This is a genomic window from Sporolactobacillus sp. Y61, assembly GCF_040529185.1.
GTDB lineage: Bacteria > Bacillota > Bacilli > Bacillales > Sporolactobacillaceae > Sporolactobacillus.
On the sequence record NZ_CP159510.1, the window covers coordinates 1,326,443 to 1,384,113 of the forward strand.

The 57,671-nt window shown below is 44.1% G+C and carries 48 protein-coding genes, 1 pseudogene and 2 CRISPR repeat arrays (1 of these 51 cut by a window edge); of the genes and pseudogenes, 39 read left to right on the top strand and 10 right to left on the bottom strand.

All coding sequences use genetic code 11. The features are described from left to right. The 15 genes from ABNN70_RS06455 to ABNN70_RS06525 all read left to right on the top strand — a co-directional run. Positions 1-1,185, top strand: partial view of a TIGR03986 family CRISPR-associated RAMP protein gene (locus ABNN70_RS06455; RefSeq protein WP_353949161.1) — the 3' portion only. It extends 975 nt beyond the left edge of the window; the window shows 1,185 of its 2,160 coding nt (coding positions 976-2,160); its start codon lies beyond the left edge, outside the window; the stop codon is at positions 1,183-1,185. A gap of 81 nt (positions 1,186-1,266) precedes the next feature. Then, positions 1,267-2,598, top strand: coding sequence for a TIGR02710 family CRISPR-associated CARF protein (locus tag ABNN70_RS06460; protein ID WP_353949162.1), 1,332 nt, complete (start codon positions 1,267-1,269; stop codon positions 2,596-2,598). A gap of 83 nt (positions 2,599-2,681) precedes the next feature. Beyond that, positions 2,682-4,070, top strand: coding sequence for a TIGR02221 family CRISPR-associated protein (gene csx2 / locus ABNN70_RS06465; RefSeq protein ID WP_353949163.1), 1,389 nt, complete (start codon positions 2,682-2,684; stop codon positions 4,068-4,070). 111 nt (positions 4,071-4,181) lie between these two features. After that, positions 4,182-4,895, top strand: a complete 714-nt coding sequence (locus ABNN70_RS06470; RefSeq protein ID WP_353949164.1) for a CRISPR-associated endoribonuclease Cas6 — start codon at positions 4,182-4,184, stop codon at positions 4,893-4,895. Positions 4,896-4,900: 5 nt separating this feature from the next. Beyond that, positions 4,901-6,808, top strand: a complete 1,908-nt coding sequence (locus ABNN70_RS06475) for a hypothetical protein (RefSeq protein WP_353949165.1) — start codon at positions 4,901-4,903, stop codon at positions 6,806-6,808. Then, positions 6,808-7,761 (top strand): type I CRISPR-associated protein Cas7, encoded by a 954-nt coding sequence (locus ABNN70_RS06480; RefSeq protein WP_353949166.1) that lies wholly within the window; start codon positions 6,808-6,810, stop codon positions 7,759-7,761. The genes ABNN70_RS06475 and ABNN70_RS06480 overlap by 1 nt, the downstream gene beginning before the upstream one ends. Before the next feature lies 1 nt (position 7,762). Beyond that, complete coding sequence (cas5b, locus tag ABNN70_RS06485) at positions 7,763-8,545, top strand: type I-B CRISPR-associated protein Cas5b (protein WP_353949167.1); 783 nt, start codon at positions 7,763-7,765, stop codon at positions 8,543-8,545. A 27-nt stretch (positions 8,546-8,572) separates the two neighbouring features. Next, positions 8,573-11,101 carry a CRISPR-associated helicase Cas3' gene (gene cas3 / locus ABNN70_RS06490; protein WP_353949168.1) on the top strand — a complete coding sequence of 843 codons (2,529 nt, stop codon included), beginning with the start codon at positions 8,573-8,575 and terminating at the stop codon, positions 11,099-11,101. Next, entirely contained in the window at positions 11,098-11,598 is a 501-nt protein-coding gene (cas4, locus tag ABNN70_RS06495; protein ID WP_353949169.1) for a CRISPR-associated protein Cas4, read from the top strand. The genes cas3 and cas4 overlap by 4 nt, the downstream gene beginning before the upstream one ends. Positions 11,599-11,613: 15 nt before the next feature. Beyond that, on the top strand, positions 11,614-12,618 hold the full coding sequence (cas1b, locus tag ABNN70_RS06500; protein WP_353949170.1) for a type I-B CRISPR-associated endonuclease Cas1b: 1,005 nt from the start codon (positions 11,614-11,616) through the stop codon (positions 12,616-12,618). Beyond that, the gene (cas2, locus tag ABNN70_RS06505) at positions 12,618-12,905 is read left to right on the top strand and encodes a CRISPR-associated endonuclease Cas2 (protein ID WP_353949171.1); all 288 of its coding nucleotides are present in this window, start codon (positions 12,618-12,620) and stop codon (positions 12,903-12,905) included. Before cas1b ends, cas2 begins: the two co-directional genes overlap by 1 nt. 151 nt (positions 12,906-13,056) lie before the next feature. Then, a CRISPR array of direct repeats spans positions 13,057-17,181; the repeat unit is 30 nt; unit sequence GTTGAACCGTAACATTAGATGTATTGAAAC. 229 nt (positions 17,182-17,410) lie between these two features. Then, positions 17,411-18,646: an IS256 family transposase gene (locus tag ABNN70_RS06510; RefSeq protein WP_353949172.1), complete on the top strand. Its 1,236-nt coding sequence runs from the start codon at positions 17,411-17,413 to the stop codon at positions 18,644-18,646. A gap of 79 nt (positions 18,647-18,725) precedes the next feature. After that, positions 18,726-19,875: direct repeats of the CRISPR family, unit length 30 nt; unit sequence GTTGAACCGTAACATTAGATGTATTGAAAC. A gap of 105 nt (positions 19,876-19,980) precedes the next feature. Beyond that, positions 19,981-20,322 carry a hypothetical protein gene (locus ABNN70_RS06515; protein ID WP_353949173.1) on the top strand — a complete coding sequence of 114 codons (342 nt, stop codon included), beginning with the start codon at positions 19,981-19,983 and terminating at the stop codon, positions 20,320-20,322. A gap of 46 nt (positions 20,323-20,368) precedes the next feature. Continuing rightward, positions 20,369-20,629, top strand: coding sequence for a hypothetical protein (locus ABNN70_RS06520; protein ID WP_353949174.1), 261 nt, complete (start codon positions 20,369-20,371; stop codon positions 20,627-20,629). 219 nt (positions 20,630-20,848) lie between these two features. Further along, entirely contained in the window at positions 20,849-21,370 is a 522-nt protein-coding gene (locus tag ABNN70_RS06525) for a flavodoxin domain-containing protein (RefSeq protein WP_353949175.1), read from the top strand. A gap of 90 nt (positions 21,371-21,460) precedes the next feature. Here ABNN70_RS06525 and ABNN70_RS06530 read toward each other — a convergent pair whose 3' ends face one another. Further along, positions 21,461-22,048 carry a sigma-70 family RNA polymerase sigma factor gene (locus tag ABNN70_RS06530; RefSeq protein WP_129930364.1) on the bottom strand — a complete coding sequence of 196 codons (588 nt, stop codon included), beginning with the start codon at positions 22,046-22,048 and terminating at the stop codon, positions 21,461-21,463. Between the two features lie 947 nt (positions 22,049-22,995). Between ABNN70_RS06530 and ABNN70_RS06535 the strand changes: the two genes are divergently transcribed. The 3 genes from ABNN70_RS06535 (at position 22,996) to ABNN70_RS06545 (ending at position 27,115) form a co-directional block, all read left to right on the top strand. Beyond that, a complete protein-coding gene (locus ABNN70_RS06535) occupies positions 22,996-23,193 on the top strand; it encodes a hypothetical protein (protein ID WP_353949176.1) in 198 nt (65 codons plus the stop codon). 423 nt (positions 23,194-23,616) lie between these two features. Continuing rightward, on the top strand, positions 23,617-25,383 hold the full coding sequence (locus ABNN70_RS06540) for a DNA repair helicase XPB (RefSeq protein WP_353949177.1): 1,767 nt from the start codon (positions 23,617-23,619) through the stop codon (positions 25,381-25,383). A 1-nt stretch (position 25,384) separates the two neighbouring features. Beyond that, positions 25,385-27,115 (top strand): helicase-associated domain-containing protein, encoded by a 1,731-nt coding sequence (locus ABNN70_RS06545; RefSeq protein ID WP_353949178.1) that lies wholly within the window; start codon positions 25,385-25,387, stop codon positions 27,113-27,115. 156 nt (positions 27,116-27,271) lie between these two features. Here the strand turns inward: ABNN70_RS06545 and ABNN70_RS06550 are convergent. From ABNN70_RS06550 to ABNN70_RS06560, 3 genes and pseudogenes are all read right to left on the bottom strand, one after another. Next, positions 27,272-27,444, bottom strand: a pseudogene (locus tag ABNN70_RS06550) (transposase); the annotation flags it as partial. 154 nt (positions 27,445-27,598) lie between these two features. Continuing rightward, positions 27,599-27,898, bottom strand: coding sequence for a helix-turn-helix transcriptional regulator (locus tag ABNN70_RS06555; protein WP_353949179.1), 300 nt, complete (start codon positions 27,896-27,898; stop codon positions 27,599-27,601). A 3-nt stretch (positions 27,899-27,901) separates the two neighbouring features. After that, positions 27,902-28,270 (bottom strand): type II toxin-antitoxin system RelE/ParE family toxin, encoded by a 369-nt coding sequence (locus ABNN70_RS06560; protein WP_353949180.1) that lies wholly within the window; start codon positions 28,268-28,270, stop codon positions 27,902-27,904. 308 nt (positions 28,271-28,578) lie between these two features. On the opposite strand from ABNN70_RS06560, the gene ABNN70_RS06565 reads away from it, so the two are divergent. After that, positions 28,579-28,701 carry a hypothetical protein gene (locus ABNN70_RS06565; protein ID WP_353949181.1) on the top strand — a complete coding sequence of 41 codons (123 nt, stop codon included), beginning with the start codon at positions 28,579-28,581 and terminating at the stop codon, positions 28,699-28,701. Positions 28,702-28,807: 106 nt separating this feature from the next. Here the strand turns inward: ABNN70_RS06565 and ABNN70_RS06570 are convergent, their stop codons facing one another. Together ABNN70_RS06570 and ABNN70_RS06575 are read right to left on the bottom strand one after the other, a co-directional pair. Then, positions 28,808-30,340, bottom strand: a complete 1,533-nt coding sequence (locus ABNN70_RS06570; RefSeq protein WP_353949182.1) for an alpha/beta hydrolase — start codon at positions 30,338-30,340, stop codon at positions 28,808-28,810. Positions 30,341-30,378: 38 nt separating this feature from the next. Further along, positions 30,379-31,908, bottom strand: coding sequence for an alpha/beta fold hydrolase (locus tag ABNN70_RS06575; protein ID WP_353949183.1), 1,530 nt, complete (start codon positions 31,906-31,908; stop codon positions 30,379-30,381). 136 nt (positions 31,909-32,044) lie between these two features. Between ABNN70_RS06575 and ABNN70_RS06580 the strand changes: the two genes are divergently transcribed. Next, a complete protein-coding gene (locus tag ABNN70_RS06580; protein ID WP_353949184.1) occupies positions 32,045-32,308 on the top strand; it encodes a hypothetical protein in 264 nt (87 codons plus the stop codon). Positions 32,309-32,363: 55 nt separating this feature from the next. Here ABNN70_RS06580 and ABNN70_RS06585 read toward each other — a convergent pair whose 3' ends face one another. After that, entirely contained in the window at positions 32,364-33,116 is a 753-nt protein-coding gene (locus ABNN70_RS06585) for a hypothetical protein (protein WP_353949185.1), read from the bottom strand. A gap of 443 nt (positions 33,117-33,559) precedes the next feature. Between ABNN70_RS06585 and ABNN70_RS06590 the strand changes: the two genes are divergently transcribed. The 19 genes from ABNN70_RS06590 to ABNN70_RS06680 all read left to right on the top strand — a co-directional run bounded on the left by ABNN70_RS06590 (position 33,560) and on the right by ABNN70_RS06680 (position 52,820). Beyond that, positions 33,560-34,207, top strand: a complete 648-nt coding sequence (locus ABNN70_RS06590) for a hypothetical protein (protein WP_353949186.1) — start codon at positions 33,560-33,562, stop codon at positions 34,205-34,207. Between the two features lie 232 nt (positions 34,208-34,439). Then, positions 34,440-35,207 (top strand): Wzz/FepE/Etk N-terminal domain-containing protein, encoded by a 768-nt coding sequence (locus tag ABNN70_RS06595; protein ID WP_353949187.1) that lies wholly within the window; start codon positions 34,440-34,442, stop codon positions 35,205-35,207. Next, positions 35,194-35,892, top strand: a complete 699-nt coding sequence (locus tag ABNN70_RS06600; protein WP_353949188.1) for a CpsD/CapB family tyrosine-protein kinase — start codon at positions 35,194-35,196, stop codon at positions 35,890-35,892. The genes ABNN70_RS06595 and ABNN70_RS06600 overlap by 14 nt, the downstream gene beginning before the upstream one ends. A gap of 46 nt (positions 35,893-35,938) precedes the next feature. Beyond that, entirely contained in the window at positions 35,939-36,643 is a 705-nt protein-coding gene (locus ABNN70_RS06605) for a sugar transferase (protein WP_353949189.1), read from the top strand. Positions 36,644-36,678: 35 nt separating this feature from the next. Beyond that, positions 36,679-37,749, top strand: coding sequence for a GDP-mannose 4,6-dehydratase (gene gmd, locus ABNN70_RS06610; RefSeq protein WP_353949190.1), 1,071 nt, complete (start codon positions 36,679-36,681; stop codon positions 37,747-37,749). A gap of 34 nt (positions 37,750-37,783) precedes the next feature. Beyond that, positions 37,784-38,728, top strand: coding sequence for a GDP-L-fucose synthase (locus tag ABNN70_RS06615; RefSeq protein WP_353949191.1), 945 nt, complete (start codon positions 37,784-37,786; stop codon positions 38,726-38,728). A 31-nt stretch (positions 38,729-38,759) separates the two neighbouring features. Next, on the top strand, positions 38,760-39,884 hold the full coding sequence (locus ABNN70_RS06620; protein ID WP_353949192.1) for a glycosyltransferase family 4 protein: 1,125 nt from the start codon (positions 38,760-38,762) through the stop codon (positions 39,882-39,884). After that, positions 39,881-41,119: a glycosyltransferase family 4 protein gene (locus ABNN70_RS06625; protein ID WP_353949193.1), complete on the top strand. Its 1,239-nt coding sequence runs from the start codon at positions 39,881-39,883 to the stop codon at positions 41,117-41,119. Before ABNN70_RS06620 ends, ABNN70_RS06625 begins: the two co-directional genes overlap by 4 nt. Before the next feature lie 20 nt (positions 41,120-41,139). Next, on the top strand, positions 41,140-42,294 hold the full coding sequence (locus tag ABNN70_RS06630) for a glycosyltransferase family 1 protein (protein ID WP_353949194.1): 1,155 nt from the start codon (positions 41,140-41,142) through the stop codon (positions 42,292-42,294). 44 nt (positions 42,295-42,338) lie between these two features. Next, the gene (locus ABNN70_RS06635) at positions 42,339-43,676 is read left to right on the top strand and encodes an O-antigen ligase family protein (RefSeq protein ID WP_353949195.1); all 1,338 of its coding nucleotides are present in this window, start codon (positions 42,339-42,341) and stop codon (positions 43,674-43,676) included. A gap of 49 nt (positions 43,677-43,725) precedes the next feature. After that, the gene (locus ABNN70_RS06640) at positions 43,726-45,711 is read left to right on the top strand and encodes an HAD family hydrolase (RefSeq protein ID WP_353949196.1); all 1,986 of its coding nucleotides are present in this window, start codon (positions 43,726-43,728) and stop codon (positions 45,709-45,711) included. Between the two features lie 5 nt (positions 45,712-45,716). Next, positions 45,717-47,135, top strand: coding sequence for an oligosaccharide flippase family protein (locus ABNN70_RS06645; RefSeq protein WP_353949197.1), 1,419 nt, complete (start codon positions 45,717-45,719; stop codon positions 47,133-47,135). A gap of 152 nt (positions 47,136-47,287) precedes the next feature. Further along, positions 47,288-47,596, top strand: a complete 309-nt coding sequence (locus ABNN70_RS06650) for a hypothetical protein (protein ID WP_353949198.1) — start codon at positions 47,288-47,290, stop codon at positions 47,594-47,596. A 26-nt stretch (positions 47,597-47,622) separates the two neighbouring features. Then, the gene (locus ABNN70_RS06655) at positions 47,623-48,717 is read left to right on the top strand and encodes a glycosyl hydrolase family 28-related protein (protein WP_353949199.1); all 1,095 of its coding nucleotides are present in this window, start codon (positions 47,623-47,625) and stop codon (positions 48,715-48,717) included. Positions 48,718-48,818: 101 nt separating this feature from the next. Further along, entirely contained in the window at positions 48,819-50,771 is a 1,953-nt protein-coding gene (locus tag ABNN70_RS06660; protein ID WP_353949200.1) for an asparagine synthase-related protein, read from the top strand. A gap of 28 nt (positions 50,772-50,799) precedes the next feature. Continuing rightward, on the top strand, positions 50,800-50,934 hold the full coding sequence (locus ABNN70_RS06665; protein ID WP_353949201.1) for a paeninodin family lasso peptide: 135 nt from the start codon (positions 50,800-50,802) through the stop codon (positions 50,932-50,934). A gap of 162 nt (positions 50,935-51,096) precedes the next feature. Beyond that, on the top strand, positions 51,097-52,047 hold the full coding sequence (locus ABNN70_RS06670) for an aldolase (RefSeq protein ID WP_353949202.1): 951 nt from the start codon (positions 51,097-51,099) through the stop codon (positions 52,045-52,047). A gap of 6 nt (positions 52,048-52,053) precedes the next feature. Beyond that, positions 52,054-52,347: a lasso peptide biosynthesis PqqD family chaperone gene (locus ABNN70_RS06675; protein WP_353949203.1), complete on the top strand. Its 294-nt coding sequence runs from the start codon at positions 52,054-52,056 to the stop codon at positions 52,345-52,347. Between the two features lie 14 nt (positions 52,348-52,361). Beyond that, positions 52,362-52,820: a lasso peptide biosynthesis B2 protein gene (locus tag ABNN70_RS06680; RefSeq protein ID WP_353949204.1), complete on the top strand. Its 459-nt coding sequence runs from the start codon at positions 52,362-52,364 to the stop codon at positions 52,818-52,820. A 27-nt stretch (positions 52,821-52,847) separates the two neighbouring features. On the opposite strand, the gene ABNN70_RS06685 is transcribed toward ABNN70_RS06680, so the two are convergent. The 3 genes from ABNN70_RS06685 to ABNN70_RS06695 all read right to left on the bottom strand — a co-directional run bounded on the left by ABNN70_RS06685 (position 52,848) and on the right by ABNN70_RS06695 (position 57,580). Next, complete coding sequence (locus tag ABNN70_RS06685) at positions 52,848-53,981, bottom strand: nucleotidyltransferase family protein (protein WP_353949205.1); 1,134 nt, start codon at positions 53,979-53,981, stop codon at positions 52,848-52,850. A 75-nt stretch (positions 53,982-54,056) separates the two neighbouring features. Next, entirely contained in the window at positions 54,057-55,868 is a 1,812-nt protein-coding gene (locus ABNN70_RS06690) for an ABC transporter ATP-binding protein (protein WP_353949206.1), read from the bottom strand. Between the two features lie 179 nt (positions 55,869-56,047). After that, positions 56,048-57,580: an alpha/beta fold hydrolase gene (locus ABNN70_RS06695; protein ID WP_353949207.1), complete on the bottom strand. Its 1,533-nt coding sequence runs from the start codon at positions 57,578-57,580 to the stop codon at positions 56,048-56,050. Positions 57,581-57,671 lie beyond the last annotated feature (91 nt).

Below are 57,671 nucleotides of genomic sequence, written 5' to 3' on the forward strand. Positions count from 1 at the left end.
AGCACCTTCTACTGGCTTCCGGGCCGTGACCAGTCGATGAAGAAGCCTATTTTCTATGCGGAATCCGATGAACAGCTGAGTTTTGGCTTTACCCCATATTTACGTATTTTTTACGATTACACCATTCATCATGGACTCCCGGAAGCATTCCGAACGGGAGAGAAACTGGATTATGATAAGGCTCTTTTCGGGTTTACAGGCGATGAAAAGCATCCAAAGTTGAAAAAGTCGTACAAATCCCGGTTATCATTCAGTGATCTTCAGGCCGACGGAAACCCCCATCCGAACAAATCAGTAACCGTCACTCTGGCAGAACCGAAAGCGACAGCTTATCCTCTTTACATCAAGCAGCCAAAGGCTGAGTCAGGGACTTTATATTCTTACAATGATAACCGTTTTCAGCTAAGAGGAATGAAAAAGTACTGGTTACAGAAACCGAAACCGTCTGAACCAACAGGAAATCACAAAATGAACACGATACTTCACCTGCTGGATGCAGGGACAACATTCAGAGGGTGTATTCGATTCACCAATCTGGCACCGGACGAGCTCGGTCTGGTACTGTGGTCGCTGCTGCTGAATAAACAGAGTGTGATACAGACAGGCATGGGAAAACCATATGGCTATGGTCAAATGAAACTCGACCGTGAATCGGTAAAATTATTGATCGAGCGTCCGGATAAGAAGTACGGATCACACTTTACTTTTTTCAATGACTATACCGAAACAGCCGATCCTGAAAAATACATTTCTTGTTTCAAGCGATACATGCGGGATGAACAGAAAGTGATGATCATGAATGAACCAAGTGTCCAGGGATTCTTCAAGATGCTCACAAATCAAATGAAGGATACTCAGGTACGATATCGTGAACTGAAAGAGTTTAAAAGTTTAGATCCACTGCCGACCATTGATGAACTTCTCACTGGACATATTAAGTACTTTAAGGGGGATATGCGCAAAAGACCACGGGGCCAGCAATTCGGCAACCGGTTTAGAAGGGGCAGTGGCAGGAACAACCAGCAGTCTCAAAACAAGTTTCGAAACAACCGGTCTGGACAATCCGGGAATTATTATTCCTCAGGCGGTGATAGGCATTCCCAAATTGATGAGCGGTGGGCTAAACTGCGGAAGCTCAGAGACAAAGACAATAATAACAACGGTGATCACAAGAATAACAGATAAGCCTGTTTATCAGTTCACAACAAAATAATGGAGATTGATCAGCACACTCTGGATCGATCATCACGAGGAGGAATGATGAGTGTGAAGATACTAATTCTGACAATTGGTGGTTCGGATACTCCGCTTGTAAAAAGCATTGAATCAGCACATGCCGACCATGTTTATTTTGTTTGTTCGGATGGCTCTAATGGACAGGCGAGCAGTGTGTCCATGGTTACGGGGAAAGGGAATGTTTGCGGCGGAAATTCCCGTCCAAATATCATGATACAGTCCGGAACAAATCCGGAGCAGACAACCATCCTCGAAGTAGATCCTGATGAGCCGGCAGATACCTTTAACGTGGTATTGCCTGTTTTGAAAAAACACAGGAACGATCAATGCATTGTTGATATTACAGGAGGTACAAAGTCGATGGCCGCCGGGCTGTATAGTGCCGGTGCGGAGTTCAGAGATATTAATTTCACTATCGTAACCGGGTATCGATCTGATCTTCATCCTGTAACAGGGACACACAGCTATGCCACATTACTTAAGAAAAATGTTGTTTTCGGGAAGCGGCGCATGATCATTGTTCAGTCACTTATCAGGAAACAGGACTATGAGTCGGGCATTCCCCTGATTGAGAATCTGTTTCGGACAGAAGGTTTCGGATCTGATAAAGCATCATCATCGAAACTAAATCAATTATATTATTTCTGCAAGGCATTTTCTGCCTGGGATAATTTTGATTATGCAGAAAGCCGGGAGTTGTTGGAATCGTATATAGAAATGATCAGCTCCGAACAAAAAAAGGTGATAGCAGATTATAAATCTCTTGCAAAACGACTGGCACACGCTGTTGATCTATTCTATGATCCCTCGACTCGTAGGAAATATAGGAAGGGACGCCAGAATATGTACCTGATCATCTATGACTTGATCAGAAATGCGAAACGGAAAGCAGCGAAAGGACACTTTGACGATGCGGTGGCACGTCTTTACAGAGCAACGGAAATGTATGCCCAGGTCACTTTGATGCAGTTCAACATTGATACGTCAGATGTTGACATCGCAAGAGTGGCACAGCTTGGTGCGGATAAACCGGTCATTGACGAACTAAAGCGGAAAGCATCAGAAAATGGTGGTAAAGTTCAAATTCCTCTGCAGGCCGCCTACCAACTGCTGGCTGATCTGCATCACCCGATCGGAAATCTATGGAAACCGGAAAAGGATAAAATAACAGATTCCCTGACAATCAGAAACTACAGTCTGCTTGCGCACGGGATACGGCATGTGTCAACAGATGACTACGAAAAAGTAAGCCGCATAATCATCGGCTTTTTGCAGAAATGTGATGATCAAAATAAGGAGCTGGCAAAATCAAAAATAAAACTGGAAAATTACATGGATCTACCCAATCAAATTATCCTATAAGTACGTTCATGTTTGTCTACCTGATCATCGGAATGTAGAGTGGCTGACTAATCTCTGATCATCTGAGAGATGATTCTTGGGGGGTGTTAACAATCGGTCGGAATATTCTATTTTCATTTCTTGGAACGACAGATTATAAGGAATGTATCTATACCTGGCATGGGCAGGAAAGCCGGCCAACCCGTTTTGTACAGACAGCGATTATTGAGCATCTGATGCGAATGTTCGAACATCTGGAAGTTGTCATTTTTGTCACAGAGGATGCGCTGAAGAAGAACTGGGAGGATGGTTTTTATGAGGATGAGGCCGGTGAAGCGAAGCGGGGGTTAAAGTCCTGTCTCAGGACCATCTCCGGAATCCGGTTCAAAAAGGTACTGATCGAAAATGCCGGTCAGTCTGAAACGGATCACTGGAAATTGTTCGATCTTATTTCTTCAGAGATTTATCCGAATGCAACCATTTATTTCGATATCACCCACAGTCTGAGACCTAATCCGATCGTGGCTCTGGCGGTAATTAACTATGCCCGCGTGATTAAGAAAGCTCGGTATGGCAAATTTCTGTATGGCCGGCTCGACGATCTGTCATCAGTCAATCATGGCATAAAGGGTTCAGAGGGAAAATACGGACATGCACGGATAATCGATTTTTCTCCTATGATGCGGTTGCTCGACTGGACAAACGGTGTGGATCAGTTTCTCCGGACCGGGGATGCAGGCAGGATAAATGATATTGTTCGGGAAATACAGCAATCCGGTGAAATTCGGGAACGTCCGCTGGATGAGCGCGAACAGCTGGATCAGTTACAGACAATAGCTGACTCCCTGAAAGACGCCGGATTATCTTTGACAACCGTCCGTGGACATTCTATGAAACCCGACTATCCAATGGGAAATCAAGTCAGTTATGTGCAGGCACTGAAGCATTTGCGTTCAGCAATAAATAATCTGACGGGTGAGAAGAGCACCCCCCTTTATCCTTTGAAACGGCTGATCGGTGAAATTAATCGCAAGTTTGAAGGATTCGGAGAAAACGAAGCGATGGATCTGTTTTACGCAGCCAGATGGTGCTTTGAGAACGGAAGAATCCAGCAATCCTATACATTTCTGGAGGAAAATATAAAAACATTACTCTGTAGGATACATGGCCTGCACGATAATAACCGGCATGATCGTGAGGTTGTTAAGACGGCGATTATGAATTATAAAAACAGACAGATTCCAAAGGTAGGACTGCCGCTTTGTGACAGCCATGACGTGGAGACAGCTAACCGTGTGATCGCTACACTGGCGCCGTATGGAAATCTGTTCAGTGAAAAATACGATCAGCTGAGGCGTTACCGTAACAATATGAATCATGCATCGATGGATCATTCTAACCTGAAAATCGATCAGCTGAGCCGTACAATGGAAAAACTGCTGAATCATTTCAAAGTTTTTTTCCAGAATGAAGGGTTGCGAATGAAAAAATGAGCAGGTATCTGCCGGGTTTGCTTGCAGTTTGCAGGTTCTTCGGTAAAGCAAGCCTTTATGATCTGCATTTTACCCGAAGAACGTATGGCGATATTTTACAGGAGGCTACTCATGTCTGAAACAACCAACGAACTGATCATTACTTCACTGTTACTCCAGAATTGCCATTTCAGCGAAAGCCAGGAACAAATCGGCAAATTTATTAACCGATCGATGCTTCTTGACCCGGAATTGAAACAGCTCCATGGGGAGGAGCGGATTTTTAAAGGCTATGTTTTCTCAAATTTTTATCCAATAGAGAAGGATGGCTATTACAAATCCGGCAAGGTATATGTCTGGAGACTACGCGCGGTTTCTGAATCATTGCTGAAAAAGTTCAGAATTACTGTGAAAAAGACAACTAGTGCATTTATAAAGACTCTGGCAACGGAAATTAAGATCGCACCATACAGGCATATTTCAGAACTTTATACAATAAATCCGGCTATCCTCACTTTAGAGGATAACCAGCCATTTCTTCCCACCTGTGATCTCCTGCAGTTAAGTCACGCCATCCAGACAAATCTGGAGAAAAAGTGCCGTTATTTTACACATAATCCTGGTCATGTTGTTCAACCACTTGTCAGGCGGATTCAGATGATCAATCGAAAACCTGTAAAAACGAGATACAAGCATATGTCAATGCTTGGAAACAAAATGAAACTTTTTGTATCTGAAGATGAATTTTCGCAGAAATTGGCACAAATGGCTTTGAATACCGGTTTACTGGAAAAGAATGCAATACTCGGGTCAGGCTTTGTCGTTGCTAACTTCACAGGGAGGTGATTGCATTGATTATGGATTTTACAAAAATGTATCAAGAAGCGGTCAAGAAAAATCAATCGATTCTTTTTGATACTTACAAATTGAAGCGAGGCATCTATATTCTGCTTGACTATCACAAAACGTGGGAGCAAAATCTGGATTCAATCGAGAACTCATATGTCATTATTGATAGAACAGAGACTTATGTCAATAAGTCGCTCCAGGAGAAGTTCAAAAAATTGGATTATTACAGCAGCGTTCTGTTTGATTCCAGCAATAAAATGGTTGATCTCCCAGGCCGAAAGATCCACAGCATCACGCCGCTGGCATTTTTTATGAAGGAACAGACTTTTTTACTTGATAAGAAAAAGGAGGATATGTCGGCAGCTGAACAAAAAAAAGTGCTCTTCCCGGATGAACTGAAGAAACATATCGAAGAGTTTTATCAAAAGCTGGAGCAGTTTGATGACGGATTTCTGAATTTGTATCCGATTACTGCCCATAAAAAAAAGGATAAACAGCAACAGCTAAAGGAACGGGATCAATTCTTTACTGAAAATTATCCCGACTTGGTATCCGCCCTTAAAGATCCTGTGCGGTTGAATCGAAATCATGATATTAGAAAATATTTGATTGAAAATATGGATCAAATCATCCTATGGTTAAAAGCAATCAAAGAAAGAACAAACTTCAGCAATTATGTCAAAATATTTTTTGATGTACCGGTTGAAGACTATCAGCAGGAATACAAGCTTTACGTTGTTCAGAAGATTTATACGGTAAATGATTATTGTGCTATTGACGGATCAAACATCGTCGGACTTCCTTCCGGTGACATGACAGTTAACGGCAAAAAGCCCTATTTAAAGCATCGGACAATGCGAACTGAAGTACCGTTGCGTCTGTCGGTTGATGAAGCAATCGCTCGGAAGGATCTCTATAAGTGGTTGGAGAGCCATGGCAAGTTTATCACACAGAAATATTCCTATCAGGAACTTCTAAAACAGGATCTTCGGTCTGAAGAAGGCATGTATTATCTTAGTCTGGATACCGATTCCAGTGTTATTTATTTAGATAATGTCCCGTTCAACGCAAGACAGCGGAAAGTCAGGGTGCCATTTCGAGAGATACAATATAATAAGGAACTGAAAACATATCAGGAAACAGATAAAGAGATTTATGATCGGGCAGAACTCTTCGGTTGGGTTAATCGTTTCTTTTTTAAAAACCAGCTTCAGGGTAGCTGGCTGACAGGTGAAATTTCGGTCAATCAGGTGATAACACCCACACTTCAATCGATTATTCTCCAGAGCAGGCAGGCGTGGTTTGATTTTCTTTTTAAGGGATCTGCATCAGCTATTCGGCCAATGATAAATCGATTAACACTGGAATTAATTACAGAATTGATAGTAACTTCTGAAAGGGGAGGTAGAACGCAGATTTTACAGGCTTATTATCTCCGCCTGGGGTTGCTGGATTGTCTAGATGTGAAAATTGATGAAATGAAAGGAGAAGATATTATGGATTATTTATCAGAACTTTATCACAATACCGATCATGATCTGGATAATAACAATTTTTTTGCTATTGAAAACGATCGACAGTTTTATTACCTGGCAGGGCAATTGACGTACTATCTCGCCGCTCAGTCTGAAGCGGCGAACATGACCCATGATTTATACCGACCAGTCATGATGGCAGTTGGTAATCCTGAAAAGCTAAAGGAACAATTGGAAGAGATGCGGAAGATTTATGGATATCGTCTGAGGCATAATTATCAACGATTTAATTATGCTTATGCCGCAGTCATGGGTTATTCACCTGATGAAAAAACAACACAGCTTGATAAGGAACTGATGCTGGCCGGCTTGCTTTCAGCAAATCTGTTTTTTAAGAAGAAAACAAAGAATGATGAAAAGGAGATTGATGTCTAATGAAATTCAGGAAGCGTGTTTATGGAGTAATCGGTATTGAGAGCACAATGGCCAACTGGAATGCTGATTTTTCAGGAAGACCAAAATCGACGATGAGCGGGCAGGTCTTCGGCAGTGATAAGGCTTTAAAGTATGCGATTAAGCACTACTGGGCAGAGAATGGGGAAAAGGTGCTTTACATCAAATCGTATATGCTTGGTAAAAAAACGGGAAAATTGATCCCAAGGGACTTGACCGAACGCTATGCTTATCTGTTTGGTGAAGAAGTGATGAAGGATGATGGATCGGCAAAAGTTTTGGCAAATTTATTCTCGGCGATTGATGTGATGAATTTCGGAGCTACCTTTGCTGTAAATAAACAGAATATTGGTTTGACCGGTGTGGTCCAGATTGGTCAGGGGCTGAATAAATATGAAGACACAAAGACAGAAATTCAGGATATTCTCTCGCCGTTTCGTAATTCAAAGAAAGAAGAAGTTAATGATTCAGGTCAGAAAGATGCATCATCGATAGGGAAGAAAATTATCAGTGATGAAGCTCACTATTTCTACCCTTTTTCGGTAAACCCGTATAATTATGATCCCTACGTTGAGCTTGTCGAAGGGTTTGAGGGCTATACTGAAGAAGCCTATCAAAAGTTCAAAGAAGCCGCACTTTTATCTGCTACGGCACTGAATACCAACAGTAAGTCAGGTTGTGCCAACGAATTTGCACTTTTTATTACCTGTAAAGAAGGCAGCAAACTGTATCTGCCCCAATTGGACAACTATCTTGTCTATAAAAAAACAGGCAACAAGAGTATCGTTGATCTGGTGGATGTTGCGGCCTTGATTGAGCCGTACGCAACTGAGATCGAACAGGCAGAAATCTACTATGATCCTTACAAACTGGAAGCTACAAGTACGGATCGGTTCGAACTGAAGAATCTTTTTACCAAAGAACCTGTGAAATGAGGTGATCTGTTTGGAAACCGTCGCCTTTGAATTGAAAGGGAAGTTTGCTTTTTTTAAAAAGCCGGATGTGAACAGTAAAATCTACTTTACCTATTCACATATTCACAAAATAGCGTTGTTAGGTCTTCTGGGCTCGATACTTGGGTATGGCGGGTACACACAGCAGTATGAAGCGATCAGGGAGGCAGGAACGAATAAAGATAACCAATACCCTGAATTTTATCAGTGTCTGAAACACCTGAATGTAGCGATTGTTCCCCATGGCGATTGTGGCTACTTTGCTAAAAAAATACAAAGTTTCAATAATTCAGTAGGCTATGCCAGCCGGGAAGAAGGTGGCAATCTCATCGTAAGAGAGCAGTGGCTGGAAAATCCACATTGGACCATCTATCTTTTTAAGAATAACGAAATGGACACGACTGTTTTTGAGAATCTGAAAAGGGCGATTATCCATCGACAATCGGTCTATGTTCCCTATCTCGGAAAAAACGATCATATGGCTGTTATTGATAATCCCCGTGTCTGTGAAAGTACATTGATCAGGGATGTGCATGAGATCAATTCTCTGTATTATGAGATACCTGGTATTATTTTTGATGATTTTGCCGATCCTCCGGAGAATTCATCCTTCTACTATTTTGAGGAAATGATGCCCTGGAAGTTGGATCCAAAACTGAATTATTATAAATTCAGGACTGTCTGCCTGACCAATAAGTTCATTGAATCCATTCCTCGTAAAAGTGTGTTTTATAAGACAGAAGGAAAGACTCTGGCATTGCTTTAAGCTGAGACAAAGCGAGGGATATTGTTCATGTGGACAAGCATTCGCCGGTTGGATGATCTGCTGGCTCATAACTCAGGAGAACGTTATGAGACATTGCAGCAGCACTCTGATCAGACGTTATTTTATTATCACCAGTTGGAAAAAATCAAACATCTGGATCAAATCTTAGGGCATACGATCAGCAGAATCCGATTCAGTGGGGAGTCTCTGAATCAGACCATTAAATCAGTTCTTTCTGAGATGTTTGTTAAAGCGGTTTACTGGCATGATATCGGCAAGATTAATCCCGCTTTTCAACGACAGACTCTGAAAAATAAAAAGGTAGCGCCTCTCGATTATGCCGATACAAGTCATGCTATGTTGTCGGCCATTCTGTATCTTGATCTTGTCTGGACTAAAATTGACCGATTAAAGGCGGACCCAAAATGGACCTTTTTATTACGATACTTCGCATTTGGGTTCTCGTACTCTGTCTCCCGCCATCATACCGGACTTCTGAATATTATTGGTGATGACTGTGAAGAAAAAACGTATTTGAACGATCTAGAGAATTATTTGACCAAATTAGAGGCCCATCCCAGGTTACTGCGTTACTATAAGAAAGCAGATCGTGTACTTCAGGCATTTCCAATAAACAAAATAAGAAATACTCAGGCAAAGGTTCGTCACAGAGTATCACCATTGACGACATACATTCTGATTAAACTCTGCTATTCGTGCATCGTCTCCTGTGACTTTTTTGCGACTCAGCGGTTTATGAAGAATCAGGAAGTTCCTCTGTACACACTGACTGATAAAGATAAGAAGATACTGTATCGTTATTACGCAAATAAACCCCTTTATCAGTCAATCAGACATTATCAGGATGATGTAGAGCATTTCAACGTTGAACCGATTAATAAACTGAGAAGCGAGTTGTTTCTGGAGTCTGAGCGGCAACTAAGGAGGCACCAGAATGAGCACATGTTTTTCCTTGAAGCACCGACGGGAAGCGGGAAAACGAATATTTCTATAAATCTTTCGCTGACGTTGTTAAAAAACGATGCTGATCTTCAAAAAGTACTCTATGTATTTCCATTCAACACGCTTACAGAGCAGACAAAAGAGACACTGGATGATATTTTCCCCAAAAATTTGCAGCAGAAATATCCTGTTTCGATTGTTAACTCAGCTGAACCAATCATGAGTAAGAAAAAAGCGGCAAAGGCATCTCAAGAAAAAATTGATTATGAAAGTGAATTACTTAAATACCAGACGATTCAGTATCCTTTTACTCTGACTTCACATGTCCATCTATTTAACTTTTTGTTTGGATCAACCAGACAGGCGAATTTAGGGCTTGTTCATTTGGCAAACAGTGTCATTATTTTAGATGAAATCCAGAGCTATAAAAATGAGCTGTGGCCGGCTATCGCCCAATTATTATATGAGTATGCACAATGCCTGAATATACGCATGATTATTATGTCAGCGACACTTCCAAAAATCGATGCATTTTTACCGGAATCCAGACGTTTTGTTAATCTTGTGCCACGCAGAGAAAAGTATTTCAATGATCCATTGTTTAAAAATCGGGTACATTTAAATTTCAAACTGCTGGATTGTCCGAGAGATGCATTGTTTGATCATATGTGTCAAATCATTGATCATAATGGACCAAAACGGTATTTGTTTGAATTTATTTATCGCAGTGCTGCACGTGATTTCTACGATAAATTCTGTGAGAAATATCCGGATAAATTGGTGATTGAACTAACGGGTGATGACAACAACTATTACCGGAAAGAAATCATTGATCAATTAAATCACACGAACAATGGTCAATGGGCACTTAATGACGTGATCATTGTTGCCACCCAGGTCATTGAAGCTGGTTTGAATATTGATATGGACATTGGCTTTAAGGATATCTCGTTATTTGACAGCGAGGAGCAATTTCTTGGCAGAATCAATCGATCGTGCAAACGTCAAGGTTGTACTGCTTATTTTTTCAACTATTCCGACGCAACCGTGCTTTATGGCCAGGATTCCCGACTGGAATATGATCTGAATGATCAATCTGTCAGACAGGCTCTGATTGAAAAGAACTTCAAACCCCTTTATGAAAAGGCCTTTCAATGGATCCGTCCTGGTGATAATGATCCGTTATTGTCGCATATAAAAAGGCTGCGCTATAAAGACGTAGAAGATGATATGCGTTTGATTGATCAGGTTGCAGTGACCCTTTATCTGCCTTATCATCTGGAAATTAATCAACGAATCATTGATGGAGAAAAGCTTTGGCATGATTTCCGCCAGTTACTCCGCAATAGGAGTCTGCCCTATGCTGAGAAGACGATAAAGCTTTCACAGATACAAGTAGAAATGAGTTATTTTACCTATCCATTTTATCTGAAAAAAGGGACATTACCTCTTTATGCAGATGAGGAGCAGATTGTTGGCGATCTGTTCTATATTTCATGCGGGAGTGAGTATATGAAAAAAGATGAGAGAACGGGTTATTACAAATTTGACCGAAAAAAATATATGGCGGATAGTGGGAGTGATTTTCTTTGACTGCTAAAGTCACTGGTACAATGGTCAATTATTATATACATTGCAAGCGTCAGTGCTGGTTATTCTCTAATAAACTGAATTTAGAGGATAACAGTGAAGAGGTTCGGATTGGGCGGATCTTACATCAATTAAAGGAAGAAAAAGCAAAAAAGAAAGAGGTCGCAATCGATAATATCAAAATTGATAAATTAACTCCTGAATATCTTGTAGAAATTAAGAAATCGGATGCTGATTTGGAAGCGGTTAAGTGGCAGACACTTTATTATCTGTATATTCTCAGAGAAAAGGGGATTGATCGAAAGGGAAAGATTGAGATCATCGATAAGAAAAAAGAAAATCGAAAAATTCATTATACTGAGTTGACGGATGAACTGGTTTTTCAACTAAAAGAGATCATCAGTCTGATACAAGAACTTATAGAACGACCGATACCGCCATTACCAATTAATAAATCAATCTGTAAAAAGTGTGCTTATTATACTTATTGCTACATATGAAATGGAGGAGAATCGATGGCACAATCCGTGAAATATCTTATAACGATGGGAGAATTGAAACGTAAGGATAACTCACTGATTTTCCGTAATGAAAAAGGGCACCGGTATCTCCCGATCGAGGGAGTCAAGGAGATATACTGCCTCAATGAAGTCAGCTTAAATACCAAATTACTTGATTTTCTTGCTAAAGCACAGGTAACAATGCATTTTTTTAATTATTATCACCAATATTCAGGCACTTTCTATCCTAAAGAACAGCTCGTAAGCGGGCGCCTTTTAATTCAGCAGGCCAGGTTATTTGACGAACATCGGATAATCGTTGCCAAAGCGATTGTCCAAGGTATCGCAAACAATATTTATTCTGTTTTATATCATTATTACTCCCATGGTGCGAAAGAACTGAAACCTTTGATTGACTGGCTGAGGAAGAATGTGCCAGGTTTGCTGAGCAGCAGTGACTTAAAGATCAATCAGGTGTTGTTTATTGAAGGGACAATATGGAAGAGATTTTATCAGTCGTTTAAGTACTTCCTTCCTGAGACTTTTTTGATGAATAAAAGAGTGAAACGTCCACCAGACAATCCGATGAACGCCATGATTTCATTCGGTAATTCGCTGTTGTATGCGAAAACAATCACACAGATCTATCATACACATCTGGATCAAAAAATCAGCTTTTTACACGATCCCGGTGAAGGGCGGTTTTCACTTAGTCTTGATTTATGCGAAGTTTTTAAGCCGATCATCGTTTATAAAACGATATTTGAACTGGTAAATCATCGGAAGATACAAGTTGGCAGACATTTTGACAAGGAACTTAATTACTGTCTTCTCAATAGGGCTGGGAAAACAGCCTTTATAAAGGCATTTGACAGTCGAATTAATGAAACCTTTCAGCACGCGACATTGAAAAGAAAGGTGTCCTACCAGACAGCAATAAAACTGGATGCTTATAAACTCATAAAACTTTGCGTCGAAGGACAGGCTTTTAAACCGTTTGATTTTAGAGAGAAATGCTGATGGCTGTATTTCATTCGAATTACGCATTCCTGTTTTATGATGTCGGGGAAAAACGCGTGCAGAAGATCTTCAAAATATGCAAGAAATACCTTTATCCTTACCAGAACTCAGTTTTCCGTGGCCCAATTACTCCCTCAAAACTGATCCAGTTAAAAAGAGAACTAAAAGCAAAAATGGATGAAGATCATGATTTCGTGTCTATTCTTCTGCTTAAAAATGAACGAGATTTTCGTGAAGAGACAATTGGTCAAAAGAATAATCAAGATCCGGAAGATTTATTTCTTTGATTTCTCCTGCCATAAATTAACAAATACGATTATACTGGTGCTTTTCAACGTTTTTGATATTTACCAAAAGCCAGGAAAAGACCAGCCTGAGTATTGATAAGTAAAGGGCTTATTGATAAAATTATTATAAGGAAACCCAGTATTACTCGGCGTTGAACCGTAACATTAGATGTATTGAAACATGGTTCTTCGCCCCATACGTCGATTCGGTTTTCTTGTTGAACCGTAACATTAGATGTATTGAAACTCGACATCTGGGTGGAAAGTGTTTTCTTTTGTTCGTTGAACCGTAACATTAGATGTATTGAAACCGAACAGGAGAAACCGAAACTATTTGACGTAATGTGTTGAACCGTAACATTAGATGTATTGAAACTGAGGGCGACACTCTTACAGTTGTCGCTGATAACTTTGGTTGAACCGTAACATTAGATGTATTGAAACTCCAGATTGCACACTTCGCCGGGATGGAGCGGCTGGTTGAACCGTAACATTAGATGTATTGAAACGCATTTAGCTTCTGCCTGCTCTTCCCAGCAGGAGATCGTTGAACCGTAACATTAGATGTATTGAAACAACTATCTGCTCACTTTTCCGTATTTATGTCCTTTGCCAGTTGAACCGTAACATTAGATGTATTGAAACCCAACGCCAAAAATAAACCTATTTCCACCATCTAGTTGAACCGTAACATTAGATGTATTGAAACAGTGACAACCGAGAAATAGCAATAACTAGATTTATGTTGAACCGTAACATTAGATGTATTGAAACTGATGAATCCTCCTCGAAAAAATTTGAGCATAAAGTTGAACCGTAACATTAGATGTATTGAAACTACTGCGTGTTTATAAATTCTTTTGATCCATCCTCTGTTGAACCGTAACATTAGATGTATTGAAACTCCAGAGTCACAGCTGATGGGTCAAAGACCGTTCCGTTGAACCGTAACATTAGATGTATTGAAACGCGGCCATTTCAATTACTCTATAACTGCCATAGATAGTTGAACCGTAACATTAGATGTATTGAAACAATGTATGAAAGGTAATTGTTTTTCCGTCAGCACTCGTTGAACCGTAACATTAGATGTATTGAAACTAATTTTTCTGATATACACCTCAGTCAATGGTTCAATGTTGAACCGTAACATTAGATGTATTGAAACATAGCTTTTACACCCATTATTATTTTTTACCCCCTTGTTGAACCGTAACATTAGATGTATTGAAACTTTCAAATTGCAGGACATAATTTTTATCACCTGTATCGTTGAACCGTAACATTAGATGTATTGAAACGCCGGCACATGATCTTGTTTGGACTAGCGACCGGCTGGTTGAACCGTAACATTAGATGTATTGAAACTCGAAAAACACCTTTTTTGGTTTTGCGTAGCACCCGCGTTGAACCGTAACATTAGATGTATTGAAACAATTTATGAATGAGGCAACCAAATTGACAAAGCTTAGTTGAACCGTAACATTAGATGTATTGAAACTTACCAGGGGGACATTGATTTTAACAAAGTTAAAAGTTGAACCGTAACATTAGATGTATTGAAACGGTTATTAACCACACCCGCGGCAATCAGCACCGCCGTTGAACCGTAACATTAGATGTATTGAAACCCTTCTTGCTGATGCCCGTCCGAGACGCAATCATAGTTGAACCGTAACATTAGATGTATTGAAACTTCACTTTGTCAAAAAGTTTCCCGTCGCTGTCACGGGTTGAACCGTAACATTAGATGTATTGAAACATATGTCTACCGTATGGAACATAGCTATCTGGAATTGTTGAACCGTAACATTAGATGTATTGAAACTGAGATAGCGAAATTGATAGTCCGTATGCCTGGACAGTTGAACCGTAACATTAGATGTATTGAAACAGGATACTTCCACCAGAATACGCCTTACCAATCATGTTGAACCGTAACATTAGATGTATTGAAACTAATATAGAGCGTATTTTCGACAATCGCCTTACTCATGTTGAACCGTAACATTAGATGTATTGAAACTGCTTTATGCTTCCCGTGACCTGCATAACAGGATGAGTTGAACCGTAACATTAGATGTATTGAAACTTGTATGCGCACCATCTGTAAAAGAGCTATCTATAAGTTGAACCGTAACATTAGATGTATTGAAACTGGTTGTGCCCATCGCTGCTTTGACCAGCCATCCCTGGTTGAACCGTAACATTAGATGTATTGAAACCAGCGGAAGACGTTATCAAGGCTCTACAGGAAATAAACGTTGAACCGTAACATTAGATGTATTGAAACATGCTAAGTTGAACAAATGAGAACGCCGAACAGGCGTGTTGAACCGTAACATTAGATGTATTGAAACTACGAATCGCTGAACTGATACGCTCCATAGTAGTATAGTTGAACCGTAACATTAGATGTATTGAAACCTGCATCCGGATTGCACGCTCCGCTGTGGTTTCGCGTTGAACCGTAACATTAGATGTATTGAAACAGTCCTGTTGTTGCCACTATATATCCCTCCAAAATAGTTGAACCGTAACATTAGATGTATTGAAACAGCTATTTAACATAGATTTACTTATTTTTATTTATGCAGTTGAACCGTAACATTAGATGTATTGAAACGTAAACGCAATTATTCAATTATTATTTTTTGCCTGCGTTGAACCGTAACATTAGATGTATTGAAACGCGCTTCGATAACGTCCTCCGCTGTGAAGTCTTCCGGGTTGAACCGTAACATTAGATGTATTGAAACCGCGGAACTGGCCGTTAACGGTCGACGACTTTATTTGTTGAACCGTAACATTAGATGTATTGAAACTCGTCAATGCCGTTCACTTTGTATACTTGGCTATAGTTGAACCGTAACATTAGATGTATTGAAACCGTAAAAATAAGTGTGTATTCATTTTAATGCCCCCTGTTGAACCGTAACATTAGATGTATTGAAACGGCTGTCATTGCTCCGGTTGTTCATGCTGATTTTGAGTTGAACCGTAACATTAGATGTATTGAAACAACGATCATCTTGTGATTCCTGCGCCTTGCTGGTCGGTGTTGAACCGTAACATTAGATGTATTGAAACACGGTCACCTGATCAGTCAGGAAAACATCGATGCTGGTTGAACCGTAACATTAGATGTATTGAAACGAAAGCTGAACGCTGGGCCATGGCTGAGCTAGCGGAGTTGAACCGTAACATTAGATGTATTGAAACGAACTCCCAGAACGGCTCATGAATGCGGCCATGGGCAAGTTGAACCGTAACATTAGATGTATTGAAACTTGACTGATCGTATGACTGTCAGAGAATGTGCCGAGGTTGAACCGTAACATTAGATGTATTGAAACACGAATCGCCGCTGTTTTTCAGTAAGTGCCATCGCGTTGAACCGTAACATTAGATGTATTGAAACTCTATTTTATATATCTTCTCCAATGCGCGGTCTAAGGTTGAACCGTAACATTAGATGTATTGAAACCCAGACGCCCCGAGCAGGGATCCGTCCCGTGATGGTTGAACCGTAACATTAGATGTATTGAAACACTGCCGATATGATATTGTCTATCACTTCATCAGGTTGAACCGTAACATTAGATGTATTGAAACTCCTGTATAAAAAAGCTATCGTCTATCCATTCAAATGTTGAACCGTAACATTAGATGTATTGAAACTTTTCAGACTCTTTATCGGAATTACTAATATAATCGTTGAACCGTAACATTAGATGTATTGAAACTCGTTGATCGGCATATACTCCGCATCTTTTAAGCAGGTTGAACCGTAACATTAGATGTATTGAAACTAAAATCCCCTTTTTTGTATGATTTTTTGTCAAAATGTTGAACCGTAACATTAGATGTATTGAAACAGTAATAATCAAGATAAAATATCCTTTATTTCGCAAGTTGAACCGTAACATTAGATGTATTGAAACTGAGTCGAAACAATATCACGTGTTTCTTCCCGTATGGGTTGAACCGTAACATTAGATGTATTGAAACTTCCTCGTCCCCCTCATGATTGATAAGCGTTTCATAGGTTGAACCGTAACATTAGATGTATTGAAACTGAATAGTTATATCATCCATATTATCCTTTGGATTAGTTGAACCGTAACATTAGATGTATTGAAACTGTTTAAAACCTCCAATTATTTATTTCTTTATATCTGTTGAACCGTAACATTAGATGTATTGAAACATAGTTTCAGAGCCCTTATTATTATTGTTTTCTTCTGTTGAACCGTAACATTAGATGTATTGAAACCCCTCTGGAGTAGTTAAGTCCTTATAATTGTGTAAAAAGGGTTATCTGAATATGAGGAAATGAGAAGGTATTCTGTTTCTCTGGAGGGGGCTGGCCAGCCCCCTCCAGAGAAACAGCGGGGTTCGATTTCACTTGTTCCTTTCATTTCTCTATAAAAAATGAGCCGGAGCCCATCATCTCAGTTAGAATAGAGTCGACAAAAACCAAATTCTAAAGGAGAGACTCAGGGATGGCTCACTTACAGATTACTCTAGATGAACAACTTCTGCATCATTTATTTATTGGCAACGAAAAAGATTCGGCGATGGATGACCTCTTGGAGATGATTTTAAATCAGGTTCTGAACGCGCAGGCCAGTGAACAGATCAACGCCGAAAAATACGAACGGAGTGAAAAGCGGACGGATTATCGAAACGGTTCTTATCCTCATCAACTGAAAACACGCGTGGGAACGCTCACCCTGAACGTCCCCAGACTCCGTAACGGCCATTTCTCAACGGATCTTTTTCATCGCTATCAGCGCAGCGAACAGGCGCTGGTCCTTTCCCTGATGGAAATGGTGATCAACGGGGTGTCCACCCGGCGAGTCAGCCGAATTACCGAGACACTTTGCGGCACGGACTTTTCAAAAACGACCGTCTCTGAACTTTGCGGACATTTGGATCCCATCGTTGAGGGGTGGAATAATCGTCCCCTAAAGGGCTGCTTTCCCTTTCTCATCGTGGATGCCGTTTATACCAAGGTCCGTGAAAATGGGCGTGTCCGTTCCCGGGGCGTTCTGATCAGCTACGGGATCAACGAAGAGGGGTATCGAACGATTCTGGGGTTAAAAATCGATGACAGCGAGAGCACGGAAGCCTGGAACCGCTATTTCAGTTGGCTGAAAGCACGCGGCTTGAAGGGCGTTGATGTCGTCGTTAGCGATGATCATGGAGGACTGGTCAGTGCCGTTCAAAGAGCGTTTCAGGGCGCGACCTGGCAGCGATGCCAGGAACACTTCCTGCGCAATGTGCGTGACCGGCTCCCAAAGCCATTAAAACACGAAGTTGCCGATCAGGTTCGAGCGATTCTCCACGCGCCCGATGTCGACACAGCTCAGACCCTGCTTCACTCTTTTTTGAAAGCTTATCAGGAAAAAGCACCACGAATCACAGAGTTTGTTGAGACGGCCTTTGATGATGTGACTGCGGTGCTCTCCTTGCCCGAACCTTATCGCCGCCGTTTGCGGACAACCAATGGCATGGAGCGCCTCAACGAAGAGTTTCGCCGCCGCGAGAAGGTGATTCGTATTTTTCCCAATCAAGATTCGGTCGTCCGTCTGATGGGGGCCGTTCTTATGGAGCAGGATGAAAAGTGGGTGAGCGGCCGCCGTTATTTGAAAATGGACGACTATTTTGACTGGAAGGCCAAGCAACCCAGATCAGCGAAACCGGGTAAAGTCACTACCCTTTATCCAAAGGGATGACTCTGCTTCTACTGAGATGAATTTACACACAACAAAAGACTTGATCTCTGGAGTTGTAATACCGGCTATAAAATAATCAGTTGAACCGTAACATTAGATGTATTGAAACACGGAAAGCTTGTCCGCTCCTTGGTCTCTTTAGCGGTTGAACCGTAACATTAGATGTATTGAAACTTTACATGAACTTTATCATCCTCATTAATCATTTTAGTTGAACCGTAACATTAGATGTATTGAAACTGTAATCATACGTATCACTTTATTTCTTAAATATCTGTTGAACCGTAACATTAGATGTATTGAAACTGGCATGTGCTCAGCGCCCAAAAGTTACCATCAGCGTTGAACCGTAACATTAGATGTATTGAAACTGTCCTATCCCAAATAATCTTAATAGGATTGCCCGAGTTGAACCGTAACATTAGATGTATTGAAACTCGGTCAGGCTTGCTTTCATCTGGCAGAAAGCCTCAGTTGAACCGTAACATTAGATGTATTGAAACTCCATAGGCTTACTGTTGTTTCTTTTGAACCAGTGGGTTGAACCGTAACATTAGATGTATTGAAACTTTATACCATCAGCCAAATTGCTCTTAGGGTCGCCGGTTGAACCGTAACATTAGATGTATTGAAACTCCACGAAAGCGGATCCGTCCTCGCTACCCTCTGTTGAACCGTAACATTAGATGTATTGAAACTTAAAAAATAATCCGTGCCAGTCTCCTGCCGTCCTTAGTTGAACCGTAACATTAGATGTATTGAAACAGGACGGCGAACGCCGGGACGGCGTATGCTTTGCCCGTTGAACCGTAACATTAGATGTATTGAAACTCGCGCTGGAACAGCACGGCAAGGGGGACTATATGGGTTGAACCGTAACATTAGATGTATTGAAACCGTTGACCCGAGATGCATCTAATGTCCCCGTCGTGGTTGAACCGTAACATTAGATGTATTGAAACAGCGCCGAAAAAATGTTATCGGCGACCTCGTCAGCAGTGTTGAACCGTAACATTAGATGTATTGAAACTAATGAGCGCGGTGGCGGATCCATCTTTGTGTCCCTGTTGAACCGTAACATTAGATGTATTGAAACTCGTTAAGGTCCACCATGCGGCCCGGCTCGGCCAGCGTTGAACCGTAACATTAGATGTATTGAAACAACTGTTTGCGGAGTTTATCAGCACTTAGAATGTTCTGTTGAACCGTAACATTAGATGTATTGAGATGATGAAAAGCTTTTACTATTTGAATCACTAGTGCATTGTAGCTAAGATTTTGAAATTAACTGTTACATTTACTTATTTTGATAAGAATCTATTTAAAAAGGCGAAATGATACGTCCAATAAAACACATTGTTGCTTTAACTGACGACGAAATGACTTGGCTTAAGAACATCCTGAAAGACAAAACGACCAATCAGACCATCAAAAAACGCAGTCAGATTTTACTGGATGCCGACATCAATCATGGAGAAACACACCAGCGTAAAGAGATTGCGAGGTATAATCGTGTTGCCCCATCAACCGTGGCCAACGTGATCCGGCTTTTTGTGAACGACAGCTTTGATGAGGTCCTTACCTTTAAACGCGGTGAGGGATCGGATCACTCGCACCAGAAAATCGATAGTGAAGCCGAAACGAAAATGATCAAACTCGCTCAAGCCTGCGCCTGAAGGCTATTCGCACTGGTCATTATGACTGCTGGAACAGGAATGCAAAGTGATCCTGGATGTCCCCGTGAAAAAAGACGTGATCCAAAACGAACTTAAGCCTCACCGTGATGAATACAGGCCCATCCCCAAAAAACAAGACGCCGAATTCGTAGCTCATATGGAAGATGTGCTGGATGTCTATTCGCGCCCGTACGATCCACAAAAGCCGTTAATCTGTCTGGACGAAAAGCCCTACATGATACATCCCAAAAAAATTCAACTCCTTATCCTGAAAAACGCAATAGAAATCAAAAGATACTTCAATTAACAAGTTATCTCTCATTAAACACCCTGGTTGATGAACACTACGTCATCGGAAATTTTCACGGGCAGTAAAGGATATAAGTAAAGAGTGAAGGATTTCCACATCTTTCATTGTCTGTCCGGTGTTGCCGGATCAGAAACTTTCTTTTAGCAGATGAATGGTTTAATCTAAATATGAGAATGAATATCAATTAGAACATCTGATGAAGGAAGTGCAAAACATATGACCAGTCAATCTAATCATATAGATCAGCCCGATTCGAAGAAAAGTGAAGAGGGCACCCCATCTATTCTGATTCTCTATGCGAGTGAAATGGGTAACACTCAGGATATTGCTCAGAAAATGGCTGAAGGGATTCGTGCGGGAGGCGTGACGCCCAAAGTTAAGGATGCCTTTGGCGCGACCGCTGATGAAATCACAGACTACGATGCCTTTCTGTTTGGCAGCGGGACGACCGGAGACGGGGAGCTGCCGGACGAAGCGCAGGATATTTATGATGATCTGGATGCTCTCGATCTGAAAGGGGTGCCGTGTGCTGTATTTGGAGCGGGCGACACCAGCTATGAACTGTACTGTGAAGCGGTCAACACGATCCACAAGAAACTGGACGATCTGGGCGCCGACCTGATTCTCCCCGATTTCAAGGTTGATTTCAGCATGTCACCGGAAGAAGAAAAGCAGGCCAGAAAGCTCGGGAAACAGTTTGCTGAAAAAGTACGGGACCGGATGAAGCAAAGCCGGTGAATCCTGCGGCCTATAACATGAAATGGGTAATCCGCCTCCAGTAGAAAAGGGGCGGGTTTTTGTAAATACGATGGCCAGATTCAGAGTTTGCTATTTTTCCAGTAGTTCTTTTTTCAGAGGGGCCAGCTTCTTTCGCAGACTTTTCTTCCACGATCGGACGGTATGTTCTGAGACCTGCTTCGCTTCGGCAATTTGCTGCGTGCTCCAGTCATCGAACAGGGCGAGGTTGAGATACTGGGCTTCGCGGGGGGTGAGGCCGGGAAGATGGGTTTCGAGGAGGCGGAGCATCTGAGCTCTGATGGATTCCTGCGGCTCGTCCGGTATCTCATATGCATCAGATTCACTGGATGTTTCATGGCTGGCATTCCTGTAATGCTTTCTGAGGTAATCGGATAATCGGCCGTCAATCATCCGCGTGGCAAATGCAATAAAGACATATTCGGGGTTCTTTCCCGGACTGACCCTGGAGAAGTCAAACCTGATATTTGCTTCCCAGAAAGCGTAACGGGCAATCTGAAGCAGGTCATCACGATCAGAGGAGCTGTAGAGGTAAGATTCATATTTAGTTAAATAGTTCCGGACGCATTTGAAGATCTTCGGTTCATATTTTTTCATCAGGCGCTCAAAGGCAAGTTCTTCAGACTCAGAAGGAAGGGCAAAATGGTCGGTGAAAGCCATAGGTATGAGGCTCCTTTCGGGGTTTGAGTATGGGGTTCTGCGGAGAGTGGCGGGTCATTTGATCCAGCCTTATGTCCTGTAAATAGGAAGGGATGATGGAAACTGGTGAATGATCTGAAAATTTATTTTTTTTAAATGGGACACAAATGAACAGCCATCACACGGACGGCTGCTCATTTGACTGTCACCATTCTGAAATGCGGAAGGTCTATTAAGACATGGGTTCTAGCGCATATGACCAAGGAGGAGTCACATGGCCAGGACAAGGATTTTCGCCCCGTCCATCGGAGTACGCCATGGACGAGGCGAAAAACATTTCGGAGGATTTCGGGGCAGGCAGCGGAATCGCTGCTGAGGCAATTGGGCCTTACGTGGATAAACTCAGGTCTTACGGAGAAGTAAACGCGTGGATGATTGATTGCATGAATACAGTACCTTCCAAAACAATATTACTAAAATTTTAAATTAATTGAAATATTTTTTTATTAAATATCTGGTGAAAATCCCAGACGTTCACTAATCTGACAAAATATGACTCTATTCATGGGCCCATAGAAGGATCTGACGACATTCAGTTAAGACTGCTGAGTATCGCATGATGTCCCGGACTCAGACACGCTGCGGAACGGTGGGTTAATCTAAAATGGATGGCCATCTGTATCAGAGACAGGAGGACCGGACTTGAAATCGGATGATTTTCTTAAAAAAACAGTTCTTATTTCAGAACATTCTGGCACGACGGGCTGCCGGTGAGTGGCCGAAATCATTGTAAGGCGGTTAACGTCAGTCAGGGTGCGATCTTTCCGCTGCACCTGAATTCATTCGGGCGCAGTTGAAAAAAGATTCTGATTATGAAGCAGATTTACAGTATGAATCCGCGTAAATCAGGCAATATTGCAAATAGCACCTGATTTGTGCTGATTCTATACCGGGGAGTTGTCCTGACGATGACGAATGAGGAAATCCTGACCGAACTTGCGTCTGAAGCCGTATTGAACTATGAACGAAACACAACCCTGTTTTATCTCTTGATGGAGAAGGGGATTGTTACTGAGAAGGAGTTCAGCGAGAAATTCAAAAAGGTCCATGAACACTTTGACGAACATCTGAAGTTGATTCTTGGCGACGATGTTCAGATTGAGTAGGCTTCGCATAGGGGAAAACCGATCTGACATGGTGGAGAATGGCGATTGATCCCTTCCACCTGTGACATGCAGAAAGCAGCCTTCTGTCACTCTGATGATTCCGGAGAGATCTGAGGTTTCTTTTTTTGCGCATGAACGGGCAGTAAGCCCCCAACCTCAGGGTAATGAGGGTAAACGAACAGGTTCAGGTGTGGGATCACTGTCCGCAGCCGCCCGATGGGTTCAACGAACAATCGGTGGGGGGGCGCAGGCTAAAAACGAGGGCATCCTGTCGCAACATGCACGGGCACGTCCTGTGCGCCCGACCCCCCCTTAACGGATTTGAAGTTTCACTTTATTTTGCCGGCTATGCCAGGAAAGAATACCATTTTTCTATTAAATTCGATACAATAAGGTCATAGATTACATGCAAAGGGAGTGTTTATGATCACTTACCAGCCAGGGAACCCGCTCATGATTCAATCGGACATGACCGTGCTGTTTGAAGTCGATCACCCGGCTTATGCTGAAATACGGGATGTACTGAGTGATTTTGCGGAGCTTGAGAAAAGCCCGGAACATGTGCATACGTATCGTATGACGCCGTTGTCTCTGTGGAATGCCGCATCAGCCGGACGGACGATTGATCAGATTATTCAGCTTTTTCATAAATACAGTAAATTCGACATCGCGCCGAACGTGATTCAGGAAATCAGGGCACAGTTCGATCGCTTCGGGATTCTGCGGCTGGAAAGGGAGGATGACCGCCTTTATCTGATCAGCCGGGATCCTGCGGTTCTGCAGGATGTTTTCCGCTTTAAGAGTATGAAGCCTTTTGTCAGGGAGTGGCCGGCAGACGATCGTGTGGAAGTTGAAGCCCGTGACCGCGGGCGTCTGAAGCAGGAGCTGATCCGGATCGGTTATCCGGTACAGGATCTGGCCGGATATACATCCGGTGCGCCTCTTGATTTTTCACTCAGGGAAACTACTTTGAAAGGTCAGTCGTTTTCTCTGCGCGAGTATCAGAAACAGGCGGTAGACAGCTTTTACGCCGGGGGATCTTCCCGGGGCGGAAGCGGTGTGCTCGTTCTGCCGTGCGGGGCGGGAAAGACCGTCATCGGTATTGCGGCGGCGTCAGAAATTGGTGCCGAGACGCTGATTCTCACGTCAAGCGTTACGGCCGCCCGCCAGTGGATTTCAGAGATTCTTGACAAAACGTCGATCACCTCAGATCAGATCGGCGAGTACTCGGGCAAGCACAAGGAGATTCGTCCCATTACGGTAGCTACCTATCAAATCGTCAGCCATCGGAAAAGTAAAGAGGATACCTTTACTCATCTGGCTTTATTTGAGCAGCGGGACTGGGGGCTGATTATTTATGATGAGGTTCATCTCCTCCCGGCACCGGTTTTCCGCGTCACCGCCGATATTCAGGCACGTCGGCGCCTGGGGCTGACCGCGACCCTGATTCGCGAGGACGGTCGTGAAGCCGATGTGTTCACACTCATTGGCCCGAAAAAATATGATGTGCCCTGGAAAGAGCTGGAGCACAGCGGCTGGATTGCGACAGCCAGCTGCCTGGAGATCCGGGTCTCGCTCAGCGGCCAGGAACGCGTGGCCTACGCTGCAGCGGAAGCCCGGGTGCAGGCACGATTAGCGGCGGAAGCCGGACAGAAACTGGATATCGTCCGGGCACTGATTGAAAAGCACAGAGCGGATCAGATTCTGATCATCGGTCAGTACATCAGTCAGCTGAATGCTCTTCAGGCGCTGATTGATGCGCCGATGATTACCGGGAAAACCCCGATGAAAAAACGGGACGAGCTGTATGAACGATTCCGTTCGGGAGAGATCCACTGTCTGATTGTCTCAAAGGTAGCTAATTTTGCCATTGATCTGCCTGATGCCAATGTGGCCATTCAGATTTCCGGTCAGTTCGGCTCACGCCAGGAAGAAGCACAGCGTCTCGGGCGTATTCTGCGTCCGAAGGCAAAAGGCGTTCAGGCTTATTTCTACTCACTGGTGACAAAAAACACAAAGGAACAGGATTTTGCGATGAACCGGCAGAGATTTTTGACGGAACAGGGATATGCGTACCATATTCTTGAAGCAGATGATTTTGAGGATCCGGAGACGGCTCAGATTGATGCGCAAAAGGTGGTCTCTCTTGTGACGTATCGGAACAAGAAGGAACGAAGGGGAGTTAAATAACGTGCGGGCAGCTGATTATTTACAAGAATTATCCAAATCCAGTATGGAAAAAGTAGCACGTTTTTTTGGTCATAAATCAGGACACGTGAAAAAAATGAGCGCGGACCGGCTCCTTTCCATGCTTCAGACGGAGTATCAGCCCGATGCAATAGAAAGGCATTTTAAAAAACTGACCGCAAACGAACAGGAAACGCTGAAATATCTCTGCCTGTGCACGTCAGCCCGGTCAGAGGGCGCTGTACGCCGTGATCTGAAGGTGTCAGGGGGGCGAACAGGGCGCCAGTCAACGACGCTGAATGCCTTAATCAGTAAGGGCATGATCTTCGTAAAGAAATATTACTGGGAGGACATTCTGTTTGTTCCTGACGAAGTCTATACTGTGATACTGAATCTTGAGATGCCGCGTATTGCCGCAAAGAAGAAGAATTTCAGTAAGCCTTATGGAGAAGTCCGCGTCACGCAGCATACCGGTCTTGCCGCCCATCAGGATATGCTTTATATTCTGTCGACCTTCGCCCATGAAAAGGTGACCATCACGCAGCAGCGGAAGATCTATAAGCGCTGGATGAAAAAAATGGATGAAAAGTGCCGCCTGAAAGCGGAATCTTTTGCTTCCGTCATGTGGTCGGGCAATGACTATGGGAATATTGAATTCTGGGAGCAGTATCTGTCAGATAACGGACTGATTGACCGTGATCATCATTACGTGCACGTTCAGCCGCAGATGCTGGAGGTGTTCACGCGGGTGCCCTATAATGAGTGGGCCCGGACCTACTATGATTATTATCTGGATCGTTTGAACCGATGGAAGCATGTCAGTCGGGTGGTCCCGCTGGAACTATGCAGAATCGTGTTCTTCGGACAGGGGTTCATCTGGACTCTGAAGCAGACGGTGAATGAGCTGATCAATATCTGGAGCGCAGAGTGGAGTATCCTCATTGAGGATCAGTTAATCAATGAAACTTTTTATCGCCCTCTTGTTCTTTTCGGGTTAATCGAGACGGGAGTGGATGAGAAGGACCGGGAAGTCTGGCGCTGGACAGACTGGGGCAAAGCCTTTGTCCGGATGGAACTGGATGAGGAACCTGATTCGGAGACTGATCTTCTCACAGAGGATCTGTATGTTCAGCCTAATCTCGAGATCATGTTACCGGAAAATATTCTTCCGGCGATTCGCTGGCGGATTGAGACCTTTGCCGAATTAAAGAAGTCTGATGCGGTATTAATCTATGAATGGTCTGCATCACGTCTGGAGCAGGCTATCGAAGCCGGCTGGACGCTGCAGGGGATTTTAGAATTTATCGGACGATACAGCAAAAATCCGTTGCCTGATAATGTGGTCCGCACGATTACCGACTGGACAGAAAATGTTGGAAAGGTCAGGCTGTGGGACGTCCTTGTCTTTGAGGTTTCCGATCCATCCTTTGCTTCGGTCATCAAAAGGGATAAAAAAATCAGTAAAATGATTGTCACCTCGTTCTCGGATACCGCCCATGTGATCCGGCGAAAGGATGAGGAAAAACTGCGTGCAGCACTCAAAAGTCTGGGTTATCCCGCGCTTGAGTCCGTTTCTTCACCGGATGATCCGGATGAACGGAGAAAAATCAGCAAGGGCAGCATGACAGGTGAGTTAAACCGTCGTTCCTATGCACCGGACACGTATCCGAAAAGCTTTGATAAGAAACTGATCAGTCTGAGTCAGCTGACGATCGGGCCGGCCGATGAATACTGAATCAGCCGGCTGAATGAAGCGATCAGCAAAAACCTGCTGGACTTCGCTCATTCATTCTCCCGGCTCATCTGGCCCAGAGCATTCATCCAGCTGCCGCAGAATCCTTCACAGGATAACGGCGTCCGCTCAGCCGCTTATCATCCTGCTCAATGAGTATGCCCCCACCAGGTGGAGGACCGAATCTTGATTTGGAAAGATATGAATCACCCTTTTGCGGCGATAAAACGCTTCGTTGAGGCGTTCCATGCCATTGGTGGCTGTCCGCAAACGGCGGCGATAGATTCAGGCAGGAAGAGCACCGCGGTGACATCATCAAAGGCCGTCTTGACAAACTCTGTGATCTGAGGGGCTACCCTGTCCAAATGGCCGCCTTGGATGAGACAACCATCGTACAGAAAGTGTACACTGGCGAAAATGGCCGGAAGGGAATTTCAGAAAATAAAAAAGCGCCCATCTAAGGGCGTCTGTTTCATGTACAGCACGTTATACCGAGTCTTTGTTGTATTCAATTTTCAGTTTTAAAGTGGCACCGGCTTTGTTAAATAGCCGTTCAAGGCCATCGTAGGTGATATTCTCGTCGCCGTTCTCCAGGCGAGACAGATATGGCTGTTTGACGCCAATCACTTTGGCGAACTTAGTTTGGTTCAGCCCCATTTTTAAGCGAAGTTCAATGATCTTTGATGAGAGTTCGAAGCGCTTTCTCCGATCCTTGTCTTCCCAAATCCTCTTGAATTCGGGATCTCGCCTGCTACGATGCCTGGCATATCTGTCGGCTACACCCATTTGTCACACGCCCTTTCTGTTAATCCAGTCCGTTCTATGACGCTCCGCCCGTACAATCTCCTGCGGTGGGGTTTTGTTCTGTTTCTTTGTAAATCCGTGGGTTAGAACTAATGTGGTTTTGTGCCATCGGAACATGAGAACACAATAAATATCACTGCCTGTTTTCGTTCTAAGCTCCCAAATGTGCTCATCTAGCTTTCTCACATGGGGCATTCCCCAGCGTAATCCGAAAAGTTCTAGTCTGGCTATATCCTCGTTGACTTTGTCTGCTGACTTAGATGGTATCGTATCTAACCAGGCATAAAGAAGTATTTCGCTGTTTGCTGTTATATATTCTATAGTTTCCCATTCTAATCCACGTTGCGACACCATCCATATCCTGATTATAACTTATGAGTTATAAATTTTATAGGGATATCTTTTTGGTAAATCCATTTTTACCTTAGCAAAAGAATCACCTTATATTTTGCATTAAAACCAAAAATATGTAATAAAAAAGTGATGTGGAACGGAGTGGAACAAATTATGAGTTGCACGAACAGCAAGGAAAAAACGTTCAACCCCTTGCCACGCACGCCTGAATAATTTATCCCGCCGCCCGATTGCATTTGGCCGGTGTTTATCGACTAAAACGACGGAATCGCATGATCAAATTCTGGAACCCATTGTTCTAAAGAGCAATGTCACTGGAAACTGTTGGCTATTTTTCATCAGCAGTTAACATAATCAGGTTCCGGCTTGCGGTTCGTACCGGCTGGTTTTTTCATGTTGCGGAACTCTATCATTCCGGCTGGCTGGACTAAAAAGAAATAGATACAAAAAACGGGTGGCTTGTCGGTCATTCATCCCGTGAATCCATTCACGGGCTTTCTTGACTGCCACCTTTTGTAAAAACCTGCTGGACTTCGATCATTCATTCTCCTGGCTCATCTGGCCCAGAGCATTCATCCAGCCGTCGCAGAATCCTTCGTAGGGTTCAACCTTTTTTCCCTTCTGAAGAACACGCCTGATTTCGGTGATGTTCTTTTCTTTTTTCAACGCGATCAGTATTTGTGCCAGCATCTGGGACAGTCTGTTCTTCACATCCGCGGCCAGCTGCTTCATCCATACCCCGGTATAATCCTTCAGCATGTCAGAATGATAGTCTTCAAGGAAGCTGAGGAAAATTTCACTGCGTGTCATGATCGGTTCATCCGACCAGAGGAGGTCATCAAGATGTTTCACGTACAGACCAATATCACAGACAGCATGGGCATTAAGGGCAACTGTATCACGGCTGATGAGGAGAAGTTGATGCAGACCGGGCTCTTCCTGACTGTCAAATAAGTGATGCAGATAATTCAACGCGACACGCAGCCGGTTTCGTGCCTGATTCAGGGCGAGGTCGGGCGTCAGGGCGTCAATGATGGTATCGCGCTTGACAGCCCCTTTATTCAGAATGATAAACAGCAGCAGTTCTTTTGCGGTCCGTTTATTCCAGTTCCCGTCGATTTCCCGCCCGTTCCAGAAAACATGTGTTTCCCCGCGCATAGCGGACAGCAGCAGCTCACGATGATGGGCGGTATGCGGGTGATACTTTTTTTCAATCATCCGGTTGACCGCATTCAGCATACTTTCGATTTCCGGTTCGGCTTTCAGTGGCCTTTTGTCGCTTTTCATAAAGGCAACAAAGAGGTCAGCAGCAAACTGCGGCTGGTCCAGCGGAATCAGAGCGGAAGCATCCGGGGCGACCATAAACCGGTTATTAGGAACATAAGTACTAAACAGCATGGCAAGTGAGGCAGGGAAGACGGGATCGTATTCGCCATGTATGAACAGCACTGGTGGCCGGACTTTTCTCAGTTTTCCGATCAGATCAAAGTCCGCGGTCCGGGCCCGCAGGAGCAGTTCCTGAACCGGTGCGGCCAGCAGTCTGTCCGGAACATGCCGAAGTGCAGTGGTAATCAGCCGGGTTTTTTCCTCAGTGACCGGCTGCACACTTTCTAAAATATACTTTTTCTCAAATAAATGTCGGTCGAGCTTCAGAAGCTGAAAATTGATCTGGCTCTCATGAGCATAGTCCTGCTCCTTACAATAGAAGGGCAGGGACATGAGCGTCAGCGAACCGATGCGACCGGGATCATGAAGGGCGGTCTCCAGAGCCAGAATGGCACCGTACCGGCAGCCGACCAGGTGGACACGCTTCAGGTTCAGATGGCGCAGAAGATCCTGCAGTTCCTCAATTAACAGGGGCAGGGCCAGGTCACCTGTTCCGGTGCTTTTTCCGTGACCGTAAAAATCGTAAGTCAGAATATTGAATTTTCCCCCCATAGCCGAGATCAGGCCGGTCCACATGCCGGAATCCATTCCGAGATCATGGATCAGTACCACAGTGGTCCGGCTTTTTTCTGCTCTGTAATAGTGGTAATAGAGCGTATCGTCTCCACGTTTGAATACGGACATGCCTGACATCCTCCTTTGGCAGGTTGATGTGCGTTCTTTCAGATCAGGTGATCTTCTGTAATTTCTGTGAGCTGCTCGTCACAGAATCCATCATAGGGTTCAATCAATCTTCCGTACTGCAGGATTTCACGGATCAGCCTGTACAGATGCTGGGCTTTCAGTCGCGGGAGAAGCTTCCGGAGGGCGTCAGACAGCTTGTTTTCCATCTGATCCGTCAGTGTAAAAATCCAGTCCCCTTTAAAAGATGAGAACTGTGCCGGGTCATACTGCTTCAGCATCCGGATAAAGGTCCTTGCCTGTTCTTTCAGCGTTTGCTGACGGTCCGGGAACTTTTTTAACCGTGTCAGAAATTCATCGATGTCGCATCCTGTCTCTGCATTTAATGAGAGCCTGTCCTCACCGATCATCAGGATGTTCTGCAGATCCGGATCGGGAAAATCACGAAAGATCTGATTCAAATGATTGATCCGGACACGCAGATGATTTCTTGCCCGCGCCCGGGGCAAATCCGGCATCAGGTGGTCAATCAGCGTTTCACGGGTGGCCGTCCCCTCATGCATGATCAGAAAAAGCAGCAGTTCTTTGGCCCCGCGCTGATTCCACTTGCCATCAACCGGTCTGCCGTTCCATTCCACGGAAAATTCATGCATGACATGCATCTGGAGCCTGTGCTGAGGCGTGCCCGCAGATTTCAGGCTGGATAGCAGGACGTCGCGAAAATGCGAACTCAGTTGATGATAAACGGGGAGCGAAGTGAGCGGCTCATTTTTGCTGCGCAGGAAGGTGAGCAGAAACTGAGTGGTCAGCTGAGGCTGATCCACAGGCAGAATGTGCGCGGCTTCAGGGACGATCAGCCAGCGGCAGTTCGGAATGCAGGCTGAAAAAAAGGCAGCAAGGCGCGGTGGGAAAACGGTATCATGATTTCCGTACATCAAAAGTGTCGGAACGGAAATCTGTCCCGGCATGTCCGATAAATGAAAAACATCCGGATGGTCGCTGATGATTTCTATCTTTTCTTTGAGCACGTGGCCCGGGATCTTCATAAATGCACGGCTGAACCGGGCTTCTTTTTCCGGAGTTGGCAGGTAAAAGCTGTCTGCCAGGAGTTTTTTCATCAGCAAATTCCGGTCAATTTCTGCCAGGCAGAAATGCAGGTTCATGAGGCGTCTGTATACAGGCGCGCGGAAGACCAGAGCCGGAGACATCATCGTCAGAGAAGTGAGGCGATCCGGGTATCTTCTGGCCCATTCCAGCCCAATATTCCCCCCCATCCCGCTTCCGACGAGATGAACTTTCCGGATACCGAGATGGTCGATCAGAGCGAGCGCTTCTTTAATCAGCTGGTCTAATGTCAGCGGGGCTGAGCCTGCGCCGGAGTTTCCATATCCGGATGAATCATAGGTCACCCAGTTTATTTCCTGCCCTGAGGTGTCCAGCCTGTCCAGCATCCCCTCCCACTCCGTACTGTCCATGACCAGATTATGGATAAAGAGCAGTGTCGGGTGATCCGGATCAGTGATTCGGGCCGTATAATGCAGCGTATAATCATCAATTGACATCTGTGACATGGTATCCGCCTCTTTCGTAATGAAGTACAGGGACGATCCAATGAAATGAAGGTGTAATGGGTTTCATGATACGATTCATAACACATTGTGTTGACAGTGGCAGGGGGACTGACACGAAAAAGGGAGCAGACACGCGATGAAACAGTTTGCCTTTTACCTTAAACCGTATGACAGACAGATACGCAGACAGTCACTCATATTTTTCACTGTGATTGTATCTGACCGGATCGAAAATGCGGTTCAGAAATTTGCTGAACTGTATGGCTCCGACTATTGCGGCATGGTGAAAATAAAGGAGCAACAATATCACGTTTTCTATACCCGGGGCCGCGCTCCGGAGAAGGAAGAATTCATGTACATTGTGAACGAAAACGAAAGGCTACATTTTAATGACAGATAACAGGACACATTTCTCCTTTTCACAGGAAAAAGGACTCCTGCTCCCCTCTCAAATTCTATGAAATCCACTCTTCATCTGAATGAATCGGAACCTGGTAAACCGGGACACTGGAAACCAGCTGTTTCAGAAGATCAATGGCCCGTTTCATTTCATTCGTCCTATTAGGCAGGCAGTATATCTGATGAATCAGATGGAGCAGTGCTGTCGTCTCGTCAAGACGCTCCTTCCTGTTACCAAAAGAGGTCCCGGAGATGAAGAGCTGGTTCAATGGCATACTGCACGGTCGCTGAGCCTGAGTGCTCATTGAAAAAAATGAACAGCCTCTAGGCGTGATTTTGACTGGAACGATATCAGCTGCCGAACGGGTGTAACGGTTGTCGGGGGGCAGGCTTTCAAGGCTTAAACCTGCAATAAGTTCTGCCTGGCCCGCGGATATCCTCTGTTCACGTGCATGAAGCAGAACGCCCCAACCGTTATGGATGAGGCAGAGACTGTAGAGTGAGTAAAACGCCTCCGTCAGGGCGTGTGCATTATACGCATACAGATGGGCCGTACGGAAATCGGCATCGATGGTGATCGTATAGTCGTCCTGATGGATCACGGTTGCTACAGGCTGACTCGTGCCGGATTGCATTTTCCTGACGGCCGGGGTCCCGTAACCGCCATGGATAAACAGTTCCATACTGATCGGCTGATGCGGCTCGCTTTTCATACAATTAAATGCTTTTGTGACCATGACCATTAATACAGCAGAACCGGCGTGGACAGCGAAAACATGCTCTCCCATTTTTACGTAATTTCTGTGCATCATATCCTCCTGTGCTTTTATCTTTTTCGCGGGATCCGACCCGTCCGGGCGTTTTTTCCGCTCCTGGTGTAACAGGGAGTTCAGTAATCAGCGGACTTCGCGTCTTCCGTACAACCTTTGTAATGTTTTGACAGATTTTGATACTCATTTCATTTATCATTAGTTGAATTTTACACAGGGAAGCGTTACACAATCATTACAATTTTGCCGGATCGACAAAAATATCAGCCAAAAAGTGACATAAAATACAGACACATTTAAAGGAACAATATAAAAGTCTGGACAGACCGGCACATTTTGACCTTCAAAATGAGTGCTTTTGTCCTGGGGCGTACATTGGATCGCCATAGCGAAACCGGAGCAGGAATCCTCTGCTCCGGTTTTTAAGTAATGAATCTGTTACGGCCGCTTCGCTATCCTCTTACCATATGAGGCGAAGTGACATGAGAAGAAGAATAGATATTACCGGCCAGAGATTCGGCCGACTGGTTGCACTCCGTGAAGTACTCTCTGAGGACCATGTTCGGAGATATCTGTGCCAGTGTGACTGCGGCAGTCAGAAAGTGATCCGAATGTATCAGCTACGGGCAGGGAAAACAAAATCATGCGGCTGTCTGAACCGGGAAATCACCTCGGCGAAACTGACCTATGATCTGACAGGGAAACGTTTCGGCAGGCTGACGGTCCTGCATCGCTCCGATAAGCACCACAAAAGTCAGAATAACGCGGTCTGGACCTGCAGCTGTGACTGCGGAAACACAATTGATGTGCTGTCGAAATATCTGCTTAATGGTGAGACGAAATCATGCGGCTGCTGGAAATCGGATCACGGCCGCTGGCTGAGAGCCTATGAAGAAAAAAGATACCGGAAGAACGGGGTCTATGTCCCCTTACTCAGAAGCAAGGTAAGGGCAGACAGTTCAACAGGGGTAAAAGGTGTTTCTTTAATCAGAGAGAGCGGGAAATACCGGGCATCACTGACGATCAGGGGAAAGCGGCACTACCTCGGCGAGTTTAAAAGACTGGAAGATGCCGCCCGGGCGCGGAAGGCCGCAGAAGAAAAATATTATAAGCCGTTTCTGGAGGGGTAATAAAAATAGATAAGCGCCTGCTGAGTGGCTGCTTATTTTTTTGAATTCATAGGACTAATGATGCATCCCTGATTGGTACATAGATGATAGATCATTCACTTTTACCCGTGCAGGAGATCCCAGTAATGATGCTGTAACACGGTATTCGATATGATAGCTTTCATTAAGGATTTACTCGATTACCAACGAATATTGTCCGTTTGATCAGCCATATAACAAATGGAGGCACATGATGAACAAGTCACTTGGTTTAAAAGAAATTTTTCTCATTTTGAAAAAGAAAATCTGGCTGATTGCAGGAATCACGATTCTGGCAGGTGTCATTGCAGGAGTTTATACGCATTACATGGTGCCGAATCAATATGAAGCATCAACACGCATACTGGTTAATCAGACGAACGGGAAGCCATCGACGCATTATGATTCGAATGCGATTCAGGCTAATGTGCAATTGATCAATACATACAGTGTGATTATTAACGACCCGGCGGTACTGAATCAGGTGATCCAGAATGGTGATCTTCATCTGACTGTAAAACAGCTGCAGGAGATGTTAACGGTCAATACCGTTGAGAATTCTCAAGTTTTCTCATTGACGGCACATGCAAACGATCCTGCTGTAGCTGTCCGGATCGTTAATGCAGTTGCTCAGGAGTTCAAGTCGCAGGTACAGAAAGTCATGCGGGTTGATAATGTGAGTATCCTGTCACCGGCGACACTAGCCGGGAGCCGGACACCTGTTTCACCGAATATGGAAATGAATATCGTTATTGGGCTCGCAGTCGGATTGATTCTCTCCGTCGGACTGGTTTTCCTGACGGATTATCTGGATAACACGGTCCGGACAGAAGAAGAGGTGAACCGAAAACTTGGACTCCCGGTCGTCGGTGTCATTTCAAAAATGGATAAACGATATTTAAAACGGTATCAGGAGCCTTTGCACAACTCTGAAAATCATAAAATCAGAAAAAAAGGAGGCGGGCATATTGAAGTCAGATAGAAAGAAATACCTTACCCGTTTGAGACTTGTCACCTATTTCCAAAAAAATTCATCTTATGCTGAGCAGTACCGTACACTTCGGACCAATCTGAACTTCATCCGTGGTGGAGAACAGATCCGGTCTATTGTTGTGACATCTGCTGAAGCAGGTGAAGGCAAATCGACGACTGCGTCAAATCTTGCGATTGTTATGGCACAGCAGGGAAAACGCGTTTTGCTGATCGATGCGGATATACGAAAACCAACACTGCATTTTGCCTTTCAGAAGGGGAATAGTTATGGCCTTACAACATTACTGACTGGACAGCAAGCCTTTGAGGATGCTTTGCAGAAGACGGATATAGAGCAGCTTTCACTTCTGGCAAGCGGACCGGTTCCGCCTGACCCGGCAGACCTTCTGGATTCAGAGGAAATGGCTGCTGTGATCAGGAAAGCAACGATTCAGTTCGATAAAGTGATTTTGGATTCTCCACCGACCCTGGCAGTCACTGATTCGAAGTTAATCGCTAATCTGTGCGATGGACTGCTTCTTGTCGTAAAAAGCGGGGCGACAGATATCGCAAAGGTACAAAAGGCAGCTACTGAATTTTCGGACGTCAGAGCTAAATTTCTTGGCGTTGTCTTAAATGATCAGAAGTTAAAGAGAAGAGACAGAGATTACTACTACTACAGTACAGGTTCCTGAAAGTGATGAGTTTCCTTTTATTGTTTGAATACAGGGAGTGGTGGACATGGCGCTTTCGAAAATCAGGGTGGAACCGTATTCCTCACTATATGCCAGGAGGGTTGACAGAGCTTCATCTATGCTCAGTCGTAAACTGGAGAGTCAGAGAATCTATCTGGCTGTGAAAAGATTCTCTGATATTTGTATTTCGTGTCTTAGTCTGATTATCTTATTTCCTCTATTTATCCTGATTATTGCACTTATCAAATTCGATGATCCGAATGCATCTGTGCTTTTCAGACAGAAGCGTGTCGGCAAAAGAGGAAAAACGTTCTATATCTATAAATTCAGATCTATGGTACCCGAAGCTGAGCAATTATTGGACAAGCTGATCAATCAAAACGAAACCACCGGAGCTATGTTCAAGATGAAAGATGATCCGCGTGTCACCCGAATCGGGCATATCCTGCGAAAAACGAGTCTGGATGAACTGCCTCAGCTGATTAATGTGATCCGCGGAGAGATGAGTCTCGTCGGTCCAAGACCGCCTCTTCCCCGTGAGGTTGAAAAATATTCATCTCATGATCTCCTGCGCCTTGCTGTCACACCAGGCTGTACAGGTCTTTGGCAGGTCAGCGGTCGAAGCACTATCGGTTTTGATGAGATGGTGGCTCTTGATCTGCAGTATATTCACCAAAGAAACTTCAGAAATGATTTAAAAATCATTATGCGTACCTGTTTACTGCTTATGGGTTCAAAAAATGCGTATTGAATTTTTCGTTTTTCAAAGACAGGGGGCAAATGTTTATGAAAAAGAAGGTTGCACTGATCACCGGAATTACTGGCCAGGATGGTTCATATCTGACAGAGTTTCTGCTTAAAAAAGGGTATGAAGTACATGGCATGATCAGACGGACCAGTACATTCAACACCGTTCGTATTGATCATCTCTTTAATGATCCGAATATCGGGAACAGGACGCTGTTCCTGCACCACGGTGACATGACTGATTCGAGCAATATTAACCGATTAATCGAACAGATCCAGCCTGATGAAATCTATAATCTGGCGGCTCAGAGTCATGTGCAGGTTTCATTTGAAGTTCCGGAATATACAGCTGAAACAGACGCAATCGGAACCTTAAGAATTCTGGATGCGATTAAAAAGACAGGCGTGAATGCCCGATATTATCAGGCTTCCACGTCAGAACTCTTCGGCGGGCTTTCCGGTACAGCGCCTCAGAGTGAGAAAACTCCTTTCTATCCGAAGAGTCCTTACGGTGCAGCCAAACTTTACGCCTACTGGATCACGGTAAATTACAGGGAATCCTATGGCCTGTTTTCCAGTAACGGAATTCTGTTTAATCATGAATCTCCGCGTCGCGGTGAAACATTTGTCACTCGTAAAATCACACGGGCCCTGGCATCAATTGTTGCCGGAAAACAGGAAAAACTCAGCCTCGGGAACCTCGATGCTAAACGTGACTGGGGTTTTGCCGGTGATTATGTGGCGGGAATGTGGATGATTCTCCAGCAGGATCATCCGGATGATTTTGTTCTTGCGACTGGGGAGACACATACCGTCAGAGAGTTTGTTGAACTGGCGTTTAAACAGATCGGCGTAGCCATTCACTGGGAAGGCAAGGGTGTTCACGAGAAAGGGTATGATCCGGCCGGTCATCTGCTCGTAGATGTTAACCCCCGTTATTTCCGTCCGGCTGAAGTGGAGCTGCTGTGGGGTGATCCCTCCAAAGCGGAGCATGAAATTGGCTGGAAGCGTCGTGTCGACTTCCCGTCGCTTGTTCATATGATGGTCGACAGCGACCTGAAACTTATTTATGGGAAAGGCATTGAGGAATACATGGCAGCGCCGATCTGACGACCTGTCTCTTATTTAATGGGAGGCTTTATCAATGGAGAAGAATGCAAAAATTTATATTGCCGGGCATCACGGACTGGTTGGTTCAAATATCATGAAGAAACTGCGCGAGAAGGGTTATACAAATGTAATAGGAAAAACCAGACAGGAACTGGATCTGACGAATCAGGACGCAGTTAACGCCTTTTTTGATGTTGAGCGTCCGGAATATGTGGTTCTCGCTGCTGCCAAAGTCGGAGGCATCCTGGCGAACAACTCTTACCCGGCAGATTTTATCATGAAAAATCTTCAGATTCAGTGCAATGTGATTGATGCAGCGTATCGTACCGGAGTGAAAAAGCTCCTGTTTCTCGGAAGTTCCTGTATCTACCCGCGGATGTGTCCTCAGCCAATTAAAGAAGAGTATCTTCTGACCGGGGAACTGGAAAAGACGAATGAAGCATATGCCCTTGCAAAAATATCAGGGCTCAAAATGTGCTATTTCTATAAAAAGCAATATGGTGCCAACTTCATTAGTGTGATGCCGACGAACCTGTACGGACCGGGCGACAATTTCGGGCTTACGAATTCGCACGTGCTGCCTGCATTATTAAGAAAGATGCATGAAGCAAAAGAATCAGGGGCAGATAAAGTAGAAATCTGGGGGACTGGGAAACCACTCCGTGAGTTCCTGTATATCGAAGACATGGCGGACGGTTGTGTGTTTCTTCTGGAAAACTATGACGGAGCGGATTTTGTCAATCTGGGCACCGGCAAGGAACTGACGATACGTGAACTTGCCGAATTGATCAAAAAGGTAGTCGGTTATCAGGGGGAACTTTATTTCAACAGCGATAAACCGGATGGGACGCCGAGGAAACTGCTTGACGTATCAAAAATGAAGAGAATGGGCTGGACCTATAAGGTGGAACTCGAAGACGGGATTCGCAGAACTTATCGCTGGTTTCTCGAGAATCAGAATCATTTGGTCATGAAATGAGCTGTGATGAGAACGGAGCTGTGATGTGTTCATGAAACATCTGTTAATTATCGGTCCAGTACCGCCACCGATTCATGGCGAAAGCCTCGCTATCCAGCATGTGATTCAATCAGACAAAGTGAAAAAGTCCTATCAGATTTCAGTCATAAATACCAATCGGAAATCGGTAACAAGCGGCGGAAAGTTTTCATTGAGAAAAGTCTATCACGATCTGCACCATGTTTTCCAGGTCTGGCGAAAAACCAGAGGACATCAGATTGATATGACTTATGTGTCCATCTCCCAGACAAAACTGGGGCTGATCCGTGATGCCTGGATGATCCGGATTGCTTCTAAACGTGTGAAAAAAGTGGTTGCTCATCTTCACGGCAACAATCTGGGTCATGTGTTAGATGAGCTGGGTCCATTGGCGTCTTCATTCGTCCGCCGGGCCATCAAGAAGATTGATACAGGAGTTGTTCTCAGTGAAGCCCTGAAAGGTAATTTCAGAAATCTGCCGAAGCATATAGCTGTCGTTCAAAACGGCATCGAGCGGGATTACTTCAGAAACTGGGACCTCGAACAGGCAAACAAACAGCGGCATGAACGTCACAGTTTCACAATTGTTTATCTCAGTAACCTGATCAAGACTAAGGGCTTCTCAGATTTGATTCAGGCTGTCATTCAACTGGCAAAAGAACATCACGATGTGCGTCTATTGCTTGCCGGTCAGATCTATGACAGAGGACTGTTTGAAAAGTTGATGGCTGATGTAAAAGCAGCACATCTGGAACAATGGATCCGTTATCTGGGGCAGGTGACCGGCAATCGGAAGAAGCGTCTCCTGCTCAGTGGTGATCTGATGGCTCTTCCTACCCGTTATCCTATTGAAGGTCAGCCAATATCGATTATTGAGGGCATGGCAGCGGGCATGCCGATTCTCTCAACGGATCAGGGTGGGATACCAGAGTTAATCCACGGGAACGGCATTGTCCTCAGTGAAGTCAATCCGCAATCAATTGCTTCTGCAATTAAAACAATGATGAGCGACAGGTCACTCTGTCATCACTATGCACAGGTGAGCCGGTCACGTTTTCTGAGCACATACACGCTTGATCGGTCCTTACAAACGCTGTTGTCAGTATTTAATAACCGGCTGGGGAGGATGACGCTTTGAAGAAAAAAATTGTTTTTGTCATTAATTATTTCTATCCGGATCCCGCATCAACCGGTCAACTTCTGACTGAACTCTGCCTTGCACTTCAGGACAGTTTTCGAATCACGGTCATCGCTGCACAGCCGGGCAGTTATGCTGGGGGAGAAGGCCACGCAATGAGCATCTTTGAAAGCAGCTCTCTGGAGAAAATCAGGATTGTACGTCTGAAGCTGCCAAAGCTGAATAAGCAATCCAAAATCAGCCGGTTGAAGTACATTTTGATGTATTTTGTACTGGCAACGGTAGCGATGCTGAAAGAAAAGTCAACAGATATTATCTATACCATTTCCACGCCGCCGGTGCTGGGTGGTTTGATTGGTACCATTGGTAAATTTCTCAAGCGGACCCGATATGTATACAATATTCAGGATTTTAACCCTGAGCAGGCTGAAGCAGTCAGTTATGCAAAGAATCATTTGGTTTACTCGATCGCCAGGAGTATCGATAATTTCAGTTGCCGGCATGCCGATAATATTGTACTTGTCGGACAGGATATGGTCGAAACTCTGAAACATCGCTTCATGGAAAAAAAGATGCCGCATTATCAGGTCATCAATAACTGGACCGATGAGCATGAGATTGTTCCGCTTCCGAAAAAGGAGCCTCATGTAGCCGGATTCCTTGAAGAACATCAATTGACAGGTAAATTTATTGTGATGTATTCCGGCAATCTCGGCTTGTATTATGATCTGGAAAATTTAATTAAAGTGACAAGACCATTTAAAGATTTTGACAATATCGCTTTTGTATTTATCGGTGATGGTGCAATGAAATCGAGAATGCAGGATTACGTTATCAGAGAAAACATTGCAAATGTCCATTTTCTTCCCTATCAGCCTAAAAATTTTCTCAAATATTCGCTGAATGCGGCAGACGTTCATCTGGTGGTCAATCAAAAGGGCATCAAAGGCGTATCGGTACCAAGCAAGCTTTATGGGGTCATGGCTGCCGGCAAGCCTGTTCTGGGTGTTCTGGAATCAGGTAGTGAAGCCGAGCGGCTGATCAGGGAAAGCGGGTGTGGCCTTGTTGTCGAACCAATGGACTATACCGGTGTGCGCAATCTTGTGACTGCGTTCTTTAACATGGAACAAGAGGAACGAGAGCAAATGGGACTTTCCGGACGCAACTATCTTGAACAGCACCTTACAAGAGATCTTTCAATCAGAAAATATAAGCAGATGCTGCTGAGTCTCTAAATGCATCGGGGGTGGGAGAGTTGAAAAGCATACATCCGGTAAATGTGCTGTATGTCAATGGTGGTCCGATGGATTTCGGAGGGATCACCTCTTATATGATCAATTACTACCGGCACTTTGAACGAAGCAAAGTCCATATTGATTTTATCGTTCATGGAATGGAAAAAGGACCACGGGAGCAGGAAGTTCTTGATCTGGGCAGCAAAGTCTACCACGTACCTGTAAAAAGCAGGGACTATTTCGGCAATATCCACGGGCTGAGAAACATTTTTCGAACGGGTAAATATTCCATTGTTCATGCCCATATGGATGCGATGAATGGACTCGTGTTAAAAGAGGCAAAAAAATGTGGCATTCCGATCCGAATTTCGCACAGCCATAATACACAGTATCTGACGACGAACAAGTTCAAGCTCGCACTTGATGAAATCGCCAGAAAGAACATCCCGAAATATGCCACACATTTATTCGCATGTTCGGAACCGGCCGGGCGCTGGCTTTATGGAGACCGCTTATTTAATGAAGGAAAAGTCGGAATTATTCACAATGCCATTGATGTGGCTCACTTTTCATTTAATGAAAAAATACGGAAGGCGAAACGGAAAGAACTGGGGATTGACGATCAATTTGTGATTGGGCATGTGGGGAGATTTGATTACCAGAAAAATCATGAGTTTTTGCTGAATGCCTTTGCGGAACTGCTGAAGATCAAGTCTGATGCTGTCCTGGTTTTGGTTGGAGATGGTCACCTTCGCCCGGCGATTCAGCACCAGATCAAAAACCTGGGTATACAGGATCAGGTACGTTTGCTCGGTCAGAGAAACGATGTGGCACAGCTACTCAGTGCTTTTGATTTATTTGTCTTTCCTTCACGATTTGAGGGGCTTGGTAGCGTATTGGTTGAGGCACAGGCATCGGGTTTAAATTGTCTTGCTTCAGATGCAGTACCTGGTGAAGTTAATATCAATCAATCCTGTGATTTTTTCTCTCTATTAAAGGGATCATCAAACTGGGCCCAAAAAATGAAAGTAATGAGCGAAATCAAGGGAAGCAGACTTATTAATAGAAATACATTCGTTGTAAAGGGTTATGAGATTGACAATGAAGCCTCCCAATTAGAAAAGATGTACATAAATTTATCGGAAAATTTAATTTTACATAACATTTCCTGGTAGATAAATAGAAAGGCAAAAATAGGTTATGAAGGAGGTGTGTAAACGTGGAAATCCTCATGTATATTGCGGCATTTCTCTTTTGTCTGGATGATTTCCCCATCATGTTCGGTACGAGTTATAAGCCTGTTTCTATTATCTTTATCCTGTTATACATACTTTGTCATCTCTCCTCTGTTTTTCATCTGAAATTTAAACGGGCTGAAATCTATATTCTTGTTATTTTATTGATGGCTGTCTGCATTTCTTTAGCCATAATTACAGGAAGACATTATAGTCCGGCTGGATTATATGATGCTGTACAATCCCTTTTTGCGGGTATGGTTTGCTATATAGGTTTCAAAATATTTGCCCAGCAGTGCGAAGATGATGATGAGAAATTCACAAAGCTTTTCACCTGGATTGTCCGTGGATACGGCATTGCGGTTTTTGTAGGAATTTTACAATTGATTTACATCTATGTCATACCAAGCGGGGCATTAAGCCAGATCATCCAGGTATTTGTTGAAAGAATCGGTTTTATCGAAAACAGTCGTGTACATATGAGCTTTTCTGAAGCGTCCTTTATTGGCCTGCACACGAATTTACTGCTCCTTCCTTCAGTCATTATTCTGAAAAACAGGGGCAGATTAACCAGAAATCACATCATTATCGTTTCATCGTTTCTGTTCCTGTCATTATTTTCATTATCTATTAGATATTTTATTGATATTCTGGTGTTTATTGCGGCCTATCTGATTTTTACGACCCATTCCAGAATTTTGCTCCAAAGAATGCTGACTTTTCTGGTGTCTACACTGGCTGTATTTCTCCTGATTAATGCCATCTTTGTCCAGAATGTATTTCATCTGCAATCCTATCATTATTACCGTATGGCAAATATAATCACAGATCCCTCGTCTGCAGGGGATGATACATCAACACTGATACGTACCGCTTATACGAAGACGGGTCTTGTGTCCTTTATTGATCATCCACTTGTCGGTTATGGCCTGGGTAACTTCCATTATGCCTATATGGATCACTATAAAACGATCGATCCTGAAGCACTTCAGAAGTCAGAAGAACTGAGAAATGCAGCCACAGGTGATGGCAGCCTCCAATCCTATAACATGTATTCCAGACTTTTATCTGAGATGGGTCTCCCAGGACTGCTGGTAATCATATTAACATTGTGTCTTATGATCCATTCCGGCAGCGGTAACTTTTCTAAACTCATGGTATTTCTTGTTGTATATTCCCAAATTCAATTTGATTCATTAGCACTTATCCCATTGTATTTTTGGATAGCATTACTAGACAGTAGATTCATCAGAAAAATTAATGTTGCTGATGTACCTAGACTAAGCACAGTCAGAGAAAGAAATCTGTACTACTTAAAGTAATAAAGTATTCCTTAATACTTGTGAATCAATTGCGAATTGTGGTGATCTTATGTTCAAATTCAAAGAACAGCTCAAACAAAAATTAAATTATTATCCGAAATTTAATCAAGAAAAATTAATACAGCGTATCAAACTCTATCCTATAGTATCATTTGATATTTTCGATACACTCATCAAAAGGGATGTCGCCCATCCCTCCGATCTATTCAGATTAGTTCAGCGTAACTATCATCGGTTATACGGTGATTTGCTGAACGCTGATTTTCAATCAGAAAGAGAACTGGCAGAGTTCCGGGCGAGGGCGGCATCAGATCGTGAAGAAATAACTTTTGATGAAATATACAATCAATTAACAGATTACACTCCGATTGAAAGGGACAGGCTTAAGAAACTGGAAATTAATCTGGAACTGGAAATGTGTCAGGCAAATCCTGCTTTCCAGGATGTTTATAATTGGTGCAGGGCATCCGGGAAAAAGATCTTTATCATTTCAGATATGTATCTTCCTCAGGATGTCATTGAACGTATATTACGTAAAAATGGCTATAGGGGTTACTGTTCTTTATATCTGTCATGTACTTACGGTCTTCAAAAATCAAGCGGAAGTATTTTCAAAAAATTAATATCAGAGCAGGACATACGGCCGGATCAGATCATACATGTCGGAGACTCCTGTCAGGCGGATATTCAGGGAGCGAGGAGAGCAGGTATTTCTTCTGTTCATATTGCGAAATACAGAGACAGGCTTTTGTATGAGAATAAGAGGATGTCTGATAACTTTGATTATCAAACCCTATATGCCTATATAAATAACCACGTAGTGGTCACACAGGATCCCTTTAATGACTACTATCAATTCGGTTATGAATCCTTTGGCCCGCTACTTTATGGCTTTTCAAAATGGTTGCATAATGAATTAAAGAAAAATAAATTACATCGGGTATTCTTCCTGTCAAGAGATGGATATATTTTGAAAAGGGCATACGAGACCTTATATCCGGATGATTCTGTTATCAGTAAATACTTATATGTATCAAGAAGGAGCCTGAGAGTGCCTTTCCTGAGGTACGCTGAAAATTACGACTCCCTGATTCAAGAACTGGTTCTTCCGCGTCAGTTTTCCATATCAGAATTTATAACAGCATTGGGACTGAACCTTGCAGACAGCAAACGTAAGTTAAACACATACAATGTTGATTTTGATGAATTGCACAGGAGAAATGCGATATTAAGCGACCGCAAAATTAAATGGATATATCATCACCTGCAGAAGGAGATAAATGAAAATTCTTTAAAAGAAGAGGCAAACCTTACAGGTTATTTACGTCAGAATCAAGTAAATGGGAAATTTGCTATTGTTGATATTGGGTGGGTCGGCTCCATTCAGCGTTATTTACGGGACATCCTTCTTAAAAACCATATTGATAATCAAATAAAAGGATATTACATTGCTCTCACCAGAGATTCCAGGCCATATAAAGAAAAGTATCACCTGGACTTTTCGGGCTATGTTTATGATTGTGCAAACGGTCGTGATGCTCGTACTCCCATTGGCTCTTTTATTGGCCTTATAGAATCATTATTTCTGGCACAGGAAGGGTCAACAAAAACATACATGAAAAACAAGAATCATTCATTTGAGCCCGTTCTTTTCCCTTATGAATACTTGAACGATGGTCATTATACAAAAGAAGCTCTGGCTGTCAAAGCGATCCAGGAAGGAGCCATTCAATTTATTAAAGACTATCAGGCGTCTTCACTGTCCCCGCTGCTTCATGTTGATCAAACCATTGCGTTTAACAATATTTATCATATGGGTATTCATCCTAAAAAGAATGAAATGAAGCTTTTTTCCTTCTTTCGCTTCTTTGACAATGATCAGAAAACCTCATTGATTAATAATCAATCACTTTACAGATATATCCTGCGACCACAAAATTTCCTGCTGGATTTTTCACATTCAAAGTGGAAGTCTGCATTTCTGAAAAACACTGTCCATATTCCTGTTATTCATAAATTCTTTAGAAATGGCTGATTAAAATGGAAATAGGGAAAATATTTAAAAATGCGTCGTATCTATTCATTGGGAATATGGGCATTCGCCTGATTTCTGCTCTGACTACGATCCTCCTTGCACGTTTTATTGGACCGGAAGCGTTTGGTATTTTTGCAGTTGCCATGTCTATATCAGGAATAGCTACCTATTTTGCCGACCTGGGTTTAACTGAGACCTTTATCAGGGAGGCAAATAAAATAAATTCCAATATGAGTATCCTTTTAGGCAGTTATTTTCTCGTCAGAACAGTGTTAGCTGTTGGTTCCATCATGGTCACCTTAATTTTTGTTCAGCTTGTCTATCATGGATCCAGTATACCCTTTATTATAAGCTGTATGGTTATTCCCATGGTGACAGGATATACCCTGCAGGGAACGGCTAATGCTTTTTTTCAATCAACAGAAAGAATGGGTGTGACGGCGTCATTAAATGTCATGCAGGGTGTTTTAGCTACATCGGCGATGCTGACCGGTATCTTTTTGAAGTGGGATTTGACCCTTCTGTCTCCCGTATACGGGGGTTCTTATCTCATTTCGGGCATGATCGCATTTCTGATCATGTTGAAGTGTACATCAATAAAAAAAGGATGGAACAGAGGACTGCTGGATCAGCTCCCGGCTTTCACGGTCAATGGGTTTATTCTTTCTTTTTTACCTCAAATCGGTCCCATAGTTCTGGAAAGAGTCATGTCACTGAGAATTGTTGGCTTTTTTTCATCAGCATTTAAAATACCGTCCGTTTTATATCAGGTTCCGGCAGTGATTGCCACAGCATTTTACCCGCGCCTTTTTTTGTATGGAAATAACAGGGATGAGATGAACCACCGGAAACTTTCAGGGATCGAATTAAAAATGATGTCATTTGTCGGTATGGCAATATCAATGCCATTTATTATAGACCCTGCCTTCTGGATTATCACTCTGCTTGGCGATGAATGGAGAGAGGCAAGCCTCGCCCTTGCCATTACTTCCTATATGGTTGTCCTGCAATCTATCAATTATCCGCTGGCGGACTATCTGACGACAAAAGGTCATCAGTATAAAAGAATGATGGTTATGGCATGCGGACTGGCTGTAGCGATCTTTGCTTATATTCTATTAGGCAAGTATTATGGGCTGACCGGTGCATCACTTGCGCCTGTTTGTGTTGAGCTAACTTTGCTTTTCGGATTCTGTCTTCAGATTAAAAACAGCCTGCTGTTTCTTTTTCACTGTATAAAGTATAACGTTCTTGCATTTATTATCTGTCGATTGCTTGTTGCATTTATACCCGATCACTATTTGTTTTTTGCGATGTTTCTGATCACCGGGTTATATGTAGCTATAGTATTCTGTTTTGATAAAGGACTTCGACATCAACTGATCATTCTGATTCAATCAAAAATATTGAAAAAGGAAATCTGATCGCACTGGTGAAAGCCCTCCCAGCTAGATTGGCTTTGTTCCTCTCCTTCTCATGTAATGCCCATGTTACGATCCAATAAATAAAATGGAACTTAACAGCTGAATTAAAAGCCCTTTTTGCAGAGGGATCTTTACGAAGAGGATGAAGGAGAGTGCACAAGGACTCACTCATTGCTGCGATACAGCAGCCGGATATCAAAAGTCACATCAGACATCTTCGCCCCATTTTGAGGAAGTTTCGCTACCTGGAGAACAGACTGTATTCTGTGGATGTGTCTGTTGATGAGACTTTTCAGCAGACCTTTATGTCTGTCTATTGTGAGCTTGTTATCTGGTTCAGACGATTTCTTCATGATGAAAGTAGCCGCCGTGTCAACATGCTTTTCGACCGTATATATCCTGATTCCGGACTGCCTGAAGTAAAAAAGATTGAATTCGTTTTGTGGCAGTTGAGACGGTGATGAATCAGCATTGAGAGGGTGCTTATATGTCTCGAAGAAGGCTTAAATCAGTGATCGTGGTTGTGGTGTTGCTCATCCTTGCAACCGCCATCTCTGTTACTATCGCTTTACAATTCAATGAGCAAGGTTCGAAACAGAATTCAGTTGATCATCGATTAAATTTGCAGAATAACCCGTCTCTGATTCGGGCGAAAGCTTACCACGTGAGAGGGGATGGCAAGACAGATGATACAGAAGAAATTCGAAAAGCGATTGATGCCGCGGCGGCTATTCAGGGGACCGTCTACTTTGGCAAAGGTGTTTATATCGTTTCAAGCCCGATTGCGATTCCTGAATCCGTTTCTATTGTTGGTGCGGGAAAGACACAGACTACGTTTAAATCTATAAATAAGCAAATAGACAATGTTTTTTCATTACGTGGGAATCAGACGATTCAGGATATCGGATTTGATTCTAAAATTGGAATCTGGCCGATGGGCGACGATATCACTGTTAATAGCTGTAAATTTAAGAGCTCTGTTCAGGGGATACAGAATGCTTCAACAATTCACAATCTGACAGTCATGAATTCGATATTTGAAAACTGTGGATATGGCATTCTCTCAAATCAGCAGCCCAGCTATGATGTTAAAATCATCAACTGCCAGTTCCGTCATAATAGTGGTGATGATATTGAAATCAATGCACCCAGTGAGCGGTGGCTGATTGAGAACTGCGTCTTCAGAGACAACACCAGTAAGACGAAGAATGCCGGTTTCGCTGTTGGTGCAGCGATTCGGGCAAAGCAGATTGTCGTTAAAGGATGCACGTTTGAAAAGATAGCCGGACAGGGGGTTCATGCAGAAGATCATGCGGACGTGGTGATCATTAACAGTACATTCCGCAACAATGGTTATATTGATTATCCGGGAAGCCCCGAGGCAGATATCGCTGTTCTGTCTCAGGCAAAAGTAATAGTAGAACACTGTGTGTTTCTTAAATCTGATGAAGAGTACAGCAATTTGGCGATCTATAACACGGATTTACCTGTTGGGGGAACGTTAACGGTTCGTTCCTCAATCTTCCATAATAAAAAGGTGAACCAGCCATTTGAGTCTGAAGGCAACAAATTCCTGAACTGAGTAATAGGCTGTAATTATTGTGTAACATATCTCTTGCTAAAATGATAATTAATAAGAGCTGGAAGAATATGTAAGATTTACTGGGGATAGGAGGAATTCTGATGAGCGCAATTGCAGGCATCATTCACATGAATAATCAGCCTGTTTCTTTTGGGCAGGGAAGACGGATGATGTCCGCTTTGCAGAAGTACCCGGCCGACGATGTTCAGACCTGGGAACATCATGGGGCTTTCCTTGGTTGTCACGCCCAATGGGTTACCCCGGAATCTGTCCACGAATGTCTGCCTTTTTACTATAAGGGTGCAGGGCTTGCCATTACTGCCGATGCGATTTTGGACAACCGGGATGAACTTTTTGATGCTTTGAACATCTCCGGTGATGTGCGGCAGCAGATGGGTGACGGTCAATTAATCCTGCTTGCTTATGAGAAATGGCGGGAGGATATGCCGAAGTATCTGCTTGGTGACTTTGCGTTTATAATCTGGGACGAACGCAGGCAAATCATTTTCGGAGCCCGAGACTTTACAGGCAGTCGGACGCTTTATTATTTCAGAAATCAGAACACGTTCTCTTTTTGTACAGTGATCGGTCCGTTGTTCACCCTTCCCGGTGTTGAACGGAAACTGAATGACACGTGGCTGGCGGAGTATCTGGCCATTGAATATATGTTTGACAGTGTTGATACAAATTCATCCCTTTACAGGGGGATCAGGCAAATCCCACCCGCTCATTCTCTTCTGATTCATGACGGAAAAGAAGAATTAAATAGATTCTGTGACTTTCATGATGTCAAACCGCTGATTCTGAAATCAGATGCAGAGTATGAAGAAGCCTTTCGGGATGTTTTCAGTAAGGCCGTGAATACGCGCCTGCGCACGTTCAGAAATATTGGTTCCTATCTGAGCGGGGGGCTCGATTCTGGTACGGTTGTCAGTTTTGCTGCCAAAGCTCTTTCAAGGAAAAATCAGAATATGGATACGTTCAGTTGCGTTCCTGAACCTGACTTTAACGACTGGACACCGGATCGGATGCTTCCGGATGAATCAACGCAATTCAGAACTATATTTCAGAAGTATCCGAATGTTAAAGGACACATTCTGAATTTCAAAGGCGAAAACCCGTTAACCGAACTCGACTCCGGTTTTGACATCATGGAGATGCCCTATAAATTCTTTGAAAATTCATTTTGGGTGAATGGTATTTATCGTGAAGCGGCACGTCAGCATGTCGGAGTCCTGCTTTCCGGTGAGCAAGGAAATTATACGATCTCCTGGGGGCCCGCTTATGACTTCTATGCTGATCTTATGAGACGGTTTCACTGGATCAGCCTGTATCGGGAGATTAGTGTTTACAGCCGTCATGTGAAAATCGGCAGAACACGGTTGATTGAACAGCTTCCGAGAAATGCATGGCCACGGATGGGTTCGCTGTTATCAAGAGAGAAAGGACACTCTGTCCCGCAACTGATCAGTGATCACCTTGCGAGACGAACCGGAGTCTTCGAAAAGATGGACGAATATGGCTATAACGCCGATACACTTGCCTCCTATGATGCCTGTGCCTACCGCCTGCATCGAATTAATCATACGTACTGGTGGAATACAATCGGGACACATCATGCCAAGCAGTCTCTGTATTACGGAATAAAAGACCGCAATCCGGCTACTGATCTACGTGTAATAAGGTTTTGCCTGTCCGTACCCATAGAACAATATGTCTGTGACGGAATGGATCGTGCCTTAATCCGTCGATCAACAGAGGGTATTTTGCCGGATCGCATCCGAATGAACCAATATAAATATGGCGTTCAGGGCGCTGATTTCATTCATCGAATCGCGCCGGAGTGGGATCAGCTCCAGGATGAACTTTGTCGGTTCAGACAGGACGCACTGACGGGCGAACTCTTTCATCTTAAAACACTGGATAGAGGAATGGAGAAAGTCAGATCGGGACCACAGCCACAGCTCGTGGATGACTGGGATTTTAAATTGCTCATGCGCGCGTATACCGTACAGAAATTTTTATCAAAAAACTTCAGCCATCAATTAACCTGATGACGGTCTTTGAAAGGGGGTGAAACATGTGAACCAGAAACTGGAATGGAAGAAACCGGAAGTGAAAGTGCTGAATGTTAGCCAGACAATGGCCGCTCCAGGACCAGCCGAACGAGACGCAGTGGAATCAGGAAATCATGGCCGTGGTGGATTTGACAGCTGAACCTTCTTCTATATACAGATAAGAGTAATATTAAAACATAGCGTGCTTCATCAGCTGGATCATCTCTGGACTGATGATCAATATGCCTTTATACATAGAGAATGGGTATAAAGGCTCTTTCTTTGAAAATACGTCATTCGATCGGGGAGTGACTTGGGATAAATGGGAAATTACGATCAAAGATTTCAGGAGAACGGTTACCGGGCTTTCGGGCTGGGTATAAAAAGCGACTTCCCGCTTCCTGAATTTATGAAAACAAACAGCCCTCTGCCACATCCGGATGTAACGATTGTTTGCGGTGATTTGTCCGGCTTATGGGTGAAACTGTCCCGTCAGGGTCGCTATTATGCGGCATATGACCGATTTGTCCTTTTTCACATTCGGGAGGTTGGTCTTTTTAAAGTTGAGAAGGGATGCAGCATTGTTGTTTCACCTGCCCCACACGCGGATCCGGGTGCTGTCCGGCTTTATCTTATGGGTTCCTGTCTCGGAATCATTCTGATGCAGCGTCACATATTTCCGCTGCACGGCAGTGCATTAAATATTGATGGACAGGTCTGGGCGATTACAGGTGAGTCCGGTGCGGGTAAGTCAACTCTGACTGCGGAACTGATCCGGTCAGGTTACCGGATGCTCACTGATGATGTCATTGCCGTGAGTTTCAACGAACAGGGGACTCCACTGATTACCCCTTCGTTCCCGCAGCAGAAACTGTGGAAAGAAACCCTCAGGCATTTCGGAGAGATGAATCGGCCCTATGATCCGCTGTATAAGCGTGTCTCGAAATTTTCTGTACCGGTAACTGAAGGTTATGACAGGGAGACGCATCCTCTGACCGGTATTTTTGAACTCGTTAAGTCGGGAAAAAATGAACCGCAACTGTACCCGGTATCGAAAATAGAAGAATGGCAGTTGCTGTTCAAGCATACGTACCGGGGTTTCTTTATACCGGATATGAAGTTGTCTGAATGGCATTTCAGGGTCGTCACGCGTCTGGCAGGCCAGCTTAATCTGTACCGGCTGGAACGCCCTTCCGGAGGCGTGTTCACCGCTCAGCGTCTGGCTGAAATGATGCTGAACCAAATCCATGACAAGATAACAATGAGGAGATGAAAGGGTATGAGTGAATCATCCATTTTTTTAACAGATGTCATTGCACAGGACCAAGGAATTGTGGCAAGTGATATGGCGGGTGAGAAAGTCATGCTGAGCGTTGAGAGAGGAAAATACTATAATCTCGGCAAAACCGGTGGAGTCATCTGGGATCTGATCCAGTCACCGGTTTCAGTTGCCGGTGTGATTGAGTTGTTGACTGACCGCTATTCAGTCGACAGGGAAACCTGCGAACAGGATGTTCTTCCTTTTCTTGAAAAACTGCGGGCAGATGGTTTGATCATAGTAAAAGCCAGGTAACGGGGGGGAGGAAGATGCATCTGTTCAAAAAGCTGCGACATTTCCTGGAGAGCCCCGCAGAAATGAAGCGTCTGTATCTGGAAGCCTATCTCAATCTGGCCTGGGCACGTCTTCTGATCCTGCTCCCGTTTTCCAGACTTGCTCCGGGACTTGGGAAGCGGATGGAAGAGACGCCGTTTGTTGATTATCCTGAGGAGCAGAAGAAATTGAAGCAAATTGCACGGGCCATCCGGGTTATGAGTGGTCATACATTCTGGAAAAGCCTGTGTCTTGTTCGGGCCATCGCTGCGATGAAGATGCTTCAGCGCAGAAAGATTTCCTGTACGCTTTATCTTGGTGTGGCAAAAGATGAGAATGGGAAAATGATTGCGCATGCCATGCTTCGTAGTGGAACTCGCTATGTGACAGGCTGGGGTGTCAATATAAAATTTACCATTGTCGGGAAGTTCGCCACAGGCAGAATAACACAGTAGTCTTCTATTCTGTCTAAGCAATAAATATTATCTTATTTTTTTCCGGAATTTGATTATATATGGAATGGATTTCATGAAGCCTGACAATCGATGACAAAATAAGAATATATATTGTACAGCGCGAGGTAACTTACTTTTGTTTTTACCTATTGTTGCCGACATAATAACGGGATCAGGAAATATAGTCATACGTAAATAATTCCATTTTTGTTGCCATGTTTCATAATCTCCACATTGTTTTATCTTCTTTACCATCATGCGAAATGTTCGTTTTGAATCCTCGCTTAACAAGAGGTCCATTTTATTCCACCAAAGTTCGGAATCCGTCGGAAGCGGGAGCGGTACGAGACGCTCCAGTTCGGGGAAAACATGATAGACAATCATCAGCGTATGGGCAATTCGTTTGTACGTCTTTTGCTGTTCAGCGAATGCGAACAGTTCCTGATAATTAAGCGTGGGTTGAAACACTTCAATCAGCCGGATGATGTCAATAAAATATTTCCAGTTATCAAGATCATGGTTCCAGCCATGGAGACAGATCAGGTAAAATGTATGGAAATTGGAAAGCTCCCTGATGTAACGTTCGCCCGGAAGTGAAGATGATCCCTCCCAGATCGTATTCATATCCAGTGAAGAGGTGCCTTTTCTCAGAAAATGCCAGTGAACTTCCACATTAACATGTGTACTGAGCTGCGGCATTTTTTTTTGCAGAACGATGTGAAAGTGTTCCGGTGCATAGGGGACGAGTGAGGTGAATCCCAGTTTTTGCAGTATATTTGTCGCCTGGGCTATCTGATGAGGCTTCACAAGAATATCGATGTCCGTTGTCCCTCTGGCAGACAGAGAACCAAAGTACTTTTCCGCAAAAATCGTACCTTTGAACGGGATGACTTCAATCTTTTCCTCTGTAAAACATTGAAGCAGATGATCCAGTTCACCTTTGATCATCAAACTGCGTATCAGATTTCTGTCGGCGTCCGCTTTCAGCGCTTCACTGAAAAAAAGAGGGACTTCTTTCAACCGGTTCTGGCGCCTCAGCAAATAGTAGAGCTGGGAGGAAACCTGGAAGAACCGGCGCTGACTGATCATCTGGCGGTATTCGTCTTCTTCCGCCGGTAAGGGTAGTGATGGATCGATCAGGGCATGTAATAGTTTCAGCATAGTCCGTTCTCCTCATGAAAAAAGTATTCGTTTCCACAATGAGTAAATTCTGTCTGTATCGTATCGCATCGGGCATTACACTGAGGTTGCAGGCGAATCGCCAGGCTTCATCTCCGTTACTTTTTCTGTTCCGCTGCGCGTCTCGAAGCCTTCCTTATACAACCTGCGATACAGCCCGGCCTGACGGATCAGAGCCTGATGTGTCCCTTCCTGAACAATTCTGCCATGGTCCATGACTACAATATGATCAGCATTGCGGATCGTCGTCAGCCGGTGAGCGATAATCAGGGTTGTCCGTCCGGCCATCAGGTGATCCAGTGCATCTTTTACTTTTTCTTCCGTTTCGCTGTCAAGTGCTGAGGTAGCTTCATCAAGGAGCAGGATCGGGGCATCTTTCAGGAGTGCTCTGGCAATGGCGAGGCGCTGCTTCTGTCCGCCTGAGAGAATCAGTCCGTGTTCGCCAATCTGCGTCTCATAACGCGCCGGAAGTGAACTGATGAAATCATCGATAGCTGCTACCCGGGTTGCTTTTTCGACTTCTTCAGAAGACCTTTTCCTTCCAAGCAGCAGATTCTCTCTGATTGTTCCGTTAAACAGTGTGGGCTCCTGGGGGACATGAGCCATCCTCTGTCTCAGATGAAACAGACCGATGTCACTGACTGCCTCCCCGTTGATACAGATTTTCCCTCCCTGCGGCTGATAAAATCCAAGAAGCAGGGAAAAAAGGGTGGTCTTACCGGCACCGCTGAATCCGACGATCGCCGTCTTTTTCCCAGGTTGGACGGTCAGGGTGAACTGATTCAGTACCGGCTGACCGGGTTTATAGGAGAAGGAAACATGATCAAACTGGATCGCCTGCGGAGCAGACGGAAGGGGTCTGATGCCTTCCGGCGGGAGTTTCGGAGCCTCCAGCGGGAGATTCAGGATGGCCTGCACGCGTTCCACAGCACCGGCCGCTCGCTGAAAGGCTGCCCAGTTTCCCGCTGCTCCGGTTAAGGGAAAGACGAGGTAACTAACCAGAGTTGTAAAAGTCATCAGGGCGCCGACTGACATCTGATTTTGGGAGATAAAATAAGCGCCGAGACACAGACAGGCAAAAAAGGTCAGACGACTGGCTATTTCTCCTCCGGCGTAATAAAGCCCCTGAATTTTTGCGTTTTTCAATTCAAGAGAAAACAGTTTCTGATTTTCTGCAGTATATCGGTTAAAAAGAGAACGCTGGAGCAGGAAAGAACGGATCACCTGATAACCATGCAGCGCTTCGCTGACTGTCTGTGAGTTGTCGCCTGACAAATTATTAATCTTCCTGCTGTTCCGCCGCATCATGAATCCGAACACGGAGCTTCCGGCAATGGCTACGGGGGCGATACAGCAGCTCACGAGTGCCAGTACTGAATTAATCTGGAAGAGATAAATGAACACGCAGCAGTAGATCAGCGGATAGCGAAGCAGATTAAGCAGGCGGGTGCCAAGTATCTGTTCAATCTGTTTCATGTCATGATCGAATCGGGAAAGGAGATCTCCGGAACGCATTTTTTTCATCGAATCTGCTCCGAGGAGTAAGGTATGACGGAATAGATTCAGTTTCAGATCACGTTTTACACTGTAAACAGCTGATGCCTGGAGGAAGGTTTCGAGAAAACGGATGGAAACAGCGCTGATGATGACCGCGAGACCGGTCAGAGTCAGCTGAAACAGGCGGGCCATATGACCGTGTATCGCGGCATCGGTAATTTGCCCGAAAACAGTCGCAAAGGCGAGCGCCAGGATCAGATCAAGGATCATGGTGATGGTTAGTCCCAAATAGGCCAGCCAGTGTTTCTTCAGTGACGGACCGATCAGAATGAACGTTTTTCTGAAATTTTGAATGCCCAGCCATTTCTTCACGCAGCTCACCTCCGCTTCAGCGCGTTCATTGAAAAAAAGATCAATGGTTGCTGATAAGGCGAATCAGTATGCATGAATCGTACAGGGTTCGTCATTACAACTTCGTTACATCGGAGGGTGGGAAGGAGAAAAAAACGCTTTGAGGCGGATCCTGCAACCAGCGCTTTGAATGATTCATTTCAGGCACCGTCCAGATGCGACAGCACATCCCGAACATAACCTTCGTAGGGTTCAAAACGTTTTCCGGCTTCGAGAACTTCTCTGACAAGCTGCTTTTCATCGTGCCTGATCAGGTCACGCACCAGTCCGGCCATAATTTCGGAAAGCGTTTGTTCAAGTTGACTGACGTAAGTGCTGAGCCACTCACTTTTCAGATACAGGAGTGATTCATTTTTATAATGGATGGCCAGAGTGATGAATTGTCCCGCTTTTCTTTCTGCGGACTGATCCGATTGATGAAGACGTGTCGATTTATGAACAAATTCAAGCAGATCACAGGATATCTGAGCGTTGAGCATGACAGCTTCCCGTGTGGTCATCAATATATGGCGCGCCGAGGGATCAGGATGATCCCGGAATATTTTATTCAGATGGGCAATCCAGACACGCAGGTAGTTTCTCGCCCGGGTTTCCGAAAACTCCGGCATCAGCCACCGGATGATCTGCCGGCGCGAAGCCGTGCCTCCGTGCATGGCGAGAACCAGAAGCAGTTCATCAGCATGACGCTGGTGCCATTTACCGGTGACTGATGTTCCATTCCACGTGACAGAGAAGGGTCCGCTCATCACCCGAATATCCAAATGGTGCGTATATTGGTCCTCAACCTGCTTCAGACTTTCCTGAATCATATGGCGCAGGTCCATCAGCAGTTCTTCATGCTCGGGTGACTGCGTTTTTGAGGGAGATGATTCAGTCTCCCGGATAAACTGCTGAATCATACTTGCTGCGACTTCAGGATTATCCAGAACGATGTGGCGTGCGGCACCGGGAACGATGTAGAGCCTGCTGCCGGCAATCAGCATGGAGAAGGCGATCTGCATCTTGATTTGCAGATCATATTCATATTCTCCGACGAGTAGAAGAGTCGGTAAATGAAGGGATTTTAATTCGTTCAGGAAAAAGTAGTTACGGCTTTCGTTCATCTGTCTGCAAAGATTCATGCAGTCAAGGAACGTCTGGGTGGTGATACGATTAAAGGTGTTTCTGATGTATCTGAATTTGGATGGGGTCACCGGGTACGTGGACATAAGGATGATTTTGCTGGCAAGAAGCCTGCGATCGGTGTGGATCAGCTGCGAAAACAGCTGATACCAGGGATCAAAAGTTCCTCTGGGCATAAACCACGGTGTTGAAATAAGAGACAAAGACTGAACCTTTAAACGGCAGGCGTTTGCAACCAGAATGGCAAGGAGTCCGCCAAAATCATCACCGATGATATGTATTTTTTCCAGGCCAAGAGAATGAATGACGGTAACCGCTTCATCCACCAGCCTGTTACATGTGACACGGTGCACCTGACTGTCCGTCGTTCTGCCATGACCAAAAAAATCGTAGGTGACGATATTGAACCGATTTTTCCAATATGTGATGAGAGGGTCCCACATCTGGCAGTTTTCCGCTAATTCATGAATCAGGAACAGAGTGGGCAATTGATTACTGACAAAGTGAACCTCTGCGTGCAGGGTATAATCATCGAACGGGATGGCTGTCATCACTCATCGCCCCTTTTCTCCTAGGTCTAAGGACCTATAATTCTATTGTATCACGTCATCAGACCTGTTACTATAGAGGGAAATGATATTT

What these genes read in the sequence shown, in the direction of transcription:
- ABNN70_RS06470 (WP_353949164.1), top strand. Translation starts at nt 4,182, where the DNA reads ATGTCTGAAACAACCAACGAACTGATCATTACTTCACTGTTACTCCAG.
- ABNN70_RS06480 (WP_353949166.1), top strand. Translation starts at nt 6,808, where the DNA reads ATGAAATTCAGGAAGCGTGTTTATGGAGTAATCGGTATTGAGAGCACA.
- cas3 (WP_353949168.1), top strand. Translation starts at nt 8,573, where the DNA reads ATGTGGACAAGCATTCGCCGGTTGGATGATCTGCTGGCTCATAACTCA.
- cas1b (WP_353949170.1), top strand. Translation starts at nt 11,614, where the DNA reads ATGGCACAATCCGTGAAATATCTTATAACGATGGGAGAATTGAAACGT.
- cas2 (WP_353949171.1), top strand. Translation starts at nt 12,618, where the DNA reads ATGGCTGTATTTCATTCGAATTACGCATTCCTGTTTTATGATGTCGGG.
- ABNN70_RS06510 (WP_353949172.1), top strand. Translation starts at nt 17,411, where the DNA reads ATGGCTCACTTACAGATTACTCTAGATGAACAACTTCTGCATCATTTA.
- ABNN70_RS06515 (WP_353949173.1), top strand. Translation starts at nt 19,981, where the DNA reads ATGATACGTCCAATAAAACACATTGTTGCTTTAACTGACGACGAAATG.
- ABNN70_RS06525 (WP_353949175.1), top strand. Translation starts at nt 20,849, where the DNA reads ATGACCAGTCAATCTAATCATATAGATCAGCCCGATTCGAAGAAAAGT.
- ABNN70_RS06530 (WP_129930364.1), bottom strand. Translation starts at nt 22,048, where the DNA reads ATGGCTTTCACCGACCATTTTGCCCTTCCTTCTGAGTCTGAAGAACTT.
- ABNN70_RS06535 (WP_353949176.1), top strand. Translation starts at nt 22,996, where the DNA reads ATGACGAATGAGGAAATCCTGACCGAACTTGCGTCTGAAGCCGTATTG.
- ABNN70_RS06540 (WP_353949177.1), top strand. Translation starts at nt 23,617, where the DNA reads ATGATCACTTACCAGCCAGGGAACCCGCTCATGATTCAATCGGACATG.
- ABNN70_RS06555 (WP_353949179.1), bottom strand. Translation starts at nt 27,898, where the DNA reads ATGGGTGTAGCCGACAGATATGCCAGGCATCGTAGCAGGCGAGATCCC.
- ABNN70_RS06560 (WP_353949180.1), bottom strand. Translation starts at nt 28,270, where the DNA reads ATGGTGTCGCAACGTGGATTAGAATGGGAAACTATAGAATATATAACA.
- ABNN70_RS06565 (WP_353949181.1), top strand. Translation starts at nt 28,579, where the DNA reads ATGTCACTGGAAACTGTTGGCTATTTTTCATCAGCAGTTAACATAATC.
- ABNN70_RS06570 (WP_353949182.1), bottom strand. Translation starts at nt 30,340, where the DNA reads ATGTCCGTATTCAAACGTGGAGACGATACGCTCTATTACCACTATTAC.
- ABNN70_RS06575 (WP_353949183.1), bottom strand. Translation starts at nt 31,908, where the DNA reads ATGTCACAGATGTCAATTGATGATTATACGCTGCATTATACGGCCCGA.
- ABNN70_RS06580 (WP_353949184.1), top strand. Translation starts at nt 32,045, where the DNA reads ATGAAACAGTTTGCCTTTTACCTTAAACCGTATGACAGACAGATACGC.
- ABNN70_RS06585 (WP_353949185.1), bottom strand. Translation starts at nt 33,116, where the DNA reads ATGCACAGAAATTACGTAAAAATGGGAGAGCATGTTTTCGCTGTCCAC.
- ABNN70_RS06590 (WP_353949186.1), top strand. Translation starts at nt 33,560, where the DNA reads ATGAGAAGAAGAATAGATATTACCGGCCAGAGATTCGGCCGACTGGTT.
- ABNN70_RS06595 (WP_353949187.1), top strand. Translation starts at nt 34,440, where the DNA reads ATGAACAAGTCACTTGGTTTAAAAGAAATTTTTCTCATTTTGAAAAAG.
- ABNN70_RS06605 (WP_353949189.1), top strand. Translation starts at nt 35,939, where the DNA reads ATGGCGCTTTCGAAAATCAGGGTGGAACCGTATTCCTCACTATATGCC.
- gmd (WP_353949190.1), top strand. Translation starts at nt 36,679, where the DNA reads ATGAAAAAGAAGGTTGCACTGATCACCGGAATTACTGGCCAGGATGGT.
- ABNN70_RS06615 (WP_353949191.1), top strand. Translation starts at nt 37,784, where the DNA reads ATGGAGAAGAATGCAAAAATTTATATTGCCGGGCATCACGGACTGGTT.
- ABNN70_RS06620 (WP_353949192.1), top strand. Translation starts at nt 38,760, where the DNA reads ATGAAACATCTGTTAATTATCGGTCCAGTACCGCCACCGATTCATGGC.
- ABNN70_RS06640 (WP_353949196.1), top strand. Translation starts at nt 43,726, where the DNA reads ATGTTCAAATTCAAAGAACAGCTCAAACAAAAATTAAATTATTATCCG.
- ABNN70_RS06645 (WP_353949197.1), top strand. Translation starts at nt 45,717, where the DNA reads ATGGAAATAGGGAAAATATTTAAAAATGCGTCGTATCTATTCATTGGG.
- ABNN70_RS06655 (WP_353949199.1), top strand. Translation starts at nt 47,623, where the DNA reads ATGTCTCGAAGAAGGCTTAAATCAGTGATCGTGGTTGTGGTGTTGCTC.
- ABNN70_RS06660 (WP_353949200.1), top strand. Translation starts at nt 48,819, where the DNA reads ATGAGCGCAATTGCAGGCATCATTCACATGAATAATCAGCCTGTTTCT.
- ABNN70_RS06670 (WP_353949202.1), top strand. Translation starts at nt 51,097, where the DNA reads ATGGGAAATTACGATCAAAGATTTCAGGAGAACGGTTACCGGGCTTTC.
- ABNN70_RS06675 (WP_353949203.1), top strand. Translation starts at nt 52,054, where the DNA reads ATGAGTGAATCATCCATTTTTTTAACAGATGTCATTGCACAGGACCAA.
- ABNN70_RS06680 (WP_353949204.1), top strand. Translation starts at nt 52,362, where the DNA reads ATGCATCTGTTCAAAAAGCTGCGACATTTCCTGGAGAGCCCCGCAGAA.
- ABNN70_RS06685 (WP_353949205.1), bottom strand. Translation starts at nt 53,981, where the DNA reads ATGCTGAAACTATTACATGCCCTGATCGATCCATCACTACCCTTACCG.
- ABNN70_RS06695 (WP_353949207.1), bottom strand. Translation starts at nt 57,580, where the DNA reads ATGACAGCCATCCCGTTCGATGATTATACCCTGCACGCAGAGGTTCAC.